54 protein-coding genes and 2 tRNA genes (2 of these 56 running past the window's edge) are annotated in these 55,021 nt (G+C 69.2%); 25 read left to right on the top strand and 31 right to left on the bottom strand.

Translation table 11 applies throughout. The features are described 5' to 3' along the window. The 3 genes in view from ACFPUZ_RS05625 to ACFPUZ_RS05615 are tightly spaced (at most 35 nt apart) and all read left to right on the top strand, a layout consistent with a single transcriptional unit that may run on beyond the window. On the top strand, positions 1 to 1,383 hold the 3' portion of the coding sequence (locus ACFPUZ_RS05625) for an AI-2E family transporter (RefSeq protein ID WP_377000714.1). The gene continues 60 nt to the left of window position 1, outside the view; 1,383 of the gene's 1,443 nt are visible here — the last part of the coding sequence; its start codon lies off the left edge, out of view; it ends in the stop codon at positions 1,381 to 1,383. 35 nt (positions 1,384 to 1,418) lie between these two features. Further along, entirely contained in the window at positions 1,419 to 2,483 is a 1,065-nt protein-coding gene (locus ACFPUZ_RS05620; RefSeq protein WP_377000712.1) for a DNA recombination protein RmuC, read from the top strand. Between the two features lie 11 nt (positions 2,484 to 2,494). Continuing rightward, positions 2,495 to 3,247, top strand: a complete 753-nt coding sequence (locus ACFPUZ_RS05615) for a DUF6542 domain-containing protein (RefSeq protein WP_377000710.1) — start codon at positions 2,495 to 2,497, stop codon at positions 3,245 to 3,247. Positions 3,248 to 3,334: 87 nt separating this feature from the next. Here the strand turns inward: ACFPUZ_RS05615 and ACFPUZ_RS05610 are convergent, their stop codons facing one another. Continuing rightward, complete coding sequence (locus ACFPUZ_RS05610) at positions 3,335 to 4,288, bottom strand: 4-hydroxy-3-methylbut-2-enyl diphosphate reductase (protein ID WP_377000708.1); 954 nt, start codon at positions 4,286 to 4,288, stop codon at positions 3,335 to 3,337. A gap of 84 nt (positions 4,289 to 4,372) precedes the next feature. Here ACFPUZ_RS05610 and xseA point away from each other — a divergent pair, with 84 nt between their 5' ends. Further along, positions 4,373 to 5,614 carry an exodeoxyribonuclease VII large subunit gene (gene xseA / locus ACFPUZ_RS05605; RefSeq protein WP_377000706.1) on the top strand — a complete coding sequence of 414 codons (1,242 nt, stop codon included), beginning with the start codon at positions 4,373 to 4,375 and terminating at the stop codon, positions 5,612 to 5,614. An 11-nt stretch (positions 5,615 to 5,625) separates the two neighbouring features. Continuing rightward, the gene (locus ACFPUZ_RS05600) at positions 5,626 to 5,880 is read left to right on the top strand and encodes an exodeoxyribonuclease VII small subunit (RefSeq protein ID WP_377000704.1); all 255 of its coding nucleotides are present in this window, start codon (positions 5,626 to 5,628) and stop codon (positions 5,878 to 5,880) included. Positions 5,881 to 5,963: 83 nt separating this feature from the next. Here the strand turns inward: ACFPUZ_RS05600 and ACFPUZ_RS05595 are convergent, their stop codons facing one another. Continuing rightward, positions 5,964 to 6,542: a DUF4245 domain-containing protein gene (locus ACFPUZ_RS05595; protein WP_377000702.1), complete on the bottom strand. Its 579-nt coding sequence runs from the start codon at positions 6,540 to 6,542 to the stop codon at positions 5,964 to 5,966. A gap of 211 nt (positions 6,543 to 6,753) precedes the next feature. Here ACFPUZ_RS05595 and glpX point away from each other — a divergent pair, with 211 nt between their 5' ends. The 3 genes from glpX to ACFPUZ_RS05580 all read left to right on the top strand — a co-directional run bounded on the left by glpX (position 6,754) and on the right by ACFPUZ_RS05580 (position 10,006). Then, on the top strand, positions 6,754 to 7,767 hold the full coding sequence (gene glpX, locus ACFPUZ_RS05590) for a class II fructose-bisphosphatase (protein ID WP_377000700.1): 1,014 nt from the start codon (positions 6,754 to 6,756) through the stop codon (positions 7,765 to 7,767). Between the two features lie 114 nt (positions 7,768 to 7,881). Then, the gene (locus ACFPUZ_RS05585; RefSeq protein WP_377000698.1) at positions 7,882 to 9,282 is read left to right on the top strand and encodes a class II fumarate hydratase; all 1,401 of its coding nucleotides are present in this window, start codon (positions 7,882 to 7,884) and stop codon (positions 9,280 to 9,282) included. 277 nt (positions 9,283 to 9,559) lie between these two features. Next, complete coding sequence (locus ACFPUZ_RS05580; protein WP_377000696.1) at positions 9,560 to 10,006, top strand: DUF2871 domain-containing protein; 447 nt, start codon at positions 9,560 to 9,562, stop codon at positions 10,004 to 10,006. On the opposite strand, the gene ACFPUZ_RS05575 is transcribed toward ACFPUZ_RS05580, so the two are convergent. Further along, positions 9,967 to 10,938: a hypothetical protein gene (locus ACFPUZ_RS05575; RefSeq protein ID WP_377000694.1), complete on the bottom strand. Its 972-nt coding sequence runs from the start codon at positions 10,936 to 10,938 to the stop codon at positions 9,967 to 9,969. The two genes, ACFPUZ_RS05580 and ACFPUZ_RS05575, sit on opposite strands and share 40 nt — an antisense overlap. A 70-nt stretch (positions 10,939 to 11,008) precedes the next feature. On the opposite strand from ACFPUZ_RS05575, the gene ACFPUZ_RS05570 reads away from it, so the two are divergent. Continuing rightward, positions 11,009 to 11,668: a TetR/AcrR family transcriptional regulator gene (locus tag ACFPUZ_RS05570; RefSeq protein ID WP_377000692.1), complete on the top strand. Its 660-nt coding sequence runs from the start codon at positions 11,009 to 11,011 to the stop codon at positions 11,666 to 11,668. After that, complete coding sequence (locus tag ACFPUZ_RS05565; protein WP_377000690.1) at positions 11,662 to 13,206, top strand: MDR family MFS transporter; 1,545 nt, start codon at positions 11,662 to 11,664, stop codon at positions 13,204 to 13,206. The genes ACFPUZ_RS05570 and ACFPUZ_RS05565 overlap by 7 nt, the downstream gene beginning before the upstream one ends. A 115-nt stretch (positions 13,207 to 13,321) precedes the next feature. On the opposite strand, the gene ACFPUZ_RS05560 is transcribed toward ACFPUZ_RS05565, so the two are convergent. From ACFPUZ_RS05560 to ACFPUZ_RS05545, 4 genes are all read right to left on the bottom strand, one after another. Then, entirely contained in the window at positions 13,322 to 13,849 is a 528-nt protein-coding gene (locus ACFPUZ_RS05560) for a GNAT family N-acetyltransferase (RefSeq protein ID WP_377000688.1), read from the bottom strand. 73 nt (positions 13,850 to 13,922) lie between these two features. Then, positions 13,923 to 15,296 carry a PhoH family protein gene (locus ACFPUZ_RS05555; RefSeq protein WP_377000686.1) on the bottom strand — a complete coding sequence of 458 codons (1,374 nt, stop codon included), beginning with the start codon at positions 15,294 to 15,296 and terminating at the stop codon, positions 13,923 to 13,925. 231 nt (positions 15,297 to 15,527) lie between these two features. Next, positions 15,528 to 16,115 (bottom strand): LGFP repeat-containing protein, encoded by a 588-nt coding sequence (locus ACFPUZ_RS05550; RefSeq protein ID WP_377000684.1) that lies wholly within the window; start codon positions 16,113 to 16,115, stop codon positions 15,528 to 15,530. A gap of 63 nt (positions 16,116 to 16,178) precedes the next feature. Then, positions 16,179 to 16,838 (bottom strand): LysR substrate-binding domain-containing protein, encoded by a 660-nt coding sequence (locus ACFPUZ_RS05545; protein WP_377000682.1) that lies wholly within the window; start codon positions 16,836 to 16,838, stop codon positions 16,179 to 16,181. A 63-nt stretch (positions 16,839 to 16,901) separates the two neighbouring features. Between ACFPUZ_RS05545 and ACFPUZ_RS05540 the strand changes: the two genes are divergently transcribed. Together ACFPUZ_RS05540 and ACFPUZ_RS05535 are read left to right on the top strand one after the other, a co-directional pair. Then, positions 16,902 to 17,252, top strand: a complete 351-nt coding sequence (locus tag ACFPUZ_RS05540; protein ID WP_377000680.1) for a DUF5997 family protein — start codon at positions 16,902 to 16,904, stop codon at positions 17,250 to 17,252. A gap of 256 nt (positions 17,253 to 17,508) precedes the next feature. Then, the gene (locus ACFPUZ_RS05535; RefSeq protein WP_377000678.1) at positions 17,509 to 18,897 is read left to right on the top strand and encodes an MFS transporter; all 1,389 of its coding nucleotides are present in this window, start codon (positions 17,509 to 17,511) and stop codon (positions 18,895 to 18,897) included. A gap of 140 nt (positions 18,898 to 19,037) precedes the next feature. On the opposite strand, the gene ACFPUZ_RS05530 is transcribed toward ACFPUZ_RS05535, so the two are convergent. After that, positions 19,038 to 20,228: an alpha-amylase family protein gene (locus ACFPUZ_RS05530; RefSeq protein ID WP_377000676.1), complete on the bottom strand. Its 1,191-nt coding sequence runs from the start codon at positions 20,226 to 20,228 to the stop codon at positions 19,038 to 19,040. A gap of 71 nt (positions 20,229 to 20,299) precedes the next feature. On the opposite strand from ACFPUZ_RS05530, the gene ACFPUZ_RS05525 reads away from it, so the two are divergent. Beyond that, on the top strand, positions 20,300 to 20,863 hold the full coding sequence (locus ACFPUZ_RS05525; RefSeq protein WP_377000674.1) for a TetR/AcrR family transcriptional regulator: 564 nt from the start codon (positions 20,300 to 20,302) through the stop codon (positions 20,861 to 20,863). 2 nt (positions 20,864 to 20,865) lie between these two features. Here the strand turns inward: ACFPUZ_RS05525 and ACFPUZ_RS05520 are convergent, their stop codons facing one another. The 5 genes from ACFPUZ_RS05520 to glyA form a co-directional block, all read right to left on the bottom strand. Then, the gene (locus ACFPUZ_RS05520; protein WP_377000672.1) at positions 20,866 to 23,688 is read right to left on the bottom strand and encodes a hypothetical protein; all 2,823 of its coding nucleotides are present in this window, start codon (positions 23,686 to 23,688) and stop codon (positions 20,866 to 20,868) included. A gap of 16 nt (positions 23,689 to 23,704) precedes the next feature. Continuing rightward, on the bottom strand, positions 23,705 to 25,498 hold the full coding sequence (locus tag ACFPUZ_RS05515) for an ATP-binding protein (RefSeq protein ID WP_377000670.1): 1,794 nt from the start codon (positions 25,496 to 25,498) through the stop codon (positions 23,705 to 23,707). Between the two features lie 122 nt (positions 25,499 to 25,620). After that, positions 25,621 to 26,373, bottom strand: a complete 753-nt coding sequence (locus ACFPUZ_RS05510) for an aminotransferase class IV (RefSeq protein ID WP_377000668.1) — start codon at positions 26,371 to 26,373, stop codon at positions 25,621 to 25,623. After that, on the bottom strand, positions 26,370 to 28,316 hold the full coding sequence (gene pabB / locus ACFPUZ_RS05505; RefSeq protein WP_377000666.1) for an aminodeoxychorismate synthase component I: 1,947 nt from the start codon (positions 28,314 to 28,316) through the stop codon (positions 26,370 to 26,372). Before pabB ends, ACFPUZ_RS05510 begins: the two co-directional genes overlap by 4 nt. A gap of 5 nt (positions 28,317 to 28,321) precedes the next feature. Beyond that, positions 28,322 to 29,620, bottom strand: coding sequence for a serine hydroxymethyltransferase (gene glyA / locus ACFPUZ_RS05500; protein WP_377000664.1), 1,299 nt, complete (start codon positions 29,618 to 29,620; stop codon positions 28,322 to 28,324). A gap of 111 nt (positions 29,621 to 29,731) precedes the next feature. Between glyA and coaA the strand changes: the two genes are divergently transcribed. After that, positions 29,732 to 30,658, top strand: a complete 927-nt coding sequence (coaA, locus tag ACFPUZ_RS05495) for a type I pantothenate kinase (RefSeq protein WP_377000663.1) — start codon at positions 29,732 to 29,734, stop codon at positions 30,656 to 30,658. 78 nt (positions 30,659 to 30,736) lie between these two features. Here the strand turns inward: coaA and ACFPUZ_RS05490 are convergent, their stop codons facing one another. From ACFPUZ_RS05490 to mca, 5 genes are all read right to left on the bottom strand, one after another. Further along, on the bottom strand, positions 30,737 to 31,255 hold the full coding sequence (locus ACFPUZ_RS05490) for a flavodoxin domain-containing protein (RefSeq protein ID WP_377000661.1): 519 nt from the start codon (positions 31,253 to 31,255) through the stop codon (positions 30,737 to 30,739). Positions 31,256 to 31,262: 7 nt separating this feature from the next. Further along, positions 31,263 to 32,039 (bottom strand): isoprenyl transferase, encoded by a 777-nt coding sequence (locus ACFPUZ_RS05485; protein WP_377000950.1) that lies wholly within the window; start codon positions 32,037 to 32,039, stop codon positions 31,263 to 31,265. Beyond that, entirely contained in the window at positions 32,036 to 33,124 is a 1,089-nt protein-coding gene (locus tag ACFPUZ_RS05480) for a 3-deoxy-7-phosphoheptulonate synthase (protein ID WP_377000659.1), read from the bottom strand. Before ACFPUZ_RS05480 ends, ACFPUZ_RS05485 begins: the two co-directional genes overlap by 4 nt. Before the next feature lie 178 nt (positions 33,125 to 33,302). Then, positions 33,303 to 33,584, bottom strand: a complete 282-nt coding sequence (locus ACFPUZ_RS05475) for a hypothetical protein (RefSeq protein WP_377000657.1) — start codon at positions 33,582 to 33,584, stop codon at positions 33,303 to 33,305. Continuing rightward, positions 33,577 to 34,488 carry a mycothiol conjugate amidase Mca gene (gene mca, locus ACFPUZ_RS05470; RefSeq protein ID WP_377000656.1) on the bottom strand — a complete coding sequence of 304 codons (912 nt, stop codon included), beginning with the start codon at positions 34,486 to 34,488 and terminating at the stop codon, positions 33,577 to 33,579. Before mca ends, ACFPUZ_RS05475 begins: the two co-directional genes overlap by 8 nt. A 154-nt stretch (positions 34,489 to 34,642) precedes the next feature. Between mca and ACFPUZ_RS05465 the strand changes: the two genes are divergently transcribed. The 5 genes from ACFPUZ_RS05465 (at position 34,643) to ACFPUZ_RS05445 (ending at position 36,961) form a co-directional block, all read left to right on the top strand. After that, entirely contained in the window at positions 34,643 to 35,107 is a 465-nt protein-coding gene (locus ACFPUZ_RS05465) for a DUF4307 domain-containing protein (RefSeq protein WP_377000654.1), read from the top strand. Between the two features lie 135 nt (positions 35,108 to 35,242). Then, complete coding sequence (greA, locus tag ACFPUZ_RS05460; protein ID WP_377000652.1) at positions 35,243 to 35,767, top strand: transcription elongation factor GreA; 525 nt, start codon at positions 35,243 to 35,245, stop codon at positions 35,765 to 35,767. Positions 35,768 to 35,807: 40 nt separating this feature from the next. Next, positions 35,808 to 36,056, top strand: coding sequence for a thiamine biosynthesis protein X (locus ACFPUZ_RS05455; RefSeq protein ID WP_377000650.1), 249 nt, complete (start codon positions 35,808 to 35,810; stop codon positions 36,054 to 36,056). A gap of 6 nt (positions 36,057 to 36,062) precedes the next feature. Then, the gene (locus ACFPUZ_RS05450) at positions 36,063 to 36,476 is read left to right on the top strand and encodes a hypothetical protein (protein WP_377000648.1); all 414 of its coding nucleotides are present in this window, start codon (positions 36,063 to 36,065) and stop codon (positions 36,474 to 36,476) included. After that, positions 36,473 to 36,961 (top strand): SRPBCC family protein, encoded by a 489-nt coding sequence (locus ACFPUZ_RS05445; protein WP_377000646.1) that lies wholly within the window; start codon positions 36,473 to 36,475, stop codon positions 36,959 to 36,961. The genes ACFPUZ_RS05450 and ACFPUZ_RS05445 overlap by 4 nt, the downstream gene beginning before the upstream one ends. 39 nt (positions 36,962 to 37,000) lie before the next feature. On the opposite strand, the gene ACFPUZ_RS05440 is transcribed toward ACFPUZ_RS05445, so the two are convergent. Next, entirely contained in the window at positions 37,001 to 37,837 is an 837-nt protein-coding gene (locus ACFPUZ_RS05440; protein ID WP_377000644.1) for a Bax inhibitor-1/YccA family protein, read from the bottom strand. Positions 37,838 to 38,062: 225 nt separating this feature from the next. Between ACFPUZ_RS05440 and ACFPUZ_RS05435 the strand changes: the two genes are divergently transcribed. Genes ACFPUZ_RS05435 through ACFPUZ_RS05425 form a run of 3 tightly spaced genes read left to right on the top strand, consistent with a single transcriptional unit; the run spans position 38,063 to position 40,963 of the window. Then, complete coding sequence (locus ACFPUZ_RS05435) at positions 38,063 to 39,424, top strand: hemolysin family protein (protein WP_377000642.1); 1,362 nt, start codon at positions 38,063 to 38,065, stop codon at positions 39,422 to 39,424. Continuing rightward, positions 39,421 to 40,461 (top strand): CNNM domain-containing protein, encoded by a 1,041-nt coding sequence (locus ACFPUZ_RS05430; RefSeq protein ID WP_377000640.1) that lies wholly within the window; start codon positions 39,421 to 39,423, stop codon positions 40,459 to 40,461. The genes ACFPUZ_RS05435 and ACFPUZ_RS05430 overlap by 4 nt, the downstream gene beginning before the upstream one ends. A gap of 34 nt (positions 40,462 to 40,495) precedes the next feature. Further along, positions 40,496 to 40,963 carry a nucleoside deaminase gene (locus ACFPUZ_RS05425; RefSeq protein WP_377000638.1) on the top strand — a complete coding sequence of 156 codons (468 nt, stop codon included), beginning with the start codon at positions 40,496 to 40,498 and terminating at the stop codon, positions 40,961 to 40,963. 1 nt (position 40,964) lies between these two features. On the opposite strand, the gene ACFPUZ_RS05420 is transcribed toward ACFPUZ_RS05425, so the two are convergent. The 7 genes from ACFPUZ_RS05420 to ACFPUZ_RS05390 all read right to left on the bottom strand — a co-directional run bounded on the left by ACFPUZ_RS05420 (position 40,965) and on the right by ACFPUZ_RS05390 (position 45,624). Continuing rightward, positions 40,965 to 41,038 (bottom strand) — tRNA-Leu (locus tag ACFPUZ_RS05420). 7 nt (positions 41,039 to 41,045) lie between these two features. Then, entirely contained in the window at positions 41,046 to 41,339 is a 294-nt protein-coding gene (locus ACFPUZ_RS05415) for a hypothetical protein (RefSeq protein WP_377000636.1), read from the bottom strand. Between the two features lie 3 nt (positions 41,340 to 41,342). After that, positions 41,343 to 42,302, bottom strand: coding sequence for a Ppx/GppA phosphatase family protein (locus ACFPUZ_RS05410; RefSeq protein ID WP_377000634.1), 960 nt, complete (start codon positions 42,300 to 42,302; stop codon positions 41,343 to 41,345). Then, positions 42,299 to 42,856: a DUF501 domain-containing protein gene (locus ACFPUZ_RS05405; protein WP_377000632.1), complete on the bottom strand. Its 558-nt coding sequence runs from the start codon at positions 42,854 to 42,856 to the stop codon at positions 42,299 to 42,301. The genes ACFPUZ_RS05410 and ACFPUZ_RS05405 overlap by 4 nt, the downstream gene beginning before the upstream one ends. Before the next feature lie 5 nt (positions 42,857 to 42,861). Next, complete coding sequence (locus ACFPUZ_RS05400; RefSeq protein ID WP_377000630.1) at positions 42,862 to 43,359, bottom strand: FtsB family cell division protein; 498 nt, start codon at positions 43,357 to 43,359, stop codon at positions 42,862 to 42,864. 91 nt (positions 43,360 to 43,450) lie between these two features. Continuing rightward, a complete protein-coding gene (gene eno / locus ACFPUZ_RS05395; protein ID WP_377000628.1) occupies positions 43,451 to 44,728 on the bottom strand; it encodes a phosphopyruvate hydratase in 1,278 nt (425 codons plus the stop codon). A 131-nt stretch (positions 44,729 to 44,859) separates the two neighbouring features. Beyond that, complete coding sequence (locus tag ACFPUZ_RS05390) at positions 44,860 to 45,624, bottom strand: lytic transglycosylase domain-containing protein (RefSeq protein ID WP_377000949.1); 765 nt, start codon at positions 45,622 to 45,624, stop codon at positions 44,860 to 44,862. 131 nt (positions 45,625 to 45,755) lie between these two features. Between ACFPUZ_RS05390 and ACFPUZ_RS05385 the strand changes: the two genes are divergently transcribed. Further along, the gene (locus ACFPUZ_RS05385) at positions 45,756 to 46,166 is read left to right on the top strand and encodes a hypothetical protein (RefSeq protein WP_377000626.1); all 411 of its coding nucleotides are present in this window, start codon (positions 45,756 to 45,758) and stop codon (positions 46,164 to 46,166) included. On the opposite strand, the gene ACFPUZ_RS05380 is transcribed toward ACFPUZ_RS05385, so the two are convergent. Next, complete coding sequence (locus tag ACFPUZ_RS05380) at positions 46,167 to 46,790, bottom strand: MazG nucleotide pyrophosphohydrolase domain-containing protein (protein WP_377000624.1); 624 nt, start codon at positions 46,788 to 46,790, stop codon at positions 46,167 to 46,169. It lies immediately after the preceding gene. 85 nt (positions 46,791 to 46,875) lie between these two features. Between ACFPUZ_RS05380 and nadA the strand changes: the two genes are divergently transcribed. Further along, positions 46,876 to 47,910, top strand: a complete 1,035-nt coding sequence (gene nadA / locus ACFPUZ_RS05375; protein WP_377000623.1) for a quinolinate synthase NadA — start codon at positions 46,876 to 46,878, stop codon at positions 47,908 to 47,910. A 3-nt stretch (positions 47,911 to 47,913) separates the two neighbouring features. Here nadA and ACFPUZ_RS05370 read toward each other — a convergent pair whose 3' ends face one another. The 3 genes from ACFPUZ_RS05370 to ACFPUZ_RS05360 all read right to left on the bottom strand — a co-directional run bounded on the left by ACFPUZ_RS05370 (position 47,914) and on the right by ACFPUZ_RS05360 (position 53,381). Beyond that, positions 47,914 to 49,041, bottom strand: coding sequence for an HNH endonuclease signature motif containing protein (locus ACFPUZ_RS05370; RefSeq protein WP_377000621.1), 1,128 nt, complete (start codon positions 49,039 to 49,041; stop codon positions 47,914 to 47,916). A gap of 99 nt (positions 49,042 to 49,140) precedes the next feature. Beyond that, positions 49,141 to 52,743: a transcription-repair coupling factor gene (gene mfd, locus ACFPUZ_RS05365; RefSeq protein ID WP_377000948.1), complete on the bottom strand. Its 3,603-nt coding sequence runs from the start codon at positions 52,741 to 52,743 to the stop codon at positions 49,141 to 49,143. A 5-nt stretch (positions 52,744 to 52,748) separates the two neighbouring features. Further along, the gene (locus ACFPUZ_RS05360; protein WP_377000619.1) at positions 52,749 to 53,381 is read right to left on the bottom strand and encodes a TetR family transcriptional regulator; all 633 of its coding nucleotides are present in this window, start codon (positions 53,379 to 53,381) and stop codon (positions 52,749 to 52,751) included. A 67-nt stretch (positions 53,382 to 53,448) separates the two neighbouring features. On the opposite strand from ACFPUZ_RS05360, the gene ACFPUZ_RS05355 reads away from it, so the two are divergent. After that, positions 53,449 to 53,520: transfer RNA gene (locus tag ACFPUZ_RS05355), tRNA-Gln, on the top strand. A gap of 492 nt (positions 53,521 to 54,012) precedes the next feature. On the opposite strand, the gene ACFPUZ_RS05350 is transcribed toward ACFPUZ_RS05355, so the two are convergent. Then, positions 54,013 to 55,021 carry the 3' portion of a tripartite tricarboxylate transporter permease gene (locus ACFPUZ_RS05350; protein WP_377000617.1) on the bottom strand. 608 nt of this gene lie beyond the right edge of the window, so the window shows 1,009 of its 1,617 coding nt (coding positions 609-1,617); the start codon falls outside the window, past its right edge; it ends in the stop codon at positions 54,013 to 54,015.

The following is a 55,021-nucleotide window of genomic DNA, read 5'->3' as shown; positions in this document are numbered from 1 at the left end:
GGGTCCAGCGCTTTCAGCAGCCTGGACCTGGATGAGCAGGAGGAGCTCACCGGTTACCGGGATCAGATCGACCGCTCCGTCGTCATGTCGGAGTGGCTGAAGTCCTTCGCCATGTGGGCGCTGCGGATGCTCATCATCGCGGTGTTCCTCTACGTGGCGTGGTTCCTGCTCAAGCAGGTGGGCACCGGCGTGCTGCCGGTGGCCTTCGCCATCATCGTGTGCACCGTGCTCGCCCCGCCGACCACGTGGATGCGCCGCAAGGGCCTGCCCCCTGCGTTGGCGGCCCTGTTCTCCATGCTGGCCTTCTTCGGGTTCTTCGGCACCCTCATCTGGTTCATCGCCCCGGACATCGCGCGGCAGTCCCAGATCCTCTACCTGCAGTCCCTCGAGGGCGTGCAACGCCTGCAGCTGTGGGCGCAGGGACCGCCGCTCAACGTCGACGGTGAAGACCTCTCCAAATTCATCAACGACGCCGCCAAGTGGATCCAGGACCAGGCCGGGGCCATTGCGGGCGGGATCATGTCGGGCGTGGGTACCGCCACGTCGGTGCTGTTCACGCTGTTCGTCGTCATCGTCCTGACGTTCTTCTTCCTCAAGGACGGCCCCCGCTTCCTGCCCTGGGCGCGCACCATCGCAGGCCGCCGCATCGGCTGGCACCTCACCGAGAGCCTCACCCGCGGGTGGTCCACCCTGGGGGGTTTCATCCGCGCGCAGGCCATCGTCTCGCTTGTCGACGCCATCTTCATCGGCCTCGGCCTCCTCCTCGTCGGCGTCCCCATGGCGCTGGCCCTCGCGGTCATCACATTCATCGCCGGCTTCATCCCCCTCATCGGCGCGGTGGTGGCCGGCGCTCTGGCGGTGCTCGTGGCGCTCGTCTCCCTGGGGATGACCCAGGCGCTCATCGTGCTGGGAATCGTCATCGCGGTGCAGCAGCTGGAGGGCAACATCCTCTCCCCGTGGCTGCAGTCGAAGGCGATGAACCTGCACCCGGTCATCGTGCTCGTGTCCGTCACCATCGGCGGCGGCCTCTTCGGCCTCGTCGGTTCCTTCCTGGCGGTGCCCTTCGTCGCGATGGTCGCCGTCGCGTTCCGCTACATCCTCGACATGACGGCCCTGCGCTCCGGAGAGAAGCTGGCGCGGGACATCACGTGGGTCACCCCGGAGGGCGAACTCAACGGCCGCCTGTCCGAGGAGGAGGGCCGCCTCCTGCGCCAGCGCTGGCGCGAGTCGATCGTCTACGTCGACGAGCCGCGCCCGGCCCCCGAGCCGCGTATCGACGACCCCGCCACCCCCACCACCTCCACCAGCGGGGCCGACATCGGCCGGCTGCGCCTGAGCAGCCAGCGGATAGAACGTCTGTTCGGCAAATTCGGGCGTCGCTGAGGAGTTGTGTCGGGGGCGTGTGACACAGTGGTCCCATGAGTTCCGCCCTGCCCGTCCTCCTCGTCGGTGTCCTGCTCGGCGCCGTGCTCGGCTGGCTCGCCCACGCCTCCCGCCGCCCCCGCGACACCTCCCCCGCCGTCGACCCCGGGCTCATCCGCCTCGAGCAGGCGGTGAGCACCATCGGCAGTCAGCTCACGGACCTGGAGCAGGACCGTGCCGTGGGCAACGCCGCCCTGGCCAGCCAGATCCAGGCGATGACGCGGACCTCCACGCGCTTGTCCGACCGCACGGACCAGCTGGTCACCGCGCTGCGCTCCCCCCAGATCCGCGGGCGCTGGGGCGAGATTCAGCTGGAGCGGGTCGTCGAGCTCGGCGGCATGGTGCGGCACTGCGACTTCGACTCCCAGGTCACGGCCCGCCTGGGCGGCACCCTCGTCCGCCCCGACCTGGTGGTGCGCCTGGCCGGCGGCCGCCACATCATCGTCGACGCCAAGGTCCCCTTCGCCTCCTACCTCGACGCCCTCGATTCCCAGGACCCGGAGGAGCATGCGGCCTACCTGCGCCGCCACGCCCACCTCCTGCGCACCCACGTCACCCAGCTCTCGGCCAAGGAGTACATCGACGCCTTCGACCCCACCCCGGAGTTCGTCGTCCTCTTCGTCCCGGCGGACCCTTTTCTCGACGCCGCCCTGGGGGTGGACCCCGAACTTCTCGAGTACGCCTTCTCCCGCAACATCGTCATCGCCACCCCCACCACGCTCTTCGCCCTGCTGCGCACCGTGGCCCTCGGGTGGCGGCAGGAGGACATCTCCGAGCGGGCGCGTGACATCCAGCGGCTGGGCCGGGAGCTCTACACCCGCCTCAACACGATGGGCGAGCACTACCAGCGCGTCGGTTCGCAGTTGGAGAAGACGGTAGAGGCCTACAACGCCACGCTGGGTTCGCTGGATTCCCGGGTGATGGTCACCGCCCGCCGCCTGGCCGACCTCGATGTTCCGGCCCGCACCGACCGCCCGCCGACCGAGCTCAACCAGATCTCGCTCCGCCCGCGCCACACCGCCACACCTATCGACGAACAGTTCCGACAGGACACGGGCTAGACTTGGTCCCCGTGTCCACCACCAGCCATCGGAGCCGCAGCCGCTCACAAGTCCGCAGCGGCGGACTGCCGACCTGGTCCGGCATCGCCATCGTCGTCGCCGCCCTCATCACCGGACTGCTGCTCAGCCTCAACGCGCAGTCCGTGGGCCTGCCCTACCTCCTGTGTTTCGGGATCGCGGCACTGGTGGTCGCCCTGTTCACGGAGATCCGGGGGCTCTTCCTCACGGTGGCCTCCATCCCCCTGCTGTTCGGCATCATGACCGTCCTCACGGCGTGGACCGTCGCCCGTTCCCAGGCTCCCGCGGGCACCCCCGCCTTCTCGACGACGAGCATTGTCACCGCCGTCTTCCCCCTCACCCAGTTCTTCCCCTTCCTGCTGGCCACCTCCGCCGCCGCCACCGCCCTCGCCCTGGTGCGCGTGGGTCTGTCCCTGCGCTCCGGGCGCGCGGTGGAGAAGGCCGAGATCGCCCACCGGCGCCGCGCCGCCGAGGCCGACCGCCGCAACCGCGACACCGCCTCCCGCGCCCGCCGCCGCGCCAACCAGGTCACGGTGGAGGAACTGCTGGCCCGCAACCGTGCCCGGCAGGCGGAGCGCCGCCCCGAGGCACCCCGTCCGGAAGTGCCGCGCCGGCCGGAGGCACCGCGACGTCGAGAAGCCCCGCAGGCGGAGCGCCGCCCTGAGGCACCCCGTCGTGAAGCCCCGCAACCCGAGCGTCGCTCCGCGCCCCGCTGCCGACGCCTGGACGACGACCTCTACAGCTGACACGTCTCCCTTGTCCGGCCGTGCGTCGAACTCACGGCGCGGGCACGAAAAAAACGCCCCCCGAGGGGGGCGTCGATAAGCAGGAGTTTAGGTCCGGGCCGGACGCAGCACCCGCGGCAGGGAGAACACGATGGTCTCGGCGGCGGTGGTGACCTCCTCCACCTCGCCGAACCCGCGCTCGTCGAGGTACTTCAGCACGTCCTGCACGAGGATCTCCGGGACGGAGGCGCCGGAGGAGAGTCCGACGGTGGACACGCCCTCGAGCCAGGCATCGTCGATCTGGTGGGCGAAGTCGATGAGGTGGCCGGCCTCGGCGCCCGCCTCGAGGGCGACCTCGACGAGGCGCTTGGAGTTCGAGGAGTTCTGGGAACCGACGACGATCATGAGGTCACATTTCGGGGCGATGGCCTTGACCGCCACCTGGCGGTTCTGCGTGGCATAACAGATGTCGTCGGAGGGCGGGTCCTGCAGATCCGGGAAGCGGCGCTTGAGCGCGGCGACGATCTCCAGGGTCTCATCCACGGACAGCGTCGTCTGGGAGAGCCAGATGAGCGGCTGCCCGGCCGGGAACTCCGGCAGCGTGTCCACTCCGGCGACGCCGTCGACCAGATGGGTGTGATCGGGGGCCTCACCCATGGTGCCCTCGACCTCCTCGTGGCCCTCGTGGCCGATGAAGAGGATCTGGTAGCCGTCGCGGACGAAACGCTTGACCTCGTTGTGCACCTTGGTCACCAGCGGGCAGGTGGCGTCGAGGGTCTGCAGGTTGAGGCGGGAGGCCTCCTCATGCACGGCCGGTGACACGCCGTGGGCGGAGAACACCAGGTGGGCACCCTCCGGAACCTCGTCGGTCTCGTCGACGAAGACGGCGCCGCGCTCGGCGAGGGTGTCCACGACGTAGCGGTTGTGCACGATCTCCTTGCGCACGTAGACGGGCGCCCCGTACTTCTCCAGGGCCTTCTCGACGGTCTCGACGGCCCGGTCCACGCCCGCGCAGTATCCACGGGGGGCGGCGAGGAGGATCTTCTTAGCTGCTTCGCTCATGGCCCCCACCCTAACCAACGGCGGCGGTTAAGCCTAGACTGGGGACTCGTCGCTGTCCGGGGATCCCATTGTCAGGAGTGTCACATGACGGGTGAGAAGTCCACGTCCGAGGCTCCGTGGCCGGTCCGCCGCCTCAACGCCGAGGTCAAGGGGTGGATTCAGCGCCTGGGCTCGGCATGGGTCGAGGGGCAGCTCACGCAGGTCAACGTCAAACCGAGCTGGAAGCTGTCCTACCTCACGCTGCGGGACACCGAATCCGAGACCTCGGTCCAGCTCACCGCCCCGACCTCCCTCATCCAGGGTCTGGCGTCCCCGCTCCGGGACGGCGACCGCGTGGTCGTCCACGGGCGCCCCGCCTTCTACGAGGGCCGCGGCTCCTTCTCCCTGTGGGTGACCGAGGTGCGCCCGGTGGGCATCGGTGAGCTGCTGGCCCGCATCGAGCGCCTGCGCACCCAGCTGGCGCAGGAAGGGCTGTTCGACCCCGCCCGGAAGAAGCCGCTGCCCTACCTGCCGCGCCGCGTGGGTCTGATCACCGGCCGCGGTTCCGCCGCCGAGCGCGACGTGCTCTCGGTGGCGAAGGAGCGGTGGCCCGCGGTGGACTTCCGCGTCATCAACACCGCCGTGCAGGGCGCCTCGGCGGTGCCGGAGATCATCGCCGCCCTGCAGCAGCTCGACGGGGACCCGGTGGTCGACGTCATCATCATCGCCCGCGGCGGCGGTTCCGTCGAGGACCTGCTCCCCTTCTCCGAAGAGGCCCTCCAGCGGGCCGTGGCGGCGGCGCAGACCCCGGTGGTCTCCGCCATCGGCCACGAGCCGGACAACCCGGTGCTGGACAACGTCGCCGATCTCCGTGCCGCCACCCCGACGGATGCCGCCAAGCGCGTGGTACCCGATGTGGCCGAGGAACGAGCGCTGCTCGCCGAGGCCCGGTCCCGGATGGCTGCCGCCCTGCGCGGCTGGGTCCACCGGGAGCGCCAGGGGCTGGAATCTCTGCGCTCGCGCCCCGTACTCGCCGACCCGATGTCGCCCATCACCCAGCGCCGCGAGGAGGTCGCCCGCGCGGTGGCGCTCCTCCGCCGGGACGTGCAGTATCTCCTCCAGGCGGAGACCGCACAGGTGGCGTCGCTGCGCGCGCAGGTCTCCGCACTCGGGCCCGCGGCGACACTGTCCCGCGGCTACGCGGTCGTGCAGGTCGTCCCGCGCGACGGCACCCCGCCGGAAGTGGTCATGAGCATCGAGCAGGCCCCGCCCGGCAGTCAGCTGCGCATCCGCGTGGCGGACGGATCCATCACCGCGGCCGGCATGGCCGCCACCCCGGCAGACTAGAAGGAGACACCATGAACGACAACGTGGTCGGCAGCGGCCAGGCGGGACAGGACGCCTTCCCCGATGTGAGCACCCTCAGCTATGAGCAGGCCCGCAACGAGCTCATCGAGACCGTGAAGATCCTCGAGCTCGGACAGATGGGTCTCGACGAATCCCTCAAGTACTGGGAGCGCGGCGAGGCCCTGGCCCGCCGCTGCGAGGAGCACCTGGACGGTGCCGCCCAGCGTGTCGAGGAAGCACTGGGGCGGACCACCGAACAGCAGTAGTCCCCCCACGCCTGTCCCGCCGCACCACCACCCCGTCACCGGAACAAGGGAACCGGGGCGAGGGAACCGGGGCGAGCCAGAATTTAACGCGCCACGCCCGGCAGCGGCGTCGACTGCACCGTGGCGGTGATGATCTGCTCGAACTCCGCGTCCTTCCCGGCGCCGCTGAATAGCAGGCGGGCATCGCCCATGTCGACGACCCACAGGTCGCGCACGTCATCCTCGTCGGAGTGGTAGACCTGCACCTCGTGGCCTGCGACCTGCAGGGTGCGGTCCAGTTCGCGCGGGTGGGGGTCGATGCCGCGGACGGCGTCGGCAAGCTCCTGGTCGGTCTGGGTGAGCTGAATGAAGCCGCGGTCGGCGGTGACCCAGCCGACGATGGGGGCCGGGGTCTGGTTGACCTGGCCGCGGCGGGCGGAGTTGGTCACCCAGCCCTCCGGGTTCTCCGGCATGCGGACGGGGAAGGACGTCGAGCGGGCCTCCATGCCCATGAAGGTGTGGGCGTCAACCTCGCGGACCGGTCCCCCCTCCGGAGCTCCCGGCTCGTAGGAGCACAGACCGGTGGCGCCGACGCTCACGACCATGAGCACGACTATGAGGGCCAGGGACAGGAACATGTCCCGCCCGTCCTGAAAAATCCGGGGCTTTTCCGCTGCAGACACGCGCCCAAGTATGTCAGAAGCGGCCCTGTGGTGGAATTCTCCCGGGCGCGCAGCACACAACCCCCTCTTTCGGGTGGGGAAACCAACACGCGGACCCTCAGGTGGTGGAACAATAGTTGGGAGGCGGGTGGTCCGTGCACCTTGCGGCCCCTCCCCGCCTGGAAGAAGCACGCTGTCACACACCCAACCCGCCTGCAGGAGGCCGTTGACCATGAATGCACCCCGTACGGAAGCACCCGACCGTAACCTCGCGATGGAGCTCGTCCGTGTCACTGAGGCAGCGGCACTCGCTTCCGGCCGGTGGGTCGGTCGCGGTATGAAGGAGGAGGGCGACGGCGCCGCGGTGGATGCGATGCGCCAGCTCATCAACTCCGTCAACATGAACGGCGTCGTGGTCATCGGTGAGGGCGAGAAGGATGAGGCCCCGATGCTCTTCAACGGCGAGAACGTCGGCACCGGCGAGGGCCCCGAGGTGGACATCGCGGTCGACCCGGTCGACGGCACCACCCTCATGGCCGAGGGCCGCCCGAACGCGATCTCCGTCATCGCCGCCGCGGACCGCCACTCCATGTACGACCCCTCCGCCGTGTTCTACATGGACAAGATCGCCGTAGGCCCGGAGGCCGCCGGCACCGTCGACATCGAGGCCCCGGTCTCCCACAACATCAACGCCGTGGCCAAGGCCAAGGGCATCGCCTCCTCCGACGTCACCGTCATCGTGCTCGACCGCCCGCGCCACATCGAGCTCATCGCCGACATCCGCCGCGCGGGCGCGAAGGTCCGCCTCATCCGCGACGGTGACGTGGCCGGCGCCATCGCCGCCGCCCAGGACACCAACTCGATCGACATCGCCATGGGCATCGGCGGCACGCCGGAGGGCATCATCACCGCCTGCGCCCTCAAGTGCATGGGCGGCGAGATCCAGGGCAAGCTCTGGCCGATCGACGACGCCGAGGCAGGCCGCGCCCGCGACGCCGGCCACGACCTCAACCGCGTGCTGGGCATCAACGACCTCGTCTCCTCCGACAACTGCTTCTTCGCCGCCACCGGCGTGACCAACGGCGACATGCTGCGCGGTGTCTCCTACCGCGCCGCCGGCGCGACGACCCGTTCCCTGGTCATGCGTTCCCGCTCGGGCACCGTCCGTTTCGTCGAGTCCCGCCACCAGCTGGCCAAGCTGCAGGAGTACTCGGTGGTCGACTACTCGAAGGATCCGTCCGCCTAGTCCGGTTTTTTCGGCCATACTGTGAGAGGGACCTCCCCGGCGCCCTCTGGCAGTAGTTCCATCCCCGCCGGGCCAGTTTCCCACGTCCTAACAGCTACACGAAGGTGGTTATCCATGACCGAGCAGGAATTCCGCATCGAACACGACACCATGGGTGAGGTCAAGGTCCCGGTGAACGCACTGTGGCAGGCCCAGACCCAGCGTGCCGTCGAGAACTTCCCGATCTCCGGCCGCGGCCTCGAGTCCGCCCAGATCCGCGCCATGGGTCTGCTGAAGGCCGCCTGCGCCATCGTCAACAAGGAGCGTGGCCTTCTTCCGGCCGAGCAGGCTGACGCCATTGTCGCCGCCGCCAAGGAGATCGCCGACGGCAAGCATGACGCCGAGTTCCCGATCGATGTCTTCCAGACCGGTTCCGGTACCTCGTCCAACATGAACACCAACGAGGTCATCGCGTCGATCGCCAAGCGAAACGGTGTCGAGGTCCACCCGAACGACCACGTCAACATGGGTCAGTCCTCCAACGACACCTTCCCCACCGCCACGCACGTCGCCGCCACCGAGGCTGCGGTCAACGACCTCATCCCGGGTCTCAAGGTCCTCCACGAGTCCCTGGCCAAGAAGGCCGTGGAGTGGAAGGAGATCGTCAAGTCCGGTCGCACCCACCTCATGGACGCCGTCCCGGTGACCCTGGGCCAGGAGTTCGGCGGCTACGCCCGCCAGATCGAGCTGGGCATCGAGCGCATCGAGGCCACCGTTGAGCGCCTCGGCGAGCTGCCCATCGGCGGCACCGCCGTCGGCACCGGCCTCAACACCCCGGCTGATTTCGGCGCCAAGGTGACCGAGGAGCTCATCAAGCTCACCGACGTCAAGGAGCTCTCCGAGGCCAAGAACCACTTCGAGGCGCAGGCCAACCGCGACGCCCTCGTCGAGTTCTCCGGCGCGATGCGCGTCGTGGCCGTCTCCCTGTACAAGATCGCCAACGACATCCGCCTCATGGGCTCCGGCCCGCTGACCGGCTTCGCCGAGATCCACCTGCCGGACCTGCAGCCGGGCTCCTCCATCATGCCGGGCAAGGTCAACCCCGTGCTGTGTGAGACCGCCACCCAGGTCTCCGCCCAGGTCATTGGCAACGACGCCGCCGTCGCCTTCGCCGGCACCCAGGGCCAGTTCGAGCTCAACGTCTTCATCCCGGTCATGGCCCGCAACGTGCTGGAGTCCTCCCGCCTGCTGGCCAACACCGCCCGCGTCTTCGCGGAGCGCCTCGTCGACGGCATTGAGCCGAACGTCGAGCGCATGAAGACCCTGGCCGAGTCCTCCCCGTCCATCGTCACCCCGCTGAACTCGGCGATCGGCTACGAGAACGCCGCCAAGGTGGCCAAGACCGCGCTGGCCGAGGGCAAGACCATCCGCCAGACCGTCATCGACATGGGCTTCGTCGACGGTGACAAGCTCACCGAGGAGGAGCTGGACAAGCGCCTCGACGTCCTCGCGATGGCCAACACCGACCGCGACTAATCACCCGCTTCTCGACGCCCCGCCGACCCCGGCGGGGCGTCGAGTCGTTTCCGCCCCTGCCCGGCCCCCGCCCCGCCCCTCCCCGCCCCGTCGAATTCACGCGGTCGAGTTCACCCCGTTCAGGGGCATCGGAGCAGTCCTTTCAACGGGGTGAAATCGACGAGGCGGCGAGGGGTACATGGATCGGTTGATTCCCGCCCGCCGCCCTGGGTTTCCGCGTCATCCGCCGCTTAAGGTGGACACGTACCTTGCCCCCCGATAACGGACGTGATCCCCTTTGAAAACCCTGTACCACCTGGCGCTGACCTGGCTCATCCTCGGACTCATTTCCGGAGTGTTCTACCGCGAGTGGACCAAACTGGCCGGGTTCGAGGGCGCGACGCAGCTGTCGACGCTGCACACGCACATGCTCACCCTCGGTGTCATCGTCCACCTGTTGCTGCTGGCCCTGGACCGCGGTTTCGCCCTTACCGCCCACCGCCTCTTCAGCGCGAGCGTGTGGGTGTACAACGGTGGCCTGGCGCTCACGGTGATCCTCATGACCGTCCGCGGCCTGGTGCAGGTGGACGGGGGTGAGCCGCCGCTCCCGGACGCCGCGATCTCCGGCATGGCGGGCCTGGGGCACATTGTCCTGGCGGTGGGGCTGGGCATGCTCTTCAAGGTCCTCGGCGACCAGCTCCGGCGTCAGAAGTCCTCGTCCGCCGCCATGAGCTCGAGCAGGTAGGGGGTCGGGGTGATCTTCAGCTCACGCCCCTCCTGATCGAAGGAGGTCAGCGTGGTCACCTCGCCCTCGTGCCACAGGTGCAGCAGCGGGGAGACCGCGTGCGAGCCGTCGACCGCCACTTGCGCGGCGACGGGCGCCATGCGTCCCAGGCCTTCGAGCAGGTCCTCGCCGGAACTGATCTCGCGGACCAGGAGGATGTGACGGGTGGGCATGGCGAAGAGGACGCCGCGGGAATGATCGAGGTCGGGGGCCCAGGCGTCGAGAAGCTCGGGGAAAAGGACCGGGGCGGTGGCCATGTAGTAACTGCCCGATTCGAAGGAACGGAAATGGGCGCCGGGGTGCTCCTCGGAGCCGGGGTGGACCTGGGCGTGCGGGGTGAGGTCGAGGAGTTCCGCGCGGAGGTTACGGCGCGCGGCGCGCACGAGCGTATCGACGTCGTCGTGCTCCCGCAGCCGCTCCAGCGGCATCGTCTGGATCGTGTGCTCGGTGTCGAGCACGAGGGTGACCACCGTGTCGTCGGTGAATGAGCGCAGGGTGGCCGAGGCGATGATCTCCTCCTCCTCGGGCACGAGGTGCGTGGTGGGGGCGACCCGCAGGCGCAGCCCGGCGTAGAGGTCGGCGGTGGTGAGGGCCTCGCCCGGCGCGCCGTCGAGCACGGAGGAGACGAAGGCCCGCGCCATGGACCGGGGGGCCTTGGGGTGCTGGGAGAGGGCGACATCGCCGATGAGATTCTCGAGGTTGACGGTGACCCGGCCGCGGCGGGGATCCTGGATGACGGCGTGTTGGCCGTCGAAACGCACGGTGGCCCCCTTCTCCGCGAGGGTGCGCCGCAGGGCCACGCGCAGCTCCCCGGCCCGGCCCCGGGTGAGCCCGGGGAAGTGCAGGTCGGGGCGGTTCCGATCACGGAAGCGGCGGAGGCGGCGGAGAATCATTGCCCCGAGACTACCGCAAAGCCCGCATGCACTTGAGTATAAACCTGCACCGAGTGTAAAGTTGCACTCCGTGAATGACGATACCCCCCTGCGGGAGAGGAAACGACTGGCCACCCGGCGCCGGATCGAGGACGCGGCGACGGCGCTCGTCGAGAAGCACGGTTTCGACCAGGTCACCGTCGAGGACATCTGCCGCGACTCCGACATCTCCCGCCGCACCTTCTTCAACTACATGGAGTCCAAGGACGAGGCCGTCCTCGGCGCTCCCCCGCTCGCGCTCAGCGAGGCCCGCCGGGCCGAGTTCATCGCCGAGCCCTCCGACAACCTCGTCAGGTCCGCCCTCGAACACATCGCGGCCACCCACGAGGAGGCGGAGAGCGAGGACATCGAAGCGGGTGTCGACGCCGCCCACATCACCACCGTCCGCCAGCGACGACACCGCATCGTCGCGGCCGAACCCTCCGTCGCGCTCATGTCGATCCACCGCTTCCGCGAACAGTCCACCCTCATGCACGGGCTCGTCACCGAGCACCTCGAGCGCCACCCCGCCGACCGGAAACTGCCCACCCACCCGCTGCCCGTCGAGGCGGCGGTGATCAGCGGGCTCATCCGCGAATCGGTGTGGATGCACATGTACCGCCTCACCCACTGCCCGCCCGCGGAGGACGCGCTCACGCTCGTCGACACCGGCGCCGTCCTCACCACGCTGACCAAGGAGCTGTCATGGTGACCACCCCCACTCCCGCGGCGCCGCGCCTCGGGCTCATCTTCGCCGCCCTGCTCACCACCATGCTCATGAGCTCGCTCGGGCAGATGATCTTCTCCACCGCCATGCCGACCATCGTCGGCGAACTCGGCGGCGTCAACCACATGAGCTGGCTCATCTCCGCCTTCATGGTGACCATGACCATCGCCATGCCGCTCTTCGGCAAAATCGGCGACATGGTGGGCCGGAAGTGGCTCTACCTCTTCGGCATCGCCGTGTTCATCCTCGGCTCCGCCCTCGGCGGCTTCGCCCAGTCGATGGAGATGCTCATCGTCGCGCGCGCCATCCAGGGCTTCGGCGCCGGCGGCATGATGGTCACCTCCCAGGCGATCGTCGCCGAGGTCGTCTCCGCCCGCGAGCGCGGCAAGTTCATGGGCATCATGGGCGCCACCTTCGGACTGAGCTCCGTCCTCGGCCCCGTCCTCGGCGGCTGGTTCACCGACGGCCCCGGCTGGCGCTGGGGCCTGTGGATCAACATCCCCCTCGGCATCCTCGCCTTCACCATCTCCCTGCTCGTCCTCCGCCTGCGACGCGGCGACGCCCGCGGCCACTTCGACTGGCTGGGCACCGTGCTGCTCACCGTCACCACCGCCTCGCTCGTGCTGTTCACCACCTGGGGCGGGCTGCAGTACCCGTGGGGTCATCCCATCATCCTGGGACTCATCGCCGTGACCGTTATCGGCGCCCTGCTCTTCGTGCTGGTGGAGCGGCGGGCGACCAACCCGCTCATCCCCATGGAGCTGTTCCGCAACCGCAACATGGTGCTCACCACCGCCGCCGGCACCATCATGGGCCTGGCGATGATCGGCGCCCTCGGCTACCTGCCCACCTACCTGCAGATGGTGCACACCCTCACCCCGACCCACGCTGGACTCATGATGATCCCCATGATGGTCGGCATGATCGGCACCTCCTCCGTCTCCGGCGCGCTCATCTCCCGCCACGGCAACTACAAGTGGTACCCCGTCGTCGGCATGGGCGTCATCTCCCTGGCACTGTTCCTGCTCTCCCGCCTCACCGTGGACACGACTCTCGTGCAGATCGGCGTGCTGTTCTTCGTCTTCGGCTTCGGGCTCGGCCTGGTCATGCAGGTGCTGGTACTTATCGTGCAGAACTCCTTCCCCATCGCCATGGTGGGCACCGCCACCGCCTCGAACAACTTCTTCCGCCAGATCGGCTCCTCCCTCGGCGCCTCGGTCGTCGGCTCCATGTTCATCCACAACCTGCAGGGGCACCTCGCCGAACGCCTGCCCGAGACGTTTGCGCAGATGGGCCCGCAGGGTGCGGCCTACGCCGAGGCCTTCTCCGAGGGCGGCGGCGCGGCGAACTCCCTCACCCCGGCCTCCGTGGTCCAGCTGCCGGAGACCATCCGGGAGGTCATCCTCTCCAGCTACAACGACGGGCTCACGCCTGTGTTCCTGCTCATGGTGCCGCTGACCGTGGTGGCCCTGCTGCTGCTCCTGCCGGTGCGGGAGGACAAGCTCAAGGAGACGATCGACTAGGGCTGAGGGCCTAACATGCCCGGGCGCCGATGCTCGTTTCTGGCGAATTGAGGTTCTGAATTCGCCAAAAACGAGCATCGGCGCTCCCGTATGTCCTTCGCTCGCCGCGTGGGGGCTACTCCCCCGGCTTCGGCAGCAGCTTCTCGTAGACGTCGGTGTCGCGCCACTGGCCGGCGAGTTCGCCGTAGGTCATCTTGGCCAGGTGGCGGAAGGTGCCCACCTTCTCGAAGCCGCGAGAGGTGTGCAGCCCGGCGGAGCCTTCGTTCTCCGGGAACACCCACGCGTGGATGCCCCACTTGTGCAGGGACTGGCACACCTCGATGAGCTTGTCCAGCAGCGCCCCGGCCACGCCGCGTCCGGCGGCGTCGGGGTGGATGTAGATGGAGTTCTCCACCACGCCGTGGAAGACGGAGCGCGTGGAGATGGGGGCGGCGGCGACCCACCCGAGCAGCTTCTCGGGGTCGGCGTCCTCCACCGCGACGAACACGGTCTCGAGGATCTTGGAGCGCGAGAACTGTTCCCAGGTGGGGGCCTGCGTCTCGTAGGTGGCATGCCCGGATTCCAGGCCCATTTCGTAGATGGCCCGGACCTGGGGGTAGTCCTCAGGTCGGATGGGTCGGAGCGTGAAGTTCGCATCTGCCATGCCGGATATTGTCTCCCACGTCGTCGAGGGCCCGCAAACGGAAAAGGTCTGCGGGCCCCGTGTCCGGATCGGGCTACTGGCCGTCTTCCAGCAGGTCCGTGACCAGTTCCGCGATGGCGGAACGCTCGGAGCGCTGCAGGGTGATGTGGGCGAAGAGCTCGTGGTCCTTGAGCTTCTCGATCACCGCCTGCACGCCGTCGTGGCGCCCCACCCGCAGGTTGTCGCGCTGGGCGACATCGTGGGTGAGCACCACCCGCGAGCCGCGGCCCAGGCGGGAGAGCACGGTGAGCAGGACGTTGCGCTCGAGCGACTGGGCCTCGTCGACGATGACGAAGCTGTCGTGCAGGGAGCGGCCGCGGATGTGGGTGAGCGGCAGCACCTCGATGAGGTCGCGGGCCTGGATCTCCTCCATGACGTTGTCGGAGACGAGGCCGTCGAGGGTGTCGAACACGGCCTGCGCCCACGGGTTCATCTTCTCCGTCTCCGAGCCCGGCAGGTAGCCGAGGTTCTGTCCACCGACGGCGTAGAGCGGGCGGAATACGACGATGCGGCGGTGCTCGTTGCGCTCGAGCACGGCCTCCAGCCCGGCGCACAGGGCGAGGGCGGATTTGCCGGTGCCGGCCCGGCCGCCGATGGAGACGATGCCGACGTGGTTGTCCAGCAGCAGGTCAAGGGCGATGCGCTGTTCGGCGGAGCGGCCCTGCAGTCCGAAGGCGTGCTGGTCACCGCGGACGAGTCGGATGGCGCCGTCGGCGGTGAGGCGCCCGAGCGCCGACTGCGTGGAGGTGGTGAGTGTGATTCCGCAGTGCACGGGGAGCTCGGCGACGAAGTCCCCCTGATCGGTCACCGCCGAGTCATCGAGGGTGACCTCGCCGGTGCGGTAGAGCGTGTCGATGGTCTCCGCGTCGGTGTGCACCGCCACCATGCCGGTGTAGCCGGTGAGCACGACATCCTGCGCGTGATATTCATCCGCCTGCAGGCCGACCGCGCCGGCTTTGACGCGCAGGGGCACGTCCTTGGTCACCAGCGTGGTGTCCCGGCCCTCGCGCTGCAGGTTGAGGGCGCAGGCGAGGATGCGGTGATCCCCCTCGGTGCCGCGGAAGGCGGTGGGTAGCTGGGACTGGTCCTGGTGGTTGAGCTCGACGCGGAGGGTACCGCCGTCGACGTTGACGGGCACCGGCTGGTCGAGGCGCTCGTAGGTCGAGCGGAGGTCCTCGAGCATCCGCAGGGCCTGGCGGGCGAACCAGCCCAGTTCGGGGTGGTGCCTCTTGGCCTCCAGCTCCGTGATGACCACGACCGGCAGGACCACCTCGTGTTCGGCGAACTTGCGCAGTGCCCAGGGATCGGACAGGAGCACGGAGGTGTCGATGACGTAGGTGCGGGTCGTGACATCGGACCGCGTGTCGATGGAGTCGGAGGGCAGGTAGTCGGTGGTCGAGTCGAACATGGCGCAGGCTCCCCAGGTGCGGTGGTGCCGGGTACCCGGCCCATCCGCTGGCCGATTCTCGGGTGGGACACGGCCGCTGGTGCCGGTACCGACGGCCGACGGTCGCGCTCCGGATCTCGCGTCATCTCACGTCATCCGGTTAAGCACACGCTAACTGCGGGAGGTGAGAATTACATGGTTGTCAGATGAATTTCTGATGACCAAGACTCACCGTCCACGTCAGGGTCAGGCTCAGTTCTGCTCGACCACGGCGGTGAACTCGCCGTCCGCGTCGGTGACCCAGGAGATGACGCCGTGGGCGAACTGCTGGACCCAGCCGTTGCCCTCCGGGGCCGCCTGCTCCGGGCCGGTCGGCAGGCCGAGGGGGTTCTCCAGGCCACCCTCGTCGAGCCAGGTCTCGGCGATCTTGCCCACGACCGGGATCGCGCCCAGCTCCTGGGCCCAGGTGACGATGTTGCCCTCCTGGAACTTCGCCAGCACCTGTCCGAGCGCGTTCGCCTCGATGGACTCCGGCTGGCCCCACTCGGCGGTGAAGGACTCCAGTGCCGCGGCGGCCGCGGCCGGCAGGGCCACGGTGCCGTCCTCGGTCTCCACCTGGACCTCGCCCTCGGCGGGCTCGGAATCCGGGGTGGAGGGCTCGACGGCGTCCTTGTCCTTGTCACCCTTGACCGCCTCCTCGGCCTTCTCGGCAGCGGAGGACACGACATCGCCGCCGGTCTCCGCGGCCTTCTCGGTCTCCGCGCAGGCGGCCAGGCCGAAGCCCAGGGCGGCGGTGGCGGCCACCGCGAGCACGCGGCGGGACAGTGTGTTCTTCAACATGTCGGATCCTTCCGGTAGTGGTGTAGGACACATTCTAATGTCCAGACACCTAGAAGGGAATGATTATCGACGTCGACGTGGCCGCCGTTCCTTCTTCACCGCCGGCGCCCCCTCCGCCGCGCGCCTCTGCTGCTTGGCCAGCGTCTTCTCCCGGGCGCTGCGCTTCGGCGCGGACTGCCGGGAGGAGTTGGGGGTACGCCCCTTGGCGATGCCGACGAAGTCCTGGATCGCCTCCGAATCATCCTCCCGACGCCACACCAGGGCGATGTGGGTGGCGGGCACCTCCCCGCGGAAGTCGCGGTGTTCGATCTGGCGCCGGGAGAGCACCTTGATGAGGGGACGCGGCCCGATGAGTACACCCACGTTGGCGGCCACCACCTGCAGCCCGGCGCGCACCGCCTCGACGTCGACCTCCCCCGAGGCCGGGGGCGACCAGTTGATGATCTCACCCGCGATGTCCTCGTCCCCCACCGTCTCGAGCAGGGTGAGCTCATGGTCCTTGGGCAGCGCGATGCCGGGCGCCTCGGGATAGAGGACGACGACGTGGTGTGCATCGGTGATGCGGGCGTCGGGAAGCCGGACGAGGGCGAGGTCGACGCGGGCGTCGAGAACCTCGGCGATGGGGTCGACCGAATCGGTGACCGTCAGGCGGTGTGTGGTGCGGTCGCGGAAGCGGCTGAACCATTTGTCGGGTTCGGTGCCGGTGACGAAGCTCAGGCGCATGGGGGTAATGCTACCGTTGGGGGCGTGAATGAAGACTCTGCACGTCAGCCGTCCGGTCGAGCCATGAAGCCGCAGACCGCGGCGAAGAAGCTCGGTATCTACCTGCCCGCCACGCCGGAGGAGTTCCAGGCTGGCGCGGTCACCCACGCCGAGCTCAAGCAGCTGGTGGAGAACCCGCCGGAGTGGCTGTCCGAGCTGCGTCGCACCGGCCCCCACCCGCGCCCCGTGGTGGCGCAGAAGCTGGGCATCACCATCGCCGCCCTCAAGCGCAACGAGATGGACCAGCCGCTGACCACCGCCGAGATCAAGGCGCTGCTGGAGGATCAGCCGGAGTGGCTGCGTGCCGCCCGCACCGCGCTGGCCGAAGGCCGCGAGTCCGCAGAGGCGGACGCCGAGGCAGAAGCCACCGAGTAGCAGTTCGCACACCGCACCCCCGTTCACCCTGAACGGGGGTGTCGTCGTCTCCGGGCCCGCCATCGGGTCCCGCGGGCCCGGTGGCCGAAAAATACCGTACTCCACCTGCATAGGTCCAGTTCAGCACGTCTCCTGTGGACACCCGGCCCCGAGAGATCACTAGGGGCGCCCCTAGTATTTTGTGAACTGGAACACTTCTACAGTTCGATCATCCTCTCCGTCACTGAGAGTTTCCGGACTACAGAAGGACCCGACCGTGAACACCACCGCCTCCCCGACAACCTGGGCCTCGCCGGCGCACCGCCGCACGGTGTACCTCATCCTCGCCGTTGTCGGCATCTCCATCCTCTTCGACGGCTACGACCTCGTCATCTACGGCGCGGTTCTGTCCACGCTTCTCGACGACCCCTCCCACATCGGCCAGCTCTCCCCCGCCATCGCCGGCACCCTCGGCTCCTGGGCCATGATCGGCGTCCTCATCGGCGCCCTCTCCGCCGGCGCCGTCGGCGACCGCGTCGGCCGCCGCAAGGTCATGCTCACCGCCATCGTGTGGTTCTCCATCGGCATGGGTCTGACGGCGCTGTCGAACTCCATCTTCATGTTCGGCTTCCTGCGCTTCGTCACCGGCCTGGGCGTCGGCATGATCGTCGCCACCGGCGGCGCCATCATCGCCGAGTTCGCCCCCGCCAACCGCCGCAACCTCTTCAACGCCATCGTCTACTCCGGCGTCCCCGCCGGTGGCGTCATGGCCTCCCTCTTCGCCCTCATCCTCGAGGACACCATCGGCTGGCGCGGCCTGTTCATGATCGGCGCCTCCCCGCTGCTCTTCCTGCTCCCCCTCGCCTGGTTCGCCCTGCCGGAGTCCCCGCGCTGGCTCGTCGCCCGCGGCCGCCAGGCCGACGCCCGCGCCGTCTGCGCCCGCCACGGCCTGCCCGAGGAGACCTTCCTCAACACCCCGGCGGTCGCCGCACCCGCCGGTGAGGCCAAGCGCGATGTCGAGAAGACCGGTTTCGCCGGCATTTTCTCCCGCTCCTACCTGCCGGGCACCATCCTCATCGGCGTGATGTCCTTCATCGGCCTGCTCTCCACCTACGGCCTCAACACCTGGCTGCCCAAGATCATGCAGTCCAACGGCGCCTCCGCGCACGACTCCCTCTACTCCCTGCTCTTCCTCAACGGCGGTGCCGTCGTCGGCGGCCTCACCGCCTCCTGGATCGCGGACAAGATCGGCGCGAAGGCCGTCATCACCTCCACCTTCGCCCTCGCCGCCGTCTCCCTGGCGATCCTGCCGATCTTCACCTCCGTCGCCCCGATGTACCCCTTCATCGTCGCCGCCGGCATCGGTGTCATCGGCACCCAGGTCCTCACCTACGGCCTGGCCTCCAACTACTACGGCACGGCCTCCCGCGCGGCCGGTGTCTCCTGGGTCGCCGGTTTCGGTCGCCTCGGCGGCATCGCCGGCCCGGCCATCGGCGGCCTCATCATCGGCGCGGGCCTGGGCCCCACCGCCTCCTTCTGGATCTTCGCCGGTGCCGCACTGGTCGGTGCCCTCGCCACCGCCCTCATCCCGCGCTCCCCGGCCCAGGCCGAGATCGTGGCCGCACAGGCCCCGGTCGCGCGCCAGGAAGAGCCCGCGCTGAACTGAGCACACCTCTGACGGAGAAGACCCCCTGACCGAGCAAGACCGGTCAGGGGGTTCGCCCGTGCGCACGTACCCCGATGCCCTGCTTCCGGGGGCTTAAAGCCCCGCCTGCGCAGACACACGGGTACGTCAGAACGGACGACCTACCAGGCGTACTCGGCCGTCTCCCCGTCGGAGAACTCCAGCCGCGCCGTCACCGTCGGCTCGAGGGTGAGGTGCACGGTGAGCGAGTCCGCTCCTGCGTGGACCCGGTAGGAGATGGCCTCGTTGGCGGTCTCGAGCACCTCGACGCGGGCACGGACCAGCCAGGGGTGGCGGCGCCGGGCGGCAATGAGGCTCTGGTGCAGCTCGAACATCCACCGCCCCACGGGGGCCAGGTCGGCGGGCGTGGCGGGCAGCGGCGGGCGGACCGGGTCGTCGGCGGAGAAGCCCTCCCCCTTGACGCCGGTGAAGGCCTGCTCGTCGCCGTAGTAGATGCTCGGGATACCGGGCAGCGTGAGCAGCAGCACCGCCGCCACCGCCGCCCCCTCCGAGCCGGTGACGCTGGCGATACGGTCGACGTCGTGGTTGCCCACGAAGGTCTGCATGGGGGCCTGCGCGAGAAACTCATCGTGGCGGCCGAGGGCGTGGGCGAGTTCCCAGAAGTTGGTGTCCTTGATCGAGGACCAGACGGCCTTCCACAGTTCGTACTGGGTGACGGTGTCCAGATGCCCCTCGCGCACCAGCGCCAGGTAGTCGCCGTGGATGATCTCGCCGAGGAAGACGGCGTCGGGGTGGCTCTCGCGGACGCGGTCGACCACGCGCGCCCAGAAGTCGGCGGGCACTGAGTAGGCGACGTCGAGGCGCCAGCCGGCGATACCACGGCTCAGCCAGTGGTTCATCACGTCGACCACCAGGTCCTCGGTGCGGGGGTCCGCGTGGTCGAGCAGCGCCAGGTCGCCGTGGCCCTCCCAGGGTTCCGGGCTGCCGTCCGGCAGGCGGCGGATGGGCCCGTCGCCGGCGACCATGGGGTGGTGGATGCCGAGGTGGTTGAACACGCCGTCGAGAAGCACCTGGATACCGCGCTCGCGGCAGGCGTCCATGAGCCGCTCGAAGTCGGCGTCATCGCCCAGGCGCGGATCGATGCGGAAGTGGTCGAGCGTGTCGTAGCCGTGGGTGCTGGAGGCGAAGATCGGCGCCAGGAGGAGGCCGTTGCAACCGAGGTCGATGAGGTAGTCGAGCCACGGGAGTAGGTCCGGGAGGCGGTGACCCTCGTCTTCGGCCGACCAGTCGCGGATACGGGCGCCGGTCGCGCCGAGGGGGTAGACGTGCCAGAAGATGGCGTGGTCGAGCACGGGAACTCCTATTGAGTCGAAGTCAGTAACTGTTATTGACCTTAACTCAACAACGGGTAGGCTTGTCAACCGTGAGCACCCGCCGACGCCTGTCCACCGAGGAACGCCGCGCCGCCATCCTGGCCGCCGCCCGCGAGCACTTCTCCACCACCAGCTACCCCGACGCCTCCGTCCCGGACATCGCGGCGGCCTCGGGCAGTTCGCAGTCCCTGGTCTTCCACTACTTCTCTTCCAAGGCCGGTCTCTACGCTGCCGTGGTCGAGGACTCGCTACGCTCGCTGGTCGACGCCCCCCTCCCGCCCGGCCATTCCACCCGCGAGCGGATCTCCGCCCTCCTCCAGGGCTACCTCGACGCGCTCGAGCAGGATCACACGCTCGTCGCCGGGATCGGGGAACCGGAGGCCGCGGTCGCGCACCGGCGCGCGGCGGCGGCCGCCCTGGTCGAGCGGCTGCGCGACATCATCGGCGTGACATCCTTCGCCCGCCACTCCTGGGCCCTGTGGGGCTGGGTCGGCTTCCTCGAGGCCGCCGGGCGGCACTGGACGGAGGCCGGCTGCCCGGCGGATGAGCGGTGGCCGCTCATCGAGGCCGCCCTGGGCGCCCTCGAGGGGGCGCTGGGCGACTGGCGGGCCTGAACCTAGCCCTGGTCGAGGAAGAACTCCACGTTCTCGCGGACCTCCTGGAGCATCGGCTCCAGTTGCTCCCGCAGCTCCCGCGGCTGGGCCTTGATGTGGGACTTCAGGCGCGAGATGTAGCCCTTGGCCTGCTTCTTCTGCCCGTCCATCGCGCTGGAGACCGCGCAGTGGCGCAGCATGACGGCCGCCGGGTAGGGCATCTGCGCCGTGAGGAAACAGTCGTGCGCGTACTCCCAGTGCGAGAGCGTCTCGGCCAGGGGCAGGACCCCGGACTTCACGTAGCCGTAGTCGTCGTGGACATCACCGATCTCCGCGTCCCGCGAATAGCCCAGTTCGGGGCGGTCCTCCGTGCCCTCCACGAGTTCCTCCGACTGGCGCATGAGCGACAGCGCCTCCTCCAGGCCGGTGCCGGAGGTCACCGCCGTCGGGCGCGTCACCAGGAGACGCGCCGCCATGCGCAGCGCCCGGGCCTGCAGGATCGGCTCCTCCTGGGCCTCCTGCACCTCGGCGACCCGCAGGAGATATGCAGCCGCCGAGTCGGGGTCCGACAGCCCCATGGACCAGTCCGAGGCCTCGTGCAGGAGGTCGACCGCCAGGCGCGGATTCTCCGAGGCAAGGAAGACCTCGATGGCCGGCCGCGCGGTGTCCACGGCACCCTGCAGGTCATCGGTGACGGCCATCATCTGCGCCAACCGGGTGCGCAGAGCGGCCACCGCCACGGACGGCCCCCAGCGGGATTCCAGGGTCGCGAGCACGGGGGTGAGAATGTCCACGCCCATGGCTGCCGCCTCCTCCTCTCCCTCCTCCGCGGAGTGGTTGAGGCTCATCGCCGTGACCAGCTGCACGATGGGCAGGTCCGCGGCCTGTGCCAGCTGCAGGAGTTCCACCCGGGCGTTGAGGTCAGCCTCGGGATCGTCGGCGACCAGCCGCAAGCGGGTCATGAGGTAGCGCACCTGCGCGCCGACACTGGCCCGCTCCTCGGCGGGCAGCGCGTCCCAGTAGGCGTCCAGCTCCTCCAGGCTTCCGGTGTAGCCCAGTCGCCGCAGGGCGGGCAGGAGCGGGGTGCCGGCGGCCGGGTAGGCCGCGCTGTACAGGTTGAGGGCCCGCTCCAGCAGTTCCGGCTCCTCCATATCGGGCAGGACGGGCAGCAGCTCCCCGAGGATCTGCGCGATGTAGGGGCCCGCCTGCCCGTGGCGGTGCAGCTGGTCCTCCTCGATGGTGTCGATGACCAGCTCGGCGGGCGAGCCGAACTCGGGGGTGTCCCCACCGAAGACCGTCCAGCCCAGCAGGTCCCCGAGCTGGCCGAACCCCTCCTGGGTCTGGGCCCAGGCGCCGAACTGTTCCACGGCAGCCACGGTCTGGGGGAAGTCCATGAGCCGGCGTCCGAGGGACACCTTCCGCAGCAGGACAGCACCCTGGGTGGCCGGGGGCAGCTCGTCAACCGACTCCCCGGCGAAAGCTCCGGCCAGGGCCTCGAGGATGACCACATCCCGGTCCACGTCCGGTGCCTCCAGGTCCGCCAGGACCCAGCGTCCGAAGTCCGCCCAGTCCTCGGGTACGGCCGGCAGCTCGCCGGTGTGTGCCGTTCGTGCCCACTCGTCTCCCAGGGCGAAGCCCGCGCTCGACGGCGCGTCGGCGGGGCTCGGGACGACCGGGTCCACACCGGTGACTAGCGGGACACCGGGCAGCACCGGCGATTCCGGGCGGATCGGGGTCTGCTGGAGGCGGGCCAGCGTGCGGAAGGCCCAGGGCTGGTGATCGGCGAAGCCGTCGCGGGCGTCGAAACGCTCGACCAGGTCGCCGAGGACGCCGGTGAGGCGCGTCTCCGCCTCCGCCCACGTGGGATCGGACAACGCGGGGAAGGGGTGCCAGCGGTTACCGCCCGGGATGGCCACCCCCACCTTTTCCGCGCCGTGGCCCGCAGCGGTCTGTGCCTGCGCGACGGCCACCAGTCCCAGGAGCAGCTCGTAGACCGTGAGGCCGTCCTCGGCGCTGTCCAGCCAGGCGGCGTGCGCGCGGACCAGCTGCCCGGCGCGCTCGAGGCGCCCGGTCACCGCCAGGAAGAGCAGGTGTTCACCGATGTGGACCGTCCACAGCGGATCCCGGCGGTGCTGAGCGTAGGAGGCCTGGTGTGCCTCGAAGGCCTCCCGGTGCCGCCCGAGTCGCGCCAGCGGCAGGGCCGCGTCCACCTGGGTGCGCCCCGGCTGGGCCTCGCACAGCTCGTCCTCGTCACTGGCGCTGAGCTGCTCGAGCACCCGCGCCGCGGCGGCGTCATCGCCCGTGTTCACCGCCCAGCGCAGCTCCTGGAGGGGATCGCAGCCCTCGCAGTCGGCCAGCGGGCCGCCCTCGGTCATCCGCCATTTCTCGAGGAACTCCGCGGCCTGCGCGGCCTCGCCCCGCTGCAGCGCGTGGCGGAAGCGCACGGCGTGCACCGGCCGCTGCGTGTGTCCGCCCTGGCGGAAGTGCTGCTCCAGGTCGTCGTGGAAGCGCTCGATCTGGGCGGCCGAGGTCGTGGGCACGTTCGTCACGGCCAGGCCGCTGGACTTGAAGTTCCAGGCGACCTCGACGAGGTCCTCGTCGTCGAAAAGATCCGGTCGTCGCTCGAGACGGCTGAGCAGGTCCGCGAGGATGGGCAGGCACTTCATGGCCTCGTTGCCGTGGAAGTAGCTGTTCATGAGGAGGATGCGGGACTGCACCTGCAGGTTCTCGTCGTCGATGGCGTCGCAGGCGGTGACCAGTTCCGCTGCGGCGACGGAGCGTTCCGGGGTGTCGGGGAGGAAGCGGATCTCGTTGAGGCGCGCGGTGAGTTCTTCGGTGGTGAACATGGGGGATCCTTAAAGGTCAGTGGGTGTCGTCGAGGGCCGCGCGCACGGGTGCGTCGACCATGTCCATGAGCCAGGCGGTGGCCGTCTCGCTGAGCGCCAGGCGTGACTCCAGGAGGCAGCGGACGTAGAACGCCCGGACCGCGGCGGTGGCCCGGGGGAAGTCGATCTCCGAGCGGGCGGCCAGCCCGATGAGTTCCAGCACGTCGTCGTTGGCGGCGTTGAGTAGCAGGGTGGGGCGTCCGGCGCCGGCGAAGGGGTCGATGACCCCGAGGATGTCGCTCCAGCGCTCCGATTCCGCGGTGGCGGCGACGATTCTCCCGGCGACATCCGGGTCCTGCAGGTAGGTGGCCCGCCGGGTGGCGGGGCGGAAACTGCGCAGTTCCACGCGGCAGTCGACCGGTTCCAGGGCCTCCTCCGCGATGAAGAGCAGCCCGCGGGCGCCCTGCCGGGTGGGCAGGTCGGGCGCCTCCAGGGTGTCCACGAGCATCCCCGGGTCCACGAGGGCGAGGTCCAGTTCCGGGCACTGCCGGAGGGTGGCGGAGAGGAAGGCGGCCTCGGCGGGGCGGGCGGCGTCGATAAGAATCATTTGGCCCGTAAGCAGCGGGGCGAGGGAGCGGAAGACGTCCGTCGTGCGGCTGAAGCGCAGCGGCAGCCCCGTGGCCTGCAGTTCCTCCAGGGTCGCCGCGCCGCGGTCGGTGCGCAGGGGCAGCACCCAGCGGACCATGTCGGCCACGCGGTCCTCCGTGGCGCAGGCCTCCAGAAGCGCGCCGGTGTGCGCCGCGACGAGGCGGGCGAACAGGGCCGGGTCCTCCGTGCGGCAGCGACGTAGGCCGTCGATGATCCCCTGTTCCAGCTGGCGGAGGGTCTCCGCCTGGGTGTCGTCGGTGCGGATGTCCTCGCGGCTGGCGGCCGGGCGCAGGTCACGGGCCTGGACCGCCACCCGCAGGAAGCGCGCCCACGCCGGCGCCAGGGCGCGGCTGTGTGTGGTGATGAGCATCCCCCGCAGCCACACGGCGGTGCGGGTGCCGGGGTCGGCGTTGACCACGCCCTCCGGCTCGATGAACACCACGGCGCTGCCGCCGGCGGCGGGCAGGTCCACCTCGAAGGTGGTCAGCGGCTCGAAGCCGAAGAGTTCCTGGCTCAGCTCCCGGCGGGCGGCGGCGAGCTCCGCCGGGGCGCCGGGCCCCCAGGGCCGCTTCCGCGGGGTGAGGTGGGTGCGCCCCTCGCCGGTGATGAGGGTGATGTCGCAGTCGAGGAAGCCGGCGTAGGAGCGCACGAGGGAGAACACCATGGAGTCCTGGGTCCAGGGGTTGTCCGCCCCGGGGTGCAGCAGGACCTCGGTGCCGGGCTCCGCGAGGGGTTCCGCGGCGGTGTCGACGCGGAAGGTGCCGTCGCTGTGCCCCACCCAGCAGATGGTCTCGGCCTCCGGCTCGCGGGCCGAACGGGAGCGGACGGTGATCGTCTCGGAGACGAGGAAGCCGGAGAGCAGCCCCACCCCGAACTGGCCGAGGAAGTCCCCGTCCTGGGGCGCATCACCCAGCCGCTTGGAGGAGGCGCCGATAGTGGTGAGCAGCTCCGTCGCCTCCCGCCGGGTGAGCCCGATGCCGTGGTCGCGGACGCTGAGTCCCCCGTCCTCCCGGGCCGAGGGGCAGGTGATGATCAGTGCCCCCGGATCCCCGCCCCGCGCGGTGCGCGCATCCATGCCGTTCTGTATCAGCTCCCGCACGTAGACCTGCGGGCCGGAATACAGGTGTGTGCTGAGCAGATCGACGAGCCCGCCGACATCCACCGTGAAGACGCCTTCATCCATGTTCTTCCTCCTTCATGCCGCCACTGTCCCAGGAGGGCCGGTGCTACCGATCACGAGAACCGTGACCATTGAGATAGACCATAAACAAGAAGGTGGTGCGCCGCTTGCGGACGCCCCCGTGCTCAGCGCCGCAGCAACCCGTTGACGTGCGCGGCGCTCAGCGGCGCCTCGTCGGCCCGCGTGTATCGGCCAGCGGCATCCACCCAACCGGTGACCTCGGTCCACCCGTGCAACGCCGACCCCGCCCACACGGGAAGGGTGCGCAGTTCCTCCACGGTGATGGGGCGGGTTCCCGTCGGGAGCACCTCGCAGGTCGCCTGCGCGGTCACCGAGGGCAGCTGGCCCTCATGCTCCGGGAACATCAGCGTCTCCCCCTCCCACCAGGCCAACGCGCTGTGCGCCCCCTCCACCACGAAGCCATCCCTGGTCCACAGGACCGCATCATCCGCCCCGTATGTCTGCGCCTGCGCCCGCAGCTCCGCCAGGACCTGGAGATCCGGGCCCTTCACCCGGGGTGCGCGACGCGGGTCGGGGGTCGGCGGCACCCACAGCACCGTCCCGGTGCGCAGGGGTGGCGCGGGGCGAATCCGCAGGTACATGGACTCTCCGTGCACCTCGATCCGGGGGAACCACACCCCCTGGGACGGCACCGTCTCATGGACGGCGGCGAGGAACTCGGAGATCCCCGGAAAATATCCCCACCCGAAGTCCCCGGATCCCCCGACGAGGTGGTGCGCGCTGTTGATGAAACGGCTGGCGTGCAGATCACGGCGCACCACCTCGCCGTCATCGACCAGCCAGGAATCCACCACCTCGGGCGCGGTGCCCGGGTCCGCACACTCCACCAGTTCCGCGCCGTCCCAGCGGTAGATCACTGCGGGAACTCCTGCCCCAGCAACCGCAGGAGGGGCGCGGACTTGGTCATCGTCTCCTCATACTCCGCCACCGGGTCCGAGAGCGCGATGACGGCCCCGCCAACCCCGTAGCTCACGCCCGCCCCGTCGGAGACGATCGTGCGGATGACCATCGACAGGTCCATCGCGCCGTCGAGGGAGAAGTAGCCGATGCCGCCGGAGTAGATGCCGCGTGGACCAGCCTCCAGGCGGTCGATGATCTCCATGGTGCGGATCTTCGGCGCGCCCGTCATGGACCCGCCGGGGAAGGTCGCCCGCACCGCGTCGACGGCCGCGCGCCCTGCCGCCAGGCGGCACGACACCGTGGAGACGAGCTGGTGGACGGTGGCGTAGGACTCGACGTCGAACAGCGGCGCGGCGCGCACGCTCCCCGGCTCGGCGATGCGGCTGAGGTCGTTGCGCACGAGGTCGACGATCATGAGGTTCTCCGCGCGGTCCTTGGGGTTGACCGCCAGGTCGGAGCGCAGGCGGGCATCCTCCCGCGGATCAGCGCTACGCGGCCGGGTGCCCTTGATGGGCCGCGACTCCACGACACCGGCGGCGCTGACCTGCAGGAAGCGCTCGGGTGTCGAGGACAGCACGTCCACCCCGCCGATCCGCAGCAGGGCGCCGAAGGGCGTGGGGTTGGCCGCCCGCAGCGCCCGGTACGCCGACCACGCCGCCAGCGCGCCGCCCGCGCGCAGCTGGTTGGTCAGGCAGACCTCGTAGGTCTCCCCCTGCCGGATCTCCTCCAGGCACTCACCCACCAACGCCAGGTACTCCGCCCGCCCGTGCCGAGCTTCGAGCTTATCGACGTCCCCGTACTCCCCCGCCGCGCCCGGCGACAGGTCGGTGATCGCGGCAGCCGTCGCCGCGCACCAGGCGCGCTGCGCGCGGTCGTGCTCCGAACCGATGAGCGCGATGACGTGGGTGCGGCGCCGGGCGTGGTCGATGACGATGGCCCGGTCGGCGAAGATCATGCCCACGTCCGGGTGCGGCGACTCCCACGCGGCCGCGCCCCCGCACTCCGCCTTGAGCTCGTAGCCCAGCCACCCCACCCAGCCGAGGGTGAAGGAGAAGTCGACATCGCCGGTGTCGATGGTGTTGGCCGCGAGGTCGGCGGCGAGGTCGTCGAGAAGCGTGCCCACCCGGCCGGTCCACACCCGCGCCAGCGGACCGGCGTCATCGCCGAGGTAGGAGAAGCGCCCCGTGCCGTGGTCGGGGGTGGTGGAGTCGAGCCAGAAGGAGTTCTCCGCACCCGCGAAAAGCGCGCCGTACACCACCTCGCCGTCGACCTCGTGCTCGAGGGTGACGGTGTGCAGGCGCCAGCGGGAGCGGGAACGGCGGTTGCGTTCCTGCGCCAACGACAGGAAGTTGGCCACCAGGGTGTGCCCGTCGAAGCCGCCGATGGACTCGGGGTGGAACTGCACGCCCCACTGCGGCAGGCGGCGATGCTCCAGGGCCATGACCAGACCGTCCTCGGTCCGGGCCGTGACGGCCAGGGAATCGGGGACGTCCGTGACGAGGAGGGAGTGGTAACGGACGACGTCGATAAGCGGCGGCAGCGAGGCGAAGAGACCCGAGCCGTCGTGCCGGACGGGGAAGACCCGGCCGTGGACGGGTTCCGGCGCGAGGTCGATGGTGCCGCCGTGGGCCAGGGCGAGGGCCTGATGCCCGAGGCACACCCCCAGAATGGGGACACGCCCGTCGCGCAGGACATCGAGGCACATGCCGATGTCCGACTCGCGCTCCGGGCGGCCGGGGCCCGGCGAGATGATCACCGCGTCATATCCTGCGACGCGGTCGACATCCCAGCCGGGTTCGTCGTTGGTGATCACCGTGGGGGTGACACCGGTGATGTCCTCGACGTAGGCGACCAGATTCCAGGTGAAGGAATCGCGGTTGTCGATGACGAGGACACGCACGGCGACTAGTTGATCTTCCAGTCCTCGAGACCCTCGTACAGCGGGTACTGGTCGGCCAGCTTCGCCACGCGGGCCCGCAGGGACTCGACGTCGGCGTTCTTGCCGTCCACCAGGGCGGTGCCGATGATGTCGGCGACCTCGGTGAAGGCGGCGGCGTCGAAACCGCGGGTGGCCAGGGCCGGGGTACCGATGCGCAGGCCGGAGGTGACCATCGGCGGGCGCGGGTCGTTCGGCACGGCGTTGCGGTTGACGGTGATGCCGACCTCGTGGAGGAGGTCCTCGGCCTGCTGGCCGTCCATCTCGGAGTTGCGCAGGTCAGCCAGGACGAGGTGGACATCGGTGCCGCCGGTGAGCACATCGATGCCGGCGCCCTTGGCGTCCGCGGCGGTGAGACGCTCCGCGAGGATCTGCGCGCCCTCGATGGTGCGGGCCTGACGGTCCTTGAACTCAGCGGTGCCGGCGACCTTGAGGGCCACGGCCTTGGCGGCGATGACGTGCATGAGCGGCCCGCCCTGCTGGCCCGGGAAGACGGCGGAGTTGAGCTTCTTGGCCCACTCCTGCTTCGCCACGATGAGGCCCGAACGCGGACCACCCAGCGTCTTGTGCACCGTGGTCGACACCACATCGGAGTACGGCACCGGGGAGGGGTGCAGATCAGCGGCGACGAGACCCGCGAAGTGGGCCATGTCGGTCCACAGGTGGGCGCCGACCTCGTCCGCGATGGAACGGAAGGCCTCGAAATCGAGGGTGCGCGGGTACGCGGACCAGCCGGCGATGAGCACCTTCGGGCGCTCGGCCAGGGCCTGCTCGCGGACGCGGTCCATGTCGATGCGGTGGGTTTCGGGGTCGACCTCGTACGCGACGACCTCGTAGAGCTTGCCGGAGAAGTTGAGCTTCATGCCGTGGGTGAGGTGACCGCCGTGCGCCAGGGACAGACCCATGATCTTGTCACCGGCCTCCGCCAGGGCGTGGAGGACGGCGGCGTTGGCCTGCGCACCGGAGTGCGGCTGGACGTTGGCGAACTCGGCGCCGAAGAGAGCCTTCGCGCGGTCGCGGGCGAGATCCTCGACGATGTCCGCGTTCTCGCAGCCACCGTAGTAACGGCGGCCCGGGTAGCCCTCGGCGTACTTATTGGTGAACACCGAACCCTGCGCCTGCAGCACGGCACGGGGGACGAAGTTCTCGGAGGCGATCATCTCGAGGAACTCGCGCTGACGGGTGATCTCTCCGCCGATGGCGGCGTGGACCTCCGGGTCGAGAACGGACAGTTCCTGGTAGCGAAGGTCAGAAGACTCAGCGGTCATGGGCGTTAAAGCCAACCTTTCTAGGGGGACACGGCATTCGTCGCACAGCTTACCGCCCCGAGACCGGCCCATACCCCCTGCCCCCGGGAGACAGGTGACACAATGGGGGGCATGTCCCGGCCCAAGGATGCCACTCCTTATGTGGATTTCGACCGCGCTTCCTGGCGTGCCCTGCGTCAATCCATGCCCCAGGTCCTCACGGAGGCCGAGGTCGAGGAACTGCGCGGAATCGGCGAATCCATCGACCTGGTGGAGGTGGCGGAGGTCTACCTCCCCCTCTCCCGACTCATCCACCTCCAGGTCTCCGCACGCCAGAAGCTCATCGCCGCCACCGAGACCTTCCTCGGGGCCTCCTCCGGGCACGTGCCCTTCGTCATCGGCGTGGCCGGATCCGTCGCCGTGGGTAAATCCACCACCGCCCGCCTCCTGCAGGTGCTGCTGCAGCGCTGGGATTCCCACCCCCGCGTGGACCTCATCACCACCGACGGTTTCCTCCACCCCGCCGCCGAGCTCCACGCCCGCGGGCTCATGGGGCGCAAGGGTTTCCCGGAGTCCTATGACCAGCGGGCCCTGCTGCGGTTCGTCACCGACGTCAAGTCCGGGCGCCCCGCCGTGCAGGCCCCCGTCTACTCCCACAAGCTCTACGACCGCGTGCCCGATGAGGTGATCACGGTCTCCCAGCCGGACATCCTCATCGTCGAAGGCCTCAACGTCCTGCAGACCGGGCCCACGCTCATGGTCTCCGACCTCTTCGACTTCTCCGTCTACGTCGACGCGCGGACCGAGGACATCGAGAAGTGGTACATCGAACGCTTCCTGCAGCTGCGCTCCACCGCCTTCCGCGAGCCCGGCGCGCACTTCGGCCACTACGCCGACTACGGCGACGCCAAGGCCCGGGCGGAGGCGCGCGAGATCTGGCAGTCCATCAACCTGCCCAACCTGGTGGAGAACATCCTGCCCACCCGCGTGCGCGCCTCCCTGGTGCTGCGCAAGGGCGCAGATCACCTGGTGGAGCGGGTGCGGATGCGCAAGATCTGACGCTCCCCTGATTTCCTCACCGCGCCCGCCCCGGGCCCGCCTCTTCCCCCAGGTGGGCAAAGGTGTGATGTCAGGCTTTCAGGCGGGGTGCCGGGAGGCCTCCACCCAGGCCACCACCTGATCCAGCTCACCGAGGTCCACGCGGTCGGTGTCCCGGTCATGGGAGTCGATCATCGCCTGCTCGTTGGGGCTGCGGTCCCCCTCCCGCTTCGCCTGCAGCGCCTTGATGATGCCCCACATGATCATCCGGTGCTTGCGCGACATCGTCGAGTAGCTCAGGCGCCCCGGCAGGTAGAACCGGGCCACCCCCTCAGGGACGGAGCCCGCCAGCTGGTCCTTGGCGCGGGCGACGTCGAGAAGCGTCATGCCCACGGCGCACACCGCGACCGGGCGACCGCCGAGGTCGTGCTTGGACACGAAGGACGCCGCCGGGATGAGCGGGCCGTGGACGTAGGAGAGCACGACGAGCGGTTCCGCGGACCCGCTCAGCGCGGGGGCGTCGGCCAGCGGTAGAGCGGTCACGCCGAGGCGCGCGGCCAGCGCGTGGGCGTAGTCGGCGGTGGAGCCGTAGGCGGATTCATAGAGGACGGTGACCACGGGGAACCTACTTTCCGAATCGTCGGCTGCGCTGGGAGTAATCACGCAGGGCCCGGAGGAAGTCGATCCGCCGGAACGCCGGCCAGTAGGTGTCCGTGAACCAGATCTCCGAGTACGCGGCCTGCCACAGGAGGAAGCCGGACAGCCGCTGCTCCCCCGAGGTGCGGATGACCAGGTCAGGGTCCGGCTGCCCCGAGGTGTAGAGGTGGCAGGAGAGCGAATCCACCGTGACCTTCTCCGCCAGCTCCGCCACCGGCGTGCCGGCGGCGGCCTCCTCGCGGAGCAGGTCCTGCACCGCGTCGACGATCTCCTGCCGCCCGCCGTAGCCGACGGCGATGTTCACGGTGATGCCGGTGCGCCCCTCGGTGCGCTGCGCCGAGGCACGCCACCGCTCGGCCACTTCCGGCGGCAGCAGGTCGAGGTGCCCCACGAGGCGCACCACGCAGGAGTGCTCCTCCCCGGAGAGCTCGTCGACGACGTCCCCGATGATGCCGAAGAGCAGCTCCAGCTCATGCGCCTCCCGGCTGAGGTTCTCGGTGGACAGGAGGTAGACGGTGACCACCTCGACCTCGGTCTCCTCACACCAGTGGACGACCTCGCCGATCTTCTTCGCGCCCGCCCGATGCCCGTGGCTGATGTCCGCGTGCCCCGCCTCGCGCGCCCAACGACGGTTGCCGTCAGCCATGATCGCGATGTGCTGGGGCTGGCGCGCGCCCCGGAGCTGACGCACGAGGCGTCGCTCATAGAGGGGGTACAGCAGGCGGGTCACTTTCACGGCTCTCAGTCTAGTGTCTGGCCCGCCCGGCGTGTCCGCACCGCGGCTGCCAGTTCGCTGAGCAGGTCGACGGTGGTGTCGATGTCCATACAGGCATCGGTCACCGACTGCCCGTAGACGAGGTTGCCGGGCGCGGACTGGTCGAGGGTCTGGGCGCCGGCCACGAGGAAGGACTCCATCATGATGCCCGCGATATGCGCGTTGCCCTCGGCGATCTGCGCCGCGACGTCCCGCGCCACCTCCGCCTGCCGGACGTGGTCCTTGCCGGAGTTGGCGTGCGAGACGTCGATCATGAGGCGCGGGTTGTCGAGACGTTCCGCGAGCTTATCGACGACCCCCGCCACCGATCCCCGGTCCGCATTCGGGCCGGACGTCCCGCCCCGCAGGATGACGTGGCAGTTCTCGTTGCCGGCGGTCTGCACAACGGCGGGTCGACCGCCGTCCGAGGTGCCGAAGAAGAAGTGCGGCTGCGAGGCCGCCGACACCGCGTCCAGGGCGACCTGGAGGGTGCCGTCGGTGCCGTTCTTGAATCCGATGGGCATGGACAGCCCCGAGGCCAGCTGGCGGTGGACCTGGGATTCGGTGGTGCGGGCCCCGATGGCACCCCAGGCGACGAGGTCCGCCCAGTACTGCGGGGAGTTGGGCTCAAGGAACTCGGCCGCGGTGGGCAGGCGGAGGTTGACCACCTCGCGCAGCACCTCCCGGGCCAGCTCGAGGCCGTGATTGATGTCGTAGGAGCCGTCGAGGTGCGGATCGTTGATCAGCCCCTTCCAGCCGATCGTCGTGCGCGGCTTCTCGAAGTACACCCGCATGATGATCTTCAGGTCCTCCGCCAGCAGATCCGCCAGCGGGGCCAGGCGGTGGGCGTAGTCGAGGGCGGCCTCCTTGTCGTGGATGGAGCAGGGGCCGACGACGACGGCGAGGCGGTCGTCCGCCCCGCGGAAGATGTCGGCGATCTCGCGTCTGTCCCTCTCCACCCTCTCCTCCTGGGCACGGGTGAGGGGCGCGCGGGCGCGCAGCTCCTCCGGGCTGGGCAGATCGTGGAAGGCGACGACGCGGCGGTTGGAGGTCGAGGGGTGGATGAGGGTGCTCATGGGCTGGCTCCTGACTGATTCTGGGTAACAAAAAAGCAGCCCCTCGACCCGATTTCTCGGGGAGGTGCTGCGTGGGCTCCGGGGGTGTTCGTCGTGTTAGGCGCGCGCCACGACGAGGCTCAGCTCCGGAGCCCCGTCAAAATAAAATCGTGCGACGAACATGCCCGGAAGTATAGCACTAGAACCAGGACTGCTTGCGGCGGTCGAGCAGACCGGCCTCCTCCATCGCCCGGTCGACGGCCTCCTGATCGAAGGGGTCGAGCCCGTGGGCCTCGGCGAAGGCGCGGCGGCGGTTGTAGCGGCTGAAGCGGCGATGGAAGGACCAGCCGATGAACAGCACCGCCACGGCCAGCACCACGAGGATGGTCATGCCGATGGGCGAGGCCTTACCGAACTCCGGGCCGAGCGGTCCCCCCTGCTGCTGCTGGGCGAGGATCATCAGTTCTGTGAGATCAAACATCGTTCACTTCCGTGTGCTGGGTGTCGGGCTCGAGCTTATCCGCCGTGATGCCGGAGAAGAGATCATCCTCGGGCAGTGAGGTGGCCACGCGCGTCCGCGCCAGCTCGAACTCCTCCGTCGGCCACAGCTGCTGCTGCACCGGGACCGGGGTGGCCAGGAAGGCCCCCGCCGGGTCGATCTGGGTGGCGTGGGCCCGCAGGGCGGCCTCGCGCTGCGGGAAATAGGCGGCGCACTCCACCTGGGTGGTCACCCGGGCCATGATGTCGGCCTGGTTGCGTTCCCAGCGCTCGAGCATCGGGCCGTAGGGGCTCGTGCGCCCCTCGGCGAGGAGGAGATTGTGGAACATCTCCATGCGCTGGCGGACGAAACCGTGGGTGTAATACAGCTTCAGCGGCGTCCAGGCGGCGCCGAGCTCCGGGGCGTAGTCCGGGTCGCCCGCGTTCTCCCACGCCAGCATGGAGGCCTCGTGGACCATGAGGTGGTCGGGGTGCGGGTAGCCGCCGTTCTCGTCGTAGGTGACGATGACGTGCGGGCGGAACTCCCGGATGATCCTGACGAAGTCCCGGGCCACCGTGAGCGAGGGGGTGAGGGCGAAGCAGCCCTGCGGCAGCGGCGGCAGGGGGTCACCCTGGGGCAGGCCGGAGTCGATGTAGCCGAGCCAGACATGCTCGACGCCCAGGGCGGCGGCCGCGGTGGCCATCTCCTCCCGGCGGACGGAGACGATGTTCTCCAGCACCCCGGGGCGGTCCATGGCGGGGTTGAGGATGTCGCCGCGCTCACCGCCGGTGCAGGTGAGCACCATGACGCGGTTGCCCTCGGCCGCGTAGCGCGCCGTAGTGGCCGCGCCCTTCGAGGCCTCATCGTCTGGGTGGGCGTGAATCGCCAGGAGTCGGAATCCGCTCAACTTCCGTCGCTTCCTCTTCTTCGGGGGTTGTCGGGGGTACTGCTCAACCTGTCCCATCCTAGTCCACGGGGAGGACGGGACCCGGGGTGCCCATCCGATAGGATGAGGCCGACACCCCACTCCGATGGACGCGCCGCGCCGCGAAGGATGACTGATGAGCACTCCCGCCGACTCCCGTTCCACCGCCCGTTACGGCGAGGAGCGCACGTCGAAGCCCTCCCGCAACCTCACCGGCAAGGCCATCGCCGTCATGGCGGTCGTGCTGCTGGCGGGACTGGCGGTGGCCATCGCCCGCTACATGGCGGCCGACGCGGAGCGCGGGGACGTGACCATCGACATGGTCTCCCACGAGCGGGTCGCCGACGACACGATGCGCCTGTGGGTGGACGTCACCCGCAAGGACCCGAACGTGGAGTCCTACTGCATCGTCACCGCCATGAACTACGAGATGGCCGAGGTCGGGCGCCGCGAGATCCTCGTGCGACCCGGCGGCGACGCCATTCAGCGCTTCGAGGTGGACATCCCCTCCCGCGACATGCCCGTCTCCGGCAGCGTCTACGGCTGCTCCACCTCCGTCCCGGCCTATCTCACGGAGGGCCCCGCCGCCGTCACCGGGTGACCCGGCCTGCGGGGGCGTGTGTTAAAATCCCTGACAATTGTTCACACCGGTGGGTGACGCGCGTGTCGGGGGTTCCCGCCGGAGGTGCGCCCCCACCGGCCCGAGGCACAGGGAAGGCAGGGACGCGACGTAGCTATGGCTGAGAACAGCAAGCAGTACATCACCCCGGAAATGAAGGCGAAGCTCGAGGCGGAGCTGCAGGCACTGATCGACCACCGCCCCGTGGTCGCCGCCGAGATCAACGAGCGCCGCGAGGAGGGTGACCTCAAGGAGAACGCCGGCTACGACGCCGCCCGCGAGATGCAGGACCAGGAGGAGGCCCGCATCAAGCAGATCTCCGAGCTCCTGGCCAACTCCACCACGGAGCGCGAGGGCGTCGTCGAGGGTGTGGCCCTCGTCGGTTCCGTCGTCCACGTCTACTACAACGGTGACTCGGACGTGAAGGAGACCTTCCTCATCGGTACCCGCGCCGCCGCCACGGACAACGAGCACCTGGAGACCTACTCCGAGCACTCCCCCCTCGGCGCGGCCCTGCTGGGCGCCCGCGAGGGTGAGACCCGCGAGTACACCGCCCCGAACGGGGCCACCATTGCTGTGACCTTGGAGTCGGCGAAGCCCTACGACTCCCAACTTGCCGCAACTCCGCGCTCGTCCAAGTAACCTCACATACGAATCAGTGACTACAGGGAGGATCCCCACCATGACCCGCATCTTCGCCCGCAAGGGTGCCGCTGTCGTCGGCGCCGCAGCTGTTGCCCTGGCCCTGGCCGCCTGCTCCCCGCCGAACGAGCAGCCGTCCGACGTCAAGGTTGACACCGCCACCGAGTTCCAGGCCCCGGCGGCCGAGACCACCGGCACCGCCACCTCCACCGCCGTCACCTCGACGACCGCCACCGAGGTGCTCGTCGAGGAGGACGTCATCGTCGAGGAAACCGCGGTCCAGAACTAGCGGACCATGCCGTCTCCTTCCCGCACCCGGGCCCTGTTTCTTCTGGGCCTGGGTGTTGTCGTCTCCGCCTGCTCTCCCCCGCATGAGCAGGCCTCCGCACTCAAGGTCGACACCGCCACCGCCACCCGCGTGACTCCGACCGCGACCACCGCGGCCCCGCTGCCCGGGGTCATCGACTGCGTCGGCGCGCCCGAACACCAGCCCGCCACCCTCGCCCTGAGCTGCCTCAATGACGAGGACAAGCTGGTGGACATCTCCTGGGAGCGGTGGAGCTCCACCACCGCCGTCGGTACCGCCGTCCGCGAGACCGGCTCCACCCGCACCCGCGACGTGCGGGTCGAGCTCTCCGCGCCCGTCACCACCTCCCAGGGGCTGGTGTTCAGCGCAATCGCCGTCGATGACCGGGAGGTCCTGTTGTGAATCTGGTCGATCTCATTCCCCTGAGTACCCGCCGCGTGCTTATCGACGCCCCCTCCGGCACCGTCGGCGTCGAACTCACCCGCGCCTTTGCCGCCTCCACCCGCGAGCTGTGGGAGGCGATCACCGACCCGCACCGCCGCGAGCACTGGTTCGGCCCGCTCGACGGGGCCGCGCCGGACGTCGAGGTCTGCGAGGAGGAACACCTGCTGCGCCTGCCCTGGGAGGACGGCACCCTGGAGATCTCCTTCGCGGATTCCGCCCTCACTGTGCGCCACACCGTCGCCCGCGATGAGGAGTGGGAGACGTACGGTCCCGCCCTCCTCGGGGTCGGTTGGGACAGCGCCCTGGCCGCCCTCGATCTTCACCTGGCGGTGGATGCGGAGGCAGCCGAGGGCGAGGAGGAGGAGTTCCTCCGCCGCCTGGTGGACGAGTGGAGTGCCGACAAGCAGCAGCGGGCGCGCGCTCTCGAGCTGTTCCTGGCATGAGAAAAGGGCCCCCGCGGGGGCCCTTGTACGCTGCTGTGGCTAGTTCGAGCGGAAGTAGCTGAGCAGGCGCAGGATCTCGGTGTAGAGCCAGACCAGGGTCACGGCCAGGCCGAGGGCGACACCCCAGGCCATCTTGGACGGCGCGCCGGCGCGGATCATCTTGTCGGCGGCGTCGAAGTCGGAGAGGAAGCTCATGGCTGCCAGGCCGATGCACACCAGGGAGAAGACGATGGCCAGCATGCCGCCGTCACGCAGCGGGTTGGCGCCGGTGAACATGGCCAGCAGCAGGTTGCCCACTGCCAGGACCAGGACGCCGACGATGGCGCCGGTCATGATGCGGTTGAACTTCGGGGTGACCTTGACGGCACCGGTCTTGTAGACGAAGAGCATGCCCAGGAACACACCGAGGGTGCCCAGGATGGCCTGGCCGATCATGACACCGGCGTCGGCGTTCATGCCCTCGAAGGTCACGCCCGTGAACAGCAGGGAGATGCCGCCGACGAAGAGGCCCTCGAATGCGGCGTAGATGAGGGTGACCGCCGCGGAGCCGTACTTCTTGCCGAAGGTGGCCACCAGCACGGTGATGAGGCCGCCGATGGCGCCGACCGCGGTGAGGATGAGCGCCATACCCATGCTGACGAACATCGCGATGCCGAAGTTGAGCAGGGCGAAGGCGACGATGACGCCGAGGGTCATGCCGGTCTTGGCCACGACGTCGTCGACGGTCATCGGGCGCTCGCCGGTGGTGGCCGGGGTCTGGCCGTAGCCGGAGTACGGGTCCTGGTAACCCTGCGGCGCACCTGAGGGGTAGGCACCGCGCTGGATGCCACCCTTGGCGGAGGTGAGTGAGTTCATGACAGGGTTGCTGCTACGCACGATGAAACCCCGGTCCTTTCTGTTCCTGTGGACTTTGTCTACCCCGTACAACGTAGCAAAGGTCCGTTTAGTTCCCCGGGCGAGGAAATGATTCCGACGCCGTGTCCGTTCCTGTACACTGTCCCTGTTTCTTGACACACCAACCCGAAAGGCGGCCGCCTCCACGATGGAGCCTCCCCCTGACAGACCCGCATCGTCCCAGCTCAGCCTGAGGCAGGTGATCACATGCTGACCGCCCTCGCCCTCCTCGTGCTGGGGATGCTCATCATCGGTCTGATCATCGTGGCCAACGGTTATTTCGTGGCGCAGGAGTTCGCCTTCATGTCCGTCGACCGCACCGAGTTGCGGGCGCAGGCGGACGCGGGCGACGAGAAAGCCGCCGCGGCCCTCAAGGTGACCAACCGCACCTCCTTCATGCTCTCCGGCGCGCAGCTGGGGATCACCGTCACCGGCCTCATGGTGGGTTTCATCGCGGAACCCCTGGTGGGCGAGTCGCTGGGCGTGCTGCTCGGCGGCGTCGGCGTGCCGGTGGCGGTCTCCGTCGGCGTGGGCACGGTGCTGGCGCTGGTCATCTCGACGGTCGTGCAGATGATCTTCGGCGAGCTCTTCCCGAAGAACTACACCATCGCCGCGCCGCTGAAGTCCTCCCGGGCCCTGGCCCGTTCGACGAACATCTACCTGGGGCTCTTCGGCTGGCTCATCCGCTTCTTCGACGTCTCCTCCAACGCGCTGCTGCGCCTGCTGCGCATCGAGCCGGTCGAGGACATTGATTCCACCGCCACCGCCGAGGACCTCGAGCACATCGTGTCCTCCTCGCGGGAGAGCGGGGAGCTGGACAAGCAGACCTTCCTCGTCCTCGATCGTCTCCTGGACTTCCCGGAGCACGACGTCGAGCACGCCATGATCCCGCGGTCGCGCACCGATGTCGTCGACCCGGCGACCACCATCGGGGAGGTCCGCCAGCTCATGGCCGTGGCGCACACCCGCTACCCGGTCATCGACGATGAACACACCCCCGTCGGCCTGGTCCACCTGCTCGACGTGCAGGACACCGAGCTTCCCGACGCCGCCCCGGTCACCGAGATCATGCGGGACATCCTCGTGGTGCCGGAGCTGATGTCGTTGCCGGACGTCGTCGAGAAGCTCGATGACGCGCAGCAGAAGCTGGCCGGCGTCATCGACGAGTACGGCGGTTTCGTCGGCATCGTCACCGTCGAGGATCTCGCCGAGGAGATCCTCGGCGACGTCACCGACGAGCACGACGGCGAGATGTCGGAGGACATCACCGAGACCGATGAGGACGAATGGCTCGTCGACGGGGACACCCCTCTCGACGAGATCGAGCGCGCCATCGGCCACGACCTGCCGCAGGGCGACTTCGAGACGATCTCCGGCCTGCTCATCTCCCACACCGGCGGCCTGGTCGAGGAGGGCGAGGTCCACATCATCGAGCTCGAGGCCGAGCCCGAGGACTTCGTCGAGGGCGAGGACGCCCCCACCCGCCGCCTGCGCATGAGCGTGGAGGAGGTGGACCGCCACGTGCCGTCGGAGGTCCGCATCGAACTCATCGAGGAGGAGAAGAAATGATGCAGTGGTACGTCGCCCTGCCGGTGACCGTGCTGGTCATCGTGTTGTCCGCGTTCTTCGTGGTCATCGAGTTCTCGCTGCTGGCCGCGCGCCGCAACCGCCTCGAGGACACCGCGGAGACCTCCGCCTCCTCCCGCGCCGCGCTGCGCAGCCTCAACGAGCTCACGCTCATGCTCGCCGGAGCCCAGCTGGGCATCACGGCGGCGACCTTCGCCCTCGGCGCCATCACCAAGCCGTGGATCCACCAGCTCCTCGAGCCCGCCTTCGGCGCCCTGCCCGGGGCCGCGGCGTATGCGGTGTCGTTTGCGGTGTCGCTGTTCATCGTCACCTTCCTGCACCTGGTCATCGGCGAGATGGCGCCGAAGTCCTGGGCCCTGGCGCACCCGGAGACCGCGGTGCGGGTCATCGCGGCGCCGGCGCGGGTGTTCATCACCCTCTTCCGGCCGCTGCTGCAGTGGATCAACACCATGGCCAACGCCCTGGTGCGCCGGGCCGGCGAGGTGCCCGTCGAGCGCGCCGCCGCCAAGGGTTACGACGCCGCGACACTGCACCACCTCGTCGAGCACTCCCGCGACACCGGCGCCCTCGACGACATGTCCGCCACCCAGATCACCGGGCTCATCGCCCTGGAATCCATCTCCGTCGCCGAGGCCATCACCCCGCGCGAGCCGCTGCCGGCCACCGCGACCGTCGCCGACGTCCGCGCTCGCTCGCGGGAGCTGCGCTCCATGCGGGTGCTTATCGACGCCCCCGCGTCCACCCCGCACCTCGTCCACGTCCGCGACACCCTCCTCGCCGACCCCGCGGAGCCCGCCGACACCTACTCCCGTCCCGCGCTCCTGCTGCCGCAGACCACCACCCTGGCGGAGGCCCTCAACCTCATGCGCGGCAATCACGAGCAGGTCGCCGTCGTCGTGCCGGAGGACGGCATCGCCGACTCCCCCGGTGAGGTCGTCGGCGTCATCACCTGGGACGACATCCTCACCCGCCTGTGGCCGAGCATCGAGGAGGAGATCGACCGCGTCAGCCGCGGATGAGCAGCCAGCGCCGGTGCTGTCTATGCTGGCGTGCATGATCACCGATCTGGACCGTGAATGGCTGGCCAGGGCCGTTGACCTGGCGGAACAGGCTCTGCAAGCGGGGGACGAGCCCTACGGCTCCGTCCTCGTGGGGGCCGACGGCACCGAACTCTTCGCCGACCACAACCGCATCTCCGGCGGGGACTCCACCCGCCACCCCGAATTCGCCATCGCCCGCTGGGCGGCGGAGAACCTCACCCCGGAGGGGCGCGCCCACGCCGTGGTGTACACCTCCGGGGAGCACTGCGCGATGTGCTCCGCCGCGCACGGCTGGGTGGGGCTGGGGCGCATCGTCTACGCCGCCTCCTCCCACCAGATCGGGCAGTGGCGCGCCGCGCTGGGTCATCCCCCGGCGCCGGTGACCGCCATCCCCATCCAGGACGTCGTACCCGGTATCCCGGTCGACGGGCCCGACGCCGAGCAGGGGGCGCGGGTGCGCGCGCTCGTCGCAGCCATGTAAGTGCCCCCACTGGGGTTCGAACCCAGACTGTGCCGATTTTAAGTCGGCTGCCTCTGCCAGTTGGGCTATGGGGGCGGGTGGTTCATCTTAACCGAAGCAACAGGGCGAACAGCACCGGCACCTGCCCGAGTCCGAAGAGGAGCGGGACGGCGAGCAGGGCGTCCGGGGCGTCGATAAGCACGAGCGCCAGGAAGCAGCCGACCAGGCCGAGGCCGCTGAGGCCGTGCCCGAGAAGGATGAGGCGCTCCCCCGCCCCGTCGAGGGCGGCGGCGCCGAGAGCCACGAACCAGCACACGATGCCGGGGTAGGCGAACCAGGGGGTGAGCAGGGCGGCGACGCCGAGGACGGCGCTGCCCCACGAGGCACGCAGGAACATAGCTCAGGCCCGCAGGCGATCCCCCAGGCTGGCGACGATCCCGTCGAGGATGTCCTTCTCACTGATGACGAAGCTGTCCACGCCCGTCTGAGCGGTGATCATGTCCATGATCCCGTCGACCACGGCGCTGCCCCCGCCGAGGACGTCGGCACGCCCGGGGTGCACCACGGGGTTGAGGCCGCGGGTCTCAGCGGACTGGCGGCGGATCTCCGCGGTGAGCAGGCGCAGGGCGGAGAAGTTGAGCACGGAGCCGTGGATCTCGCGGGGATCGTAGGTCTCCAGGCCCTGGGCCAGCGCCGAGAGCGTGGTGAAGGTCCCGGCCACCCCGACGAAGGTGCGGGCCTGGGACACCGGCACGATCTTGACCACGTCGGCCAGCCGCTCGCCGATGAACTCCATGGCGATCTCGGTCTCGGTCTCGGTGGGCGGATCGGAACGCATGATGCGCTCGGTGACGCGCACGCAGCCCATCTGCGCCGAATGCGCTCCGAGGATCTCCCCGTCCGCGGTGCCGACGATGAACTCCGTCGAGCCGCCGCCCAGGTCGATGACGCAGAAGGGCTCACCGGAGGGGTCGAGGTCGGTGATGGCGCCGCGGAAGGAGAGCAGGGCCTCCTCCTCGCCGGAGATGACCTCGGCCTGCGCGCCCGGGGTGATCCGACCCAGCAGCTCGGCGGTCATGCGGAAGAAGTCCTCGCGGTTCGAGGCGTCGCGCGTGGCCGAGGTGGCCACCATGCGGACGGCCTTGACCTGCTCGAACTCCATGATCTCCACGAAGCGGGCGAGGGCGGCCCGGGTGCGCTCGAGGGCCGCGGGATCCAGTTCGCCGGTGGCGTCGACGCCCTGCCCGAGGCGCACGATCTCCATCGTGCGGGTGATCTCGCGGGTGCTCTCGCCGACGATGTCGCAGATGAGCAGGCGGATCGAGTTGGTGCCGCAGTCGACGGCGGCGACGCGGGTCACTTGGCGGCCTCCTGGTAGAGGTCATCGAACTGGTGGGCATCGAAGCCCAGCTCCGCGCACGTCGGCCAGTCCTGCGGGAGGGCGGTGCCGCGCAGCCCGCCGCGGTCGGCCGCGATGGCCACGGCCTCGGTGCCGAAACGCACCCGCTCCGGCCCCTCGGCCAGCGCGTAGGCGATGAGCACGTGCAGACACTTCACGCGGTCGGGCATGCCCCCGCCGCTGAAATCGGTGCCCAGGTCCTCGAGGGCGTTGCGCTCGGCGAGGTAGTGCTCGTGCGCCGCGGCGTAATCGGCCTGCAGCTCCGGCTCGGCGGCCAGGCGCTCCTCCATCCACTTCATCACGTGGGCGACCTCGAGGCGGGAGGCCTCGGCCGTCAGGCGCGGGTCGGTGAGGTAGTAGAGGGTGGGGAAAGGGGTGCCGTCCGGCAGCCGCGGGGCGGTCTTGACCACCCCGGGCTGCCCGTCCGGGCTGCGGTAGGACACAGCGAGGACGCCGCGGGGTTCGCGCCCCAACTGCTTCTCGACGCTCGCCAGGTCTGCTTCATTGACAGTCATGGCGATCATTCTTCCACGAGGACGCCTCCGGGGTCATCGGCGGGCGGGGTGGCGATCGACGCCCACAGGATCTCGTACCACGCCAGGTCCAGGTGCAGGGACTCCGCGGAGGTGGTCACAGAGGGGTCTGCCTCCATGTTCGGGTCGATGACGCGGAAGGCGATCTCCCCCGGCTCGATGAGCCCGAGGCGGCGGCGCGCCTCCTCCCGGATCCACGCTTCGTCGTCGTAGCGGTCGATCTCCTCGAGGAGGCGTTCCTTCTCAGCCTGCTTCGCCGCGATGGAGTCGTTGAGCCGGTTGATCTCCGAGCGGCCCTGGAAGTAGTTGTTCGTCGGCGCCCAGATGGTACCGATGATGATGATCGCCACCGCCGCGAGCACACCGAACTCCGCCGTGTTGAAACGCACCTTCGGCCGCCGCGGCGGCTTCGGCTGCTGCTCCTCCCGGGCGCGGGAGACCACGGGCACGGTGCGCCGGGAGCGGGGGGTGGGTTCGGTGTTCATATGGGTTCCGAGTTTAGCCCACCTGCGCGACCGTGCCGAGAAAACACGAAGCCGACCCCGGCGGGGGTCGGCTTGGTGTGGTGCTCGCGTTCTAGTTCTGGAAACGCGGGAAGGCGGAGCGGCCGGCGTAGACGGCTGCCTCGCCCAGCTCCTGCTCGATGCGCAGCAGCTGGTTGTACTTGGCCACGCGCTCGGAACGGGCCGGGGCACCGGTCTTGATCTGGCCGCAGTTGAGGCCGACGGCCAGGTCGGCGATGGTGGTGTCCTCGGTCTCACCGGAGCGGTGGGACATCATGGAGGTGTAGCCGGCGCGGTGCGCCATGTCGACAGCGTCGAAGGTCTCGGTGAGGGTACCGATCTGGTTGACCTTGACCAGGATGGAGTTGGCCGCCTTCTTGGCGATACCCTCCTGCAGACGGGCCGGGTTGGTGACGAAGAAGTCGTCGCCGACCAGCTGCACCTTGTCGCCGATGGCGGCGGTGAGGGCGACGTAGCCCTCCCAGTCGTCCTCCTGCAGCGGATCCTCGATGGAGACGATCGGGTACTCGTTGATGAGCTCCTCGTAGACCTTGGACATCTCCTCGGCGGAGAGCTCCTGGCCCTCGAAGTGGTACTTGCCGTCCTTGAAGAACTCGGAGGAGGCGACGTCGAGCGCCAGCGCGACATCCTCGCCCAGCTTGTAGCCGGACTTCTCGATGGCCTCGACGATGAGGTCCAGGGCCGCGCGGGTGGACTCGACGGAGGGAGCGAAACCGCCCTCGTCGCCCAGGCCGGTGGACAGGCCCTTCTCCTTGATGACGGACTTGAGGGTGTGGTACACCTCGGCGCCGACCTGCAGGGCCTCGGCGAAGGTCTCCGCGCCGATCGGGGCGATCATGAACTCCTGGACGTCGACGCCGGAGTCGGCGTGGGCGCCACCGTTGAGGATGTTCATCATCGGCACCGGCAGGACGTGGGCGTTGGGGCCACCGACGTAGCGGTAGAGCGGCAGACCGGCGGACTCGGCGGCGGCACGGGCCACGGCCATGGACACGCCGAGGATGGCGTTGGCGCCCAGGCGGGACTTGTTGTCGGTGCCGTCGAGGTTGATCATGGCCAGGTCGATCGCGCGCTGGTCGTCGGCCTCGAAGCCGGCCAGCTCGTCGGCGATCTCCTCGTTGACGTTCTCGACGGCCTTGAGCACGCCCTTGCCCTGGTAGCGGTCGCCACCGTCGCGCAGCTCGTGGGCTTCGTGGACGCCGGTGGAGGCGCCGGACGGGACGCCGGCGGTGGCGAGGGTGCCGTCATCGAGCAGGACGCCTGCCTCGATGGTCGGGTTACCGCGGGAATCCATGATCTCTCGGGCGAAAACGTGAATGATGTCAGCCACTTGTGGGCCTCCTATAGCCATCTGAAGGTGTGAATTCGTCATCGTCGCGCGCGCACGTCACGCGTCCGGACCCAATTGTTCCAGAAAACCACACGCCGCGGGACCCAAAGAGGTGGTTTCAGGGGTAGCCGTCAGCGGGCCGGCTGATTGAGGGCGTAGGACCCGGCGGCGTCGCGGACGTTGATGAGGTACTCCTCCGAACGGTTGTAGGCGTAGATCGCGCGCGTCCAGCCCTCCGGGGTCCCCAGGTCACCGCCGTTGGCGCAGAGCAGGTGGGCGGCACCGAGCGCGGCGTCGTCGATCTGGTGGGGGTCGGCGACCCCGTCGCCGTTGGCGTCGCGCCCGTAGCGCTTCCACGACTCCGGGATGAACTGCATGGGGCCCACCGCGCGGTCCCACTGCGTGTCGCCGTCGAGAAGCCCCCCGTCGGTGTCGGGGATCGCGGCGAAGCCCGGGCTGCCGTCGAGCGGGATGCCGATGATCCGCGGCTCGGCGAAACCGTCCTCGTTGATCCGGCTGCGGTTGAAGTAGTCCCCCGAATAGGTGCCGTGGCGCGACTCCACCCAGCCGATCCCGGCCAGGGTGTTCCAGCGCAGCTGGCAGGAGGGCCAGGCGTCGCGGGCGATGAGCTCGGCGTTGCCGTAGGCGCGGACGGCCGCCGCCGGGATGCCGGTCTCCTCGGCGAGCGGGTCGGCCCAGAAGCCCAGTTTGTCGGAGGTGCGCCCGGGTCCGTGGACGTCGATGCCCGGGACCTCGGCGGCGCCGGCCGGGGGCACGTTGTCCGGCACCGGCTGCAGCTGCCGGGTGGGGCTGGAGATGTCGAGGAAGGACAGGGCCCACCCGACGAGCGAGATGACCATGATGATCGCCAGGACCACACCGAGGCCACAGCCCATCACCCTTCTCTTCATGGGGCACGATTCTACGGCACACCCCCGGAACCAGAAAGTTGTCACTCTGGCCACACAAGCCCCACAGATAACGTATTGTCTCAGGTGTAACTGTCTCGTCGCTGAAAGGCCCCCGCATGCTCCGTCGTACCCTCGCCACCGTCGCCGCCGCCGGCATCGCACTCGTCGGCCTCGCCCCCGCCGCCCACGCCCAGCTCGGGGACATCGCCGGCATCGTCAGCCAGGGCATCGCCACCGCCGACTGCCGCGTCGTCGACCCCGTCCTCAAGGGCGCCTTCCGCATCGACGGCAACACCACCCGCTCCGGACTGGCCAAGCAGATCCGCGACGGAGCCAAGGGCTTCACCATCACCGACCCCACCACCTACCTCGTCAGCGCCCGCTTCGCCGACCAGATCGCCGACAAGGCCGTCGCCTGCGGCACCGTCAAGGCCGACCCCGAGATCTTCCCCGGCAGCTCCCTGCCCAACGCCGACAACATCCAGGGCATGCTCCAGGACCTGTCCAGCACCCTGCAGCGGCGCTAACTAGCGCGGCAGCTCCCGCTCCCGCGCCTTCCCCACCGCCCACAGGCGCTCCTGCTCCTCGACGGAGACCACCCCGGTCGTGCCGTCGAAAAGGTACGGGGAGCGGGACCGCAGCTTATCGACGAAGCTCTCGGCCACCTCACCGAAACCAAACGCCCCCCGCCGGGACGCGATCTCCGCGTGAAAGAGCACCTGCAGCAGCACATCCCCCAACTCGGCGAGCAGGGCCTGCTCGTCGCCGTCACGCTCCCACGCGACCACCTGATCGGCGAACTCCTGCGCCTCCTCCGCCAGATACGGCAGCAGCGAACGGTGCGACTGCGCCGCCTCCCACTCCCCTATCGCGCACGCCCGCTCCATCGCCTGCACCGCCCGGCGCACAGGATCGCGGCGCGACTCGGCGACCACCACCGGCTCACCGCGCTCCACCCGCGCCCGGACCCGCGGGTCCCGCTCATCCGTGCTCACCAACACCCCCGGCCCCTCACCGGCGACGAGGCGGTCGATGTTCCAGCGCACCATCACCGGCACCTCGTCGGTGAATTCCACCGCACCCCCCAGACGCCCGATCGCCTCGAGGGGGATGAGGGTGGGCCAGCGGTCGTCGAGAAGCAGGACAGTCATGCGTTTCATAGTAGAGCCGGGTTCGGAGAATCCGTGCCTGTCTGCGATACTTTCCCCAGACACACCGGGTAACCAAGGAGAAGACGTGGCCACCAAGCTCTCATCCCCCCTGCTCGACCAGATCACGGAAAGCCCCGCAGGCTGGACCGGCATCGAGGCCACCGAGGAGTGGGCCTCCGAGGTCCGCCGCCTGGCCCGCGAGCGCAACGCCATCATCCTCGCCCACAACTACCAGCTGCCCGAGATCCAGGACATCGCCCACTTCACCGGCGACTCCCTCGGCCTGTCGCGGATCGCCGCCGACACCGACGCGGACGTCATCATCTTCTGCGGCGTCCACTTCATGGCCGAGTCCGCCAAGATCCTCTCACCCGAGAAGACCGTCATCATCCCCGACGAGAGGGCCGGCTGCTCCCTGGCCGACTCCATCACCGCCGAGCAGCTCACCGAGTGGAAGGCCGAGCACCCCGACGCTCTCGTCGTCTCCTACGTCAACACCACCGCCGAGGTGAAGGCGCTCACCGACGTGTGCTGCACCTCCTCGAACGCGGTGGACATCGTGAAGTCGCTGCCTGCCGACCGGGAGATCCTCTTCAACCCGGACCAGTTCCTCGGCGCGCACGTCAAGCGGGAGACCGGCCGCGACAACATCCGCATCTGGGCCGGTGAGTGCCACGTCCACGCCGGTATTTCGGGCCCCGACCTGGTGGCCAAGACCGAGGAGAACCCCGAGGCCGAGCTCTACATCCACCCCGAGTGCGGCTGCGCCAACTCGGCGATCTACCTCGCCGGTGAGGGGCTGGTCGACGCCGAGCGCGTCCACATGCTCTCCACCGGCCAGATGCTCGACGAGGCCAAGAACCAGCAGACCGGTACCGTCCTCGTCGCCACCGAGGTCGGCATGCTGCATCAGTTGCGCCAGACCGCCCCGGACATCGATTTCCAGCCGGTCAACGAGCGCGCCTCCTGCTCCTACATGAAGATGATCACCCCGGCCGCGTTGCTGCGTGCCCTGGCGCTGGGCGTCGATGAGGTCGACGTGCCCACCGACATCGCCGATGCCGCCCGCGAATCCCTCGAGCGCATGATCGCGGTCGGGCAGTCGGGGCTGGGCGAGTAACTCTCAGCTGAGCAGGGCCATCGCGGACAACGCCTGGACGGGGTGCTTGTTGGTGCGGGGTGGCCCGCCGTCGGGTGGATGGAACACGATTCCGCCGGGTTCCCGGACCAGGCGGCCGTTGCGGGGTGGGGCGGCGGGGTCGTCATCGTTGCGGCCGTTGTGCACCCGGCACGCCACGCTGAGGTTGGCGCTGTTGGTCTCCCCTCCGGCCTCCCAGGCGGTGAGGTGGTGGATCTGGCACTCGGAGGCCGCGGTGGTGCATCCCGGGACGGGGCAGATGAGGTTCTCCGCCATGGCGAGGAGGCGTTGTTTCTCGTTGGCGAAGCGGTTCTCGCGGTAGAGGTCGATGGGGCCGTCGACGGGGTGGAAGATGCCGACGTGGCCGATGCTCGCCAGTTCCTGGGTGACCCAGTCGCGGCCGGTGATGGTCGTCCCGTCGTTGAGGCCGAAGACGGTGTCCCCGCCTTCGCCGCGCCAGTAGGAGGCGTAGTCGGGGGCGGGTACCACGGCGAAAGGCGTGGGCGGGGGCACGGCCCCGGCGCGGATTCCGCCGATGCCGTGCTGGTAGGCGGCGTCGGCCATCGCTTGCTCCCAGCTCAGGGTGGGGTCGGCGGCGCGGAGCGCGTCGGCGGTGACCTTGAGGTGGGCCTTGTAGGTGGCCATGTCGCGGGCCGGGAGGGTGAGGGTGGCGGTCGACAGGCCCTGGGCGTCGGTGTTCTTGCCGCCGCGGAAGGCGCGCAGTCCCCGGTTGTCGGAGCCGGGTGCCTGCCGGTTGTGGGCGAGGACGCGGGCGGCGGCCTCCCGGTCGATGTCGTCGACGGTGCCGCGCAGGGCGCACAGTTCGACCCGCATCTCCCAGGCGGAGATCGCGGCATTACGGGAGAGTCGGCGGACGTGCCGCTCGATCTTCTCGATCGCCGCCACCGGCAGCCCGCGACCCGCCGCGACGGCCGCGGCCTGCAGCTTCCGCTGCCGGGTGGCCCCGAAGTAGACGGCCGCGAGGCGCTCCCACGACCCGGCGACCGAGGAGGTCTGGCCGAAATCGCCGCTGCGGAACTCACCGGAGGCGATGTCCTCCAGCAGTTCCATGCCCTGGGTGGCCAGGGTGCAGATCATCTCGGCTGCTCTCATGCCCCGGAGGTTAGGCGCTCGGGAGGTGGGCGTCGATACGCGCCCGAGCCCGCCTGTGGATAACTCGGGTTATCCACAGATTCCGGGGTTTCGGTCGCTCTATCGCTTGACTTCCGCCACGGAATAGACCTGCGCTGCGCGCTCCCCTCCCGTGACGTCCACCTCCTCGACGTCGAACATCTTCGACAGGAAGTCGGCGACCCACTGCAGCAGTTCCAGGTCACGCAGGTTGGGCTGCCCGGCGCCGCGCCCGGCCTTGGGGAAGGACACCTGGATGGCCTGGGCGGCGGCGCGGTAGGTCGACCCGGGGAACAGGCGCTTCAGCCTGACCTGCTTGGAATCCGGCAGCGCGACGGAGCCGATCTTGATGCGGGTGCCCTGGACAATGATCTCGGAGATCCCGGCGCGGCGGGCCTGGTGGCGCAGGCGGGCGACGGCGAGCAGGCGGGAGACCTCCTCGGGGACGGGCCCGTAGCGGTCCTCCATCTCCTCGACGGCCAGGCGCAGGTCGGTCTCCGAGGTGGAGGCGGCGAGCTTGCGGTAGACCTCGAGGCGCAGGCGTTCGGAGTTGATGTAGGACTCGGGGATGTGGGCGTCGACGGGCAGGTCGATGCGGATTTCCTTGGGGCCCTGGTCGGTGGCGTCGAGAACCTGGCCGGAGGCCAGCGCCTTGTAGGCATCGACGGCCTCGCCCACCAGGCGGACGTAGAGGTCGAAGCCGACGCCGGCGATGTGCCCGGACTGCTGGGCGCCGAGGACGTTGCCGGCGCCGCGCATCTCGAGGTCCTTCATGGCCACGGCCATACCGGCGCCGAGGTCGTTGTGCTGGGCGATGGTGGCCAGGCGGTCGTAGGAGTTCTCGGTGAGGGTCGCGCCCTTGGGGTAGAGGAAGTAGGCGTAGCCGCGCTCGCGGGAGCGGCCGACACGCCCGCGCAGCTGGTGCAGCTGGGACAGGCCCATGTGGTGGGCGTTCTCGACGATGAGGGTGTTGGCGTTGGCGATGTCCAGGCCGGTCTCGACGATGGTGGTGCAGACGAGGACGTCGAAGTCGCGGTCCCAGAAGCCCTGGACGGTCTTCTCCAGCAGTTCCTCGGACATCTGGCCGTGGGCGACGACGATGCGGGCCTCGGGGACGAGGTCGCGCAGCTCGCGGGCCTTCTTCTCGATGTCGGCGACCTTGTTGTGGATGAAGAACACCTGGCCGTCGCGAAGCAGCTCGCGACGGATCGCCGCGGCGATCTGCTTGTCCTCCTGCGCGCCGACGTAGGTGAGGACGGGGTGGCGGTCCTCCGGCGGGGTGAGGATGGTGGTCATCTCGCGGATGCCGGCCATGGACATCTCGAGGGTGCGCGGGATGGGGGTGGCGGACATGGTGAGCACGTCGACGTTGTGGCGCAGGGCCTTGATGTGTTCCTTGTGTTCGACGCCGAAGCGCTGCTCCTCGTCGACGACGATGAGGCCGAGGTTCTTCCAGTGCACGCCCGTGGCCAGCAGCCGGTGGGTGCCGATGACGATGTCCACCGACCCGTCGGCCAGCCCGGCGATGATCTCCTTCGACTCGGCGGTGGAGGTGAAGCGGGACAGGCCGCGCACGGTGACGGGGAAACCGGCCATGCGCTCGACGAAGGTGGACAGGTGCTGCTGGGCGAGCAGGGTCGTCGGCACGAGCACGGCAACCTGCCGGCCGTCCTGGACCGCCTTGAAGGCCGCGCGCACGGCGACCTCGGTCTTGCCGTAGCCGACGTCACCGACGATGACGCGGTCCATGGGCACATTCGACTCCATGTCGGCCTTCACCGCGTCGATGGCCAGCATCTGGTCCTCGGTCTCGACGAAGGGGAAGTTGTCCTCCATCTCCTTCTGCCACGGGCTGTCCGGCGCAAAAGGGTGCCCCGGGGCGGCCTGGCGCTTGGCGTAGAGCTCGACGAGCTCGCCGGCGATCTCCCGAACGGCGGCGCGGGCCTTCTTCTTGGTGTTCTTCCAGTCGGAGCCGCCCATCTTGGACAGGGTCGGCGATTCACCGCCGGAGTACTTCGACAGCAGGTCGAGCGAGTCCATGGGGACCCACAGCTGGTCGGCGGGCTGGCCGCGTTTCGACGCCGCGTACTCGAGGACGATGTACTCGCGTCTCGACGTCTCGTCCCCGGCGTTGATCGTCCGCTCCGCCATCTTGAGGAAACGGCCGATGCCGTGGGTCTCGTGGACGACGAAGTCGCCCGTCTTCAGCGCCAGCGGGTCGACGCGGTGGCGGCGGCGCGCGGGGCGTCGCTTGGCGCCGGCGATGTCGCCGACGCGGTTGCCGGTGAGGTCGGTCTCCGTGATGACCACGACATCCTGGAACACCAGGCCGGCGTGGCTGAGCGCCTGGTAGAGGGTGACCTCGCCGGCGGAGGGTTCCCACCCGGGCGTCGCGACGCGGGAGGGCACCCCGGCCTCGGCGAAGCGTTCGGTCATGCGCTTGATCGCGCCCGGCGCCGGGGCGATGAAGGCGGCCCGCCCCCCTGAGGTGGTGTGCGCGAGCAGCAGGTTCATCATCCCGGCGATCTGCGTGACGTCCCCGCGCGGGGTGGGGCCGGGCTCGAAGTCGAGGGGCAGGGTGTCGGCGTCGTCGGCCTCGAACATGCCGGTGGGCGAGAACGTCCACCACGGACACGCCGTGCCGGCCTGCAGCGATTCATAGGAACGGTAGGAGGAGGCCGCCAGGTCGAGCCCGGCGACGGCGACCGGCCCGGACGCGCCCATGGCGGCGGCCTCCCAGCCGGCGGCGAGGAATTCCGCGTCGGTGGCCTCCAGGTCGGCAATGCGGGTGCGGATCTTCTCCGGCCCCACCAGCACGATGTGCGAGCGGTCGGGCATGAGGTCCGGCAGGGTCACCGGCTGCGTATCGACGAGCGCCGGAATCAGCGCCTCCATGCCGTCCGCCGGGATCCGGTCCGCGATCTTGCTCAGCAGCTCCACGAGCGTCGCGTTGCCCGGATACTGCGCGGCCAGGTCGCGGGCGCGCGCGGCGATGGCGTCGGTGATGGGCAGCTCGCGGGCCGGGTAGACCGCCACCTCCCCCACCTCGACCTCGGGGATGGTGCGCTGGTCGGCGACGGCGAACTGGCGGATCTCGGTGACCTCATCGCCCCAGAACTCGACGCGGACGGGCTGCTCGGCGGTCGTCGGGAAGATGTCGAGGATGCCGCCGCGGGTGGCGAACTCCCCGCGCCGCGCCACCATGTCCACGTGACTGTAGGCGCGGAACACCAGCTGCTCGACGAGGGCGGTGAAGTCGTACTCGGCGCCCGCGCGCAGGCGGATCGGCGCGCGGCCCTCCACCGCGGGCAGCAACGGCTGGCAGAAACCGCGGGCGGCGGTGACGACGACCTGGAGGCGGTCGGCGGCCAGCAGATCGAGGACGCGGGCGCGCTGCCCCACCGTATCGACCCCCGGGGACAGCCGCTCGTGCGGCAGCGTCTCCCAGGACGGGAACCAGGCGACCTTGTCGCCCAGCATGGCGCGCAACTCCGCGGTGAGATCCTCCGCCTCCCGGCCCGTGGCCGTGACCACCAGCACCGGGGCATGGTGCGCGAGAGTGCCGATGGCCCAGGGACGCACCTGATCCACACCCGTCAGGTGCAGGCGCGGCGCCCCGAGGTTGGCCACCAGGCCCTTGAGCTTCGGATCCGCGGCGGCCGTCTTGAGCAGGCCGGCGAGCATCGGGGTCACTTCTTCTCCTCCAGCTGGGCGGTGACCTCAGCGGACAGCGTCGGGTGGGACTTCATTCCCGCCAGGCCGTTCCAACACAGGTTGACGATGTGCGCCGCCACCACCTCCTTCGCCGGCTCCCGCTCGTCCAACCACCATTGGGCGGTCATCGACACCATGCCCACGAGCGCCTGCCCGTAGAGGATCGCCACCTCCGGATCGAGCCCCTGCGACTCGAAGGAACGCCCCAGGATGTGCGACACCTGCCCCACCGCCGTATTGAGCAGCGTGGCATAGGACTGGTCCTGGCCCGGCACCAGATCCCGGACGAGGATGAGGAAACCGTCCGTCTCCTCCTCGACGTAGGTGAGCAGCGCGATGACCGCCTGCTCGACGCGCACCCGGGAACGCCCCTGCGACAGGGCCTGCGTGATGATCTGCTCCAGGCGGATCATCTCCCTATCGACGACCACCGCATAGAGCCCCTCCTTGCCGCCGAAGTGCTCGTAGACCACCGGCTTGGACACCGCGGCACGCGCGGCGATCTCCTCCACGCTCGCCCCCTCGAAACCCCGCTCGGCGAAGACCTCACGGCCGATGGAGATGAGTTGTTCCCGGCGTTCCTTGCCGGTCATGCGCTGACGAACCATGTCCCCCACCCTATCGCGAGCCGGTGTGTAGACCACAGCCGCAGGTCGGGTACTCTTAACTACGCCTTTCCCCGTGGTGTAATTGGCAACACTCTGGTTTTTGGTACCAGCTTTCCAGGTTCGAGTCCTGGCGGGGAAGCTTTTTCTCGGGGGCGGCCCGTGACGATGTCGTCAGACGGGCCTTGGCGTATTCCGGGGTTTAGGTCCGTTGTTCCGGGCATGAACCCGCCGGGGTGGGTGACGATATCGTCAACGCGGCCGCCGTCGCGCGGCCCGTGACGATTTCGTCAGACGGGCCCGGGCCGAAACCGCCCCTTAGGCCCGCACCCCCGGACATGAACCCGCCGGGGTGGGTGACAAAATCGTCACCGCGGCCCACCTCATCCTGTGCGGCGGGCATGAGCTCCGAACTGAGCCCGACCTGAAGGGGCGGACAGTGGCGGCACTCCCGAACGGCGGCAAACATCCATTCACAAGAAATCGCTCCACGAGTCGGGGCACTTCGACTCATCTATTTCCGCTCCCTATCCCATGACCTTGGACAGCATCTCACCCGGTTTGGAGATCATTGACGACCAAAAGGTGGCGCCCGGTGGTGTACTGGGCGCCTCCGCGATGGGGTTGTGCAGTATCAGGACTGCATTTTTCGGTCGGCTTCTACACCGTCGTGCGAGACACCGTGTGCCTCATCGTCCTCCGAGGAGTCGAGGGAGGCGTCACTGCTGGCGGCCCTGTCCTTTTCGCGTGAACTGGTGATGATGTGACGTACGTGCTGGATCGCACTGATGAGCAGTGCGATGGCCAGGATGCCGTAGATGGCCAGGGTGAACGGACTGGACACCAGGATGGACGGGTCCCCCTCAGACACTGCCAGCGCGCGGCGGAGCTCAGTTTCAGCCAGTGGTCCGAGAACCACCGCGATGAGAACAGGGGCAACGGGGATGTTGTAGCGACGCATCATGAAGCCGAGCAGTCCGAGTCCGAGCACTAGCCAAAGATCGAAGGTCGAGGAACTGATGGCGTAGACACCCAGCATCGACAAGATGGTGATGCCCGCGTACAGGTAGTGGCGCGGAATGTTGAGCAGCTTGGCCCACATCGGAGCAAAGGACCAGTTGAGGATGAGCAATACCACCAGCCCGATGAACAGCGAGGCCAACAGAGCCCACACCATATCGCCGCTGCGCTCGAAGAGCAGAGGGCCCGGCTGCATTCCGTACTGCTGAAAGGCCGCAAGCATGATAGCGGCCGTGGCGGAGGTCGGCAGACCCAGAGCCAGGAGCGCGCCCATGGCGGTTCCGGCAGTGGCATTGCCGGCGGCCTCGGGAGCCGCCAGGCCCTTGATAGAACCTGTTGTACCGAATTCGGTATCTCCGGCACGCTTGGCCAGGCGCTTCTCGGTACCGTAGGCCAAGAATGTGGGCACCTCAGATCCACCCGCGGGAATCAGTCCGAACGGAGCTCCGAAAGCGGTGCCGCGCAGCCAGGCAGGAGCAGCAGCTCGGAAGTCCTTCGCACTGAGACGGGCGAAACCCTTGGGCTGGATCTGAATCGGGCTGTCTTCCCGGTGGATGCGGGAAGAAACACGCAGCACTTCGCCGAGTGCAAGCAGTCCGACGGTGATCACGATGATCGAGATC

The sequence above is a fragment of the Corynebacterium nasicanis genome (assembly GCF_042658165.1).
In the GTDB taxonomy this organism is placed as follows: Bacteria; Actinomycetota; Actinomycetes; order Mycobacteriales; family Mycobacteriaceae; genus Corynebacterium; species Corynebacterium nasicanis.
Note: the sequence above shows the minus strand (reverse complement) of the source record. Positions and strands in the feature narration are given on the sequence as shown.

What these genes read in the sequence shown, in the direction of transcription:
- ACFPUZ_RS05620 (WP_377000712.1), top strand. Translation starts at nt 1,419, where the DNA reads ATGAGTTCCGCCCTGCCCGTCCTCCTCGTCGGTGTCCTGCTCGGCGCC.
- ACFPUZ_RS05610 (WP_377000708.1), bottom strand. Translation starts at nt 4,288, where the DNA reads ATGAGCGAAGCAGCTAAGAAGATCCTCCTCGCCGCCCCCCGTGGATAC.
- xseA (WP_377000706.1), top strand. Translation starts at nt 4,373, where the DNA reads ATGACGGGTGAGAAGTCCACGTCCGAGGCTCCGTGGCCGGTCCGCCGC.
- ACFPUZ_RS05600 (WP_377000704.1), top strand. Translation starts at nt 5,626, where the DNA reads ATGAACGACAACGTGGTCGGCAGCGGCCAGGCGGGACAGGACGCCTTC.
- glpX (WP_377000700.1), top strand. Translation starts at nt 6,754, where the DNA reads ATGAATGCACCCCGTACGGAAGCACCCGACCGTAACCTCGCGATGGAG.
- ACFPUZ_RS05585 (WP_377000698.1), top strand. Translation starts at nt 7,882, where the DNA reads ATGACCGAGCAGGAATTCCGCATCGAACACGACACCATGGGTGAGGTC.
- ACFPUZ_RS05575 (WP_377000694.1), bottom strand. Translation starts at nt 10,938, where the DNA reads ATGATTCTCCGCCGCCTCCGCCGCTTCCGTGATCGGAACCGCCCCGAC.
- ACFPUZ_RS05565 (WP_377000690.1), top strand. Translation starts at nt 11,662, where the DNA reads ATGGTGACCACCCCCACTCCCGCGGCGCCGCGCCTCGGGCTCATCTTC.
- ACFPUZ_RS05560 (WP_377000688.1), bottom strand. Translation starts at nt 13,849, where the DNA reads ATGGCAGATGCGAACTTCACGCTCCGACCCATCCGACCTGAGGACTAC.
- ACFPUZ_RS05555 (WP_377000686.1), bottom strand. Translation starts at nt 15,296, where the DNA reads ATGTTCGACTCGACCACCGACTACCTGCCCTCCGACTCCATCGACACG.
- ACFPUZ_RS05550 (WP_377000684.1), bottom strand. Translation starts at nt 16,115, where the DNA reads ATGTTGAAGAACACACTGTCCCGCCGCGTGCTCGCGGTGGCCGCCACC.
- ACFPUZ_RS05545 (WP_377000682.1), bottom strand. Translation starts at nt 16,838, where the DNA reads ATGCGCCTGAGCTTCGTCACCGGCACCGAACCCGACAAATGGTTCAGC.
- ACFPUZ_RS05540 (WP_377000680.1), top strand. Translation starts at nt 16,902, where the DNA reads ATGAAGCCGCAGACCGCGGCGAAGAAGCTCGGTATCTACCTGCCCGCC.
- ACFPUZ_RS05520 (WP_377000672.1), bottom strand. Translation starts at nt 23,688, where the DNA reads ATGTTCACCACCGAAGAACTCACCGCGCGCCTCAACGAGATCCGCTTC.
- ACFPUZ_RS05515 (WP_377000670.1), bottom strand. Translation starts at nt 25,498, where the DNA reads ATGGATGAAGGCGTCTTCACGGTGGATGTCGGCGGGCTCGTCGATCTG.
- glyA (WP_377000664.1), bottom strand. Translation starts at nt 29,620, where the DNA reads ATGACCGCTGAGTCTTCTGACCTTCGCTACCAGGAACTGTCCGTTCTC.
- coaA (WP_377000663.1), top strand. Translation starts at nt 29,732, where the DNA reads ATGTCCCGGCCCAAGGATGCCACTCCTTATGTGGATTTCGACCGCGCT.
- ACFPUZ_RS05480 (WP_377000659.1), bottom strand. Translation starts at nt 33,124, where the DNA reads ATGAGCACCCTCATCCACCCCTCGACCTCCAACCGCCGCGTCGTCGCC.
- ACFPUZ_RS05475 (WP_377000657.1), bottom strand. Translation starts at nt 33,584, where the DNA reads ATGTTTGATCTCACAGAACTGATGATCCTCGCCCAGCAGCAGCAGGGG.
- ACFPUZ_RS05465 (WP_377000654.1), top strand. Translation starts at nt 34,643, where the DNA reads ATGAGCACTCCCGCCGACTCCCGTTCCACCGCCCGTTACGGCGAGGAG.
- greA (WP_377000652.1), top strand. Translation starts at nt 35,243, where the DNA reads ATGGCTGAGAACAGCAAGCAGTACATCACCCCGGAAATGAAGGCGAAG.
- ACFPUZ_RS05455 (WP_377000650.1), top strand. Translation starts at nt 35,808, where the DNA reads ATGACCCGCATCTTCGCCCGCAAGGGTGCCGCTGTCGTCGGCGCCGCA.
- ACFPUZ_RS05450 (WP_377000648.1), top strand. Translation starts at nt 36,063, where the DNA reads ATGCCGTCTCCTTCCCGCACCCGGGCCCTGTTTCTTCTGGGCCTGGGT.
- ACFPUZ_RS05435 (WP_377000642.1), top strand. Translation starts at nt 38,063, where the DNA reads ATGCTGACCGCCCTCGCCCTCCTCGTGCTGGGGATGCTCATCATCGGT.
- ACFPUZ_RS05430 (WP_377000640.1), top strand. Translation starts at nt 39,421, where the DNA reads ATGATGCAGTGGTACGTCGCCCTGCCGGTGACCGTGCTGGTCATCGTG.
- ACFPUZ_RS05425 (WP_377000638.1), top strand. Translation starts at nt 40,496, where the DNA reads ATGATCACCGATCTGGACCGTGAATGGCTGGCCAGGGCCGTTGACCTG.
- ACFPUZ_RS05415 (WP_377000636.1), bottom strand. Translation starts at nt 41,339, where the DNA reads ATGTTCCTGCGTGCCTCGTGGGGCAGCGCCGTCCTCGGCGTCGCCGCC.
- ACFPUZ_RS05405 (WP_377000632.1), bottom strand. Translation starts at nt 42,856, where the DNA reads ATGACTGTCAATGAAGCAGACCTGGCGAGCGTCGAGAAGCAGTTGGGG.
- ACFPUZ_RS05400 (WP_377000630.1), bottom strand. Translation starts at nt 43,359, where the DNA reads ATGAACACCGAACCCACCCCCCGCTCCCGGCGCACCGTGCCCGTGGTC.
- ACFPUZ_RS05390 (WP_377000949.1), bottom strand. Translation starts at nt 45,624, where the DNA reads ATGGGCTGTGGCCTCGGTGTGGTCCTGGCGATCATCATGGTCATCTCG.
- ACFPUZ_RS05385 (WP_377000626.1), top strand. Translation starts at nt 45,756, where the DNA reads ATGCTCCGTCGTACCCTCGCCACCGTCGCCGCCGCCGGCATCGCACTC.
- ACFPUZ_RS05380 (WP_377000624.1), bottom strand. Translation starts at nt 46,790, where the DNA reads ATGACTGTCCTGCTTCTCGACGACCGCTGGCCCACCCTCATCCCCCTC.
- ACFPUZ_RS05370 (WP_377000621.1), bottom strand. Translation starts at nt 49,041, where the DNA reads ATGAGAGCAGCCGAGATGATCTGCACCCTGGCCACCCAGGGCATGGAA.
- mfd (WP_377000948.1), bottom strand. Translation starts at nt 52,743, where the DNA reads ATGCTCGCCGGCCTGCTCAAGACGGCCGCCGCGGATCCGAAGCTCAAG.
- ACFPUZ_RS05360 (WP_377000619.1), bottom strand. Translation starts at nt 53,381, where the DNA reads ATGGTTCGTCAGCGCATGACCGGCAAGGAACGCCGGGAACAACTCATC.